We start from the raw sequence: 52,050 nt of genomic DNA, 5'->3' as shown, positions 1-52,050 counted from the left end.
CGGCAATATCATCAGCCGAGCTTATGCCTTTTGGACAGCGGTCAGCACACTCTTGACAATGCACGCACTTCCAAAGACCATTTGCAATGGCTGGTTTTAGGTGAGTTAGCGGGTCTTTTGAGCGTGAATCATAAGCTGCTCTAAATGCGTGAGTAAATACAAAAGGCTGCATATAGTCGCTTGAATCAGCGGCTAGTTTGTTACACTCACTAGCACAGCTACCGCATAGGATGCAGTCCCATTGCTTTTTAATCGCATCAACTTCTGCTTGTGTCTGAACGCAACCTTTTTTCTCAGAAAAAGCTTCTTTTGGTGTGATAGTAGGCTTTATCTTTCTTAAATTCTCAATACTTGGCTCCCAATCAACGACTAAATCTGAAAGGACTTTAAAATTCGCTAATGGCGAAATTCTAAAACTCTCTGGATTTTCGTATTCTTCTAAAAGCTCCTCCATTTTTGTATCACAGGCAAGATATGAGTGTCCATTTACTCTAACCGCACAAGCTCCGCAAATCGCCGAACGGCAAGAAGCTGTGAAATTTAGCGAGATGTCTTGTGTGCGTTTTATGTGTTGAAGTAGGCTTAAAAGCGTTTTGCCCTTTACTTCATCTATGCTTAGCTCGTAAGTTTGTTCGTATTTTTTGACTCCGTCAAATCGGTCAATTATAAATTTCATTAGTATTTCCTCTCTTCAACTGCAAATTCAGTAATAACCACATCTTTGTAGTTAATATTTAAGCTATCATCTTTTAGCGTAATTAGGCTGTGTTTTAAGAAATTTACGTCATCTCTTTTTGGATAGTCCTCACGTGTGTGAGCACCACGGCTCTCTTTTCTATTAAGGGCTGCTAAACAAGCACATCTTGCTAGAAGTATAAGGTTGCCAAATTCTAAATACTCAATTAGAGCTGTGTTGTAAAACATATTTGAGTTTGAAATTTTAAGATTGTTGTATTTAGCCCAAATTTCATCTAAAATTTGAATGTGTTTTTCAAGCTTTTCGCCGGTTCTAAAAATTCCCATATTATCCCAGTTGTATTTGCCAAATTCCTCTCTTAAATCGTAAAGTTCATTTGGCTTTGAGTTGCCACTTGTGATATTTTTAAGTTTTTCTCTCCACTTTTTAGCAAGCTCATCTGCGTGTTTGCCAGAGCCAAAATTTTGCCTTTTATCCGCATAATCACCAGCACCCTCACCAGCTAATTTGCCAGTTACAGCAGCGTCAGTTAGGCTATTGCCACCTAAGCGATTTGCGCCGTGGATAGAGGCACAGCTAGTTTCACCAGCCGCAAAAAGACCCGGCAAATGAGTGCTCATATCATCAAATTTAGCAATCTCAATGCCACCCATTGAGTAGTGAGCGGTTGGGCGAATCTTAATCGGCTCTTTAACCAAGTCTATACCCTCAAAAAGTAGTCCAACGTGGCGAATTTGTGGTAATTCATTCATAATTCGCTCCTCGCCTAAATGCGTAACATCTAAAAGCACATACGAGCCCATACCCTCGCCAAAGCCGTTGCCAAGGCGTATTTCGGTTTCTATTGAGCGTGAAACGATATCCCTTGGGGCTAACTCCATACGTTTTGAGTATTTGCTCATAAAACGTTCGCCCTTGTTGTTAATTAGCTTACCGCCAAGCCCGCGTGCAGCTTCTGTTATCAATGCACCGCCGTTTCTAACGCCAGTTGGGTGAAATTGAAGCATTTCAGGGTCTTTAAACGCCAAACCAGCTCTAAGTGCTGCTGCTACGCCGTCACCACTTGCGTTAAATGGTGTTGAAGTTCGGTTAAAAAACACTCTTGTATAACCACCAGTCGCTAACACGACCGATTTTGCCAAAACTGGCGTAACATCGCCGTTTTGCATATTTAAAAGCACCACGCCCTCGCACTCATTGCCGTCAATTGCAATATCAAGCAAGTAGTGATCTAGCAAAAATTTCACGCCAGTTGTGATGGCTTCATCAAGACAGGTATGCATCATTATTGAGCCGGTTTTATCAGCGGCGTAGTTACAGCGTTCATACTTAGCACCACCAGCAAAACGCCTTGCTACGGTGTTATCCTTTTGTCTATTAAATGGCATACCAGCATAGTCAAGCTCGTGAATCGCCTCTGTGGCTTTTTGTGCGAATTTTATAATGGCGTCTTGATCTCCTAAAAAGTCGCTACCCTTTACCGTGTCATAAGCGTGAAGTCTTTGAGAGTCGCCGTTTTCAAAGTCAATAACGCCGTTTATACCGCCTTCTGCCATACAGGTTGCGTTGCGTGATGGCATACCTTTATTTACGACTACTACGCTTAAATTTGGGTGCTTTTTTCTAACAGCCACAGCAGCCCTAAGCCCCGCTCCACCCGAGCCGATGACTAAAACATCAACGCTAGGCAGAGAGTTTTTATTGCCACCTTTAAGCTCACTAGCTATAACAGACGCTGGGCTAGAAGCCGCAAGCGCACCAATGCCGATAGTGGCTGATTTTATAAAATCTCGCCTACTAAATTTTTCTTCATTCATAAATAACTCCTTAAACAAGACCTTTTATATCTTATTATTTTATTAAACCAAAAAATTAATGGCGAAATTTTATTCTAAATTTTTATATAAGTCAAATATTATTTTATATATTGCCTTATAAGATAAAAATTATAATATCTTAAAATTTTAAGTTTTTGATATAATTAGTCCAAAATTTCAAGGCATTAGATGAGAAAAGAGCTATTTAAAAACACAAGACGCATAGTCGTAAAAGTCGGCACTTCAACGCTTACAAACAGCGACGGCACGTTAAATGAGAGCCTGATAAAAAGCCTAGTGGCACAGATTTGCGCTATTAAGAATTTAGGTTACGAAGTGATTTTGGTAACCTCAGGTGCCGTTGGCGCTGGTATGGGGCGACTAGTGGTTAGCGTAAAGCCCAAAAACATCGCGCAAAAACAAGCCTTAGCAGCAGTCGGACAGGTCGCACTTATGCACCTTTATGAGCGCGTATTTTGGGCGTATTCACGCACGATCGCACAGCTTTTATTAACAAGAGCCGACTTTGACGATAGAAAACGCTACCTAAACGCCAGAAACGTCTGCAACGCACTTTTAACGCAGGGCATAGTGCCGATCATAAACGAAAACGACCCAGTCGTAGCCGATGAGCTAAAAGTAGGCGATAATGACACTCTTTCAGCGCTCGTTTGCGGGCTAACTGACGCTGATTTGCTCATCATTTTAAGCGACATAGACGGACTTTACACAGCAAATCCAAACAGCGACAAAAACGCAAAACTGCTAAATTTAGTGCAAAATATTGATGAAAATATCGTAAAAATGGCTGGTGGCGAGGGGAGTAAATTTGGCACTGGCGGTATGGCTACAAAGATAAGTGCGGCAAAAATCGCCACAAAAAACGGCACAAATATGCTAATTGCAAATGGCAAAACGAGCGACATTTTAACTAAAATCATAAACGGCGATGAGCTTGGAACGCTATTTTTGGCTAAAAACGGCGTAAATTCGCGTAAATTTTGGGTCGCATTTGGTGCGAGTAAAAAGGGCGTTTTAGTCGTTGATGAAGGCGCGGCAGCGGCTTTAAAAAGTGGCAAAAGCTTGCTTGCTGTGGGGATAAAAAAGGTCGTCGGCGAGTTTGAGCGTGGCTTTGTGGTAGATATTTGCACCGCTAAAAACGAAACTATCGCAAGCGGTATCACAAACTACTCATCAGATGATATAGCTCGTATTTTAGGGCTAAAAAGCGATGAATTTGAAGCGATTTTGGGGCACAAAACGGACGATGAGATTATACACGCTGATAATGTGGCAGTTAAGGGGTAAAAATGAGTGAAATTTTAAATCTTGCAAAGAGAGCAAAAGAGAGTAGTTTTAAGCTAGTAAATTTAAAAACAGGCGTGAAAAATAGCGTCCTAAACGCCGTAGCAAACGAGCTAATAGGCAAAAAAGAGTGGATAAAATCGCAAAATGAGATTGACTTAAAAAATGGCAAGGATAGCGGTCTAAGCACGGCTTTGCTTGACCGCTTGACGCTAACTGACGCGCGAATTGAGGCAATGGCAAAGGGGTTAAATGAAGTTGCGAGTTTGAGCGACCCAGTGGGCGAAATTTTAAGCGGATTTAAGCACCCAAATGGTATGCAAATCAGCAAAATTCGCACTCCGCTTGGCGTCATCGGTATGATTTATGAGAGCCGTCCAAACGTCAGCATTGACGTGGCAGCGCTTGCATTAAAAAGCTCAAACGCCGTGATTTTACGGGGCTCAGCAAGTGCTTTAAACTCAAACATCGCCCTTGTTGAAATTTTTAACAAAGTCGCCACAAAACACGACGTGCCAAGTGGTGCGATCTCGTTAATTTGCGACACAAGGCGAGAGAGCGTAAGTCAAATGATACGCCTAAATGGGCTAATTGACGTCATAATCCCAAGAGGCGGTAAAAATTTAAAGGAATTTATCACGCAAAACGCCACGATACCGGTGATTGAAACTGGCGCTGGGATTTGTCATATTTTTGTTGATGAGAGCGCGGATATTAGTAAAGCCTTAGCGATAATCAAAAACGCCAAAACGCAACGTCCAAGCGTGTGTAACGCCGCTGAATGCGTGATTTTGCACAAAAATATCGTTGATAAAATTATGCCGCTTTTAATCGCTGAGCTTTCAGGCGTAGAGCTAAGATTAGAGCGTGAAATTTGGCAAAATTACGAAGGGTTTGAAAACGTGCGTTTAGCCGATGAGAGCGACTTTGGGGCGGAGTTTTTAGAACTTATTTTGGCGGTTAAAAGCGTGGGCGATTTAAACGAAGCCATAAATTTCATAAACGCTCATTCTAGCGGTCATTCAGACGCGATTTTAAGCAAAAATTACGAAAATATAGAGAATTTTTTAAATGCGGTCGGCAGTGCGGTCGTTTATGCAAACGCCTCGACTAGATTTAGCGACGGCGGCGAGTTTGGCTTTGGCGGAGAGATTGGAATTTCAACGCAAAAACTTCACGCAAGAGGACCAATGGGCTTAAAGGAGCTTACGACTTACAAATATATCGTGCGTGGAGCTGGGCAGGTTAGATAACATATTGTCTAAGTTAATGCTTCCTTGGTTTTCTATTAGGTTGCTTAATTAAATTTTTAAGGATATTTATGGTACCACAATATAAAGATATGATGTTTCCGATATTGAAGTTTCTTGGCAAAAACACCAAAGCAAGACTTCAAGAAGTCTACGATGAGACCTATAAATTTTTAACTGAGGATTTTAAGTGTGAATCAAATGAGTTAAAAAGAGTGGTTACAAACGGAAAATTTGTTTACGAGGATCGTGCCGGTTGGGCTTTGACATACCTTACGATACTTAAAACCTTTAAACAAAATAATCAAGATAAAAACTTGGTTAAGAGAGTTGAACGTGGGATTTACGAAATTACCGAATATGGCAAAAAAATACTTTTAGACAAAGACGCGCGAAATAAATTTGAAAATTGGTACGATGAAATATATAAAAATAAAGATACGTGTAAGACATTAAAAAATAAAACTAGTACATCAAAAAACAAAGAAGAATCAAACTACACGCCAATTGAAATTATAGAACAAGCCACAGGCGAGTTAAATGAAAACCTAAAATCCCAAATTTTAGATGAAATTTCACAAAAAGATCCAAATTTTTTTGAATACTTAGTATCAAAACTATTAGAAAAGATGGGCTACGGAGTAGGTAGGCTTACTAAAAGCGGTGCAGACGGTGGAATTGACGGCATTATTAATGAGGATGAGCTGGGTCTTTCTCAAATTTATATTCAAGCTAAAAGTTGGCAAGGTAGCGTTTCTCGCCCTGAAATTCAAAAATTTGTCGGAGCTATATCTGATAAACAAACCAAAAAAGGCGTGTTTATTACCACTTCAAATTTTACGAAAGAAGCTAGAGAGTACGCTAAAAACGTACAGAGCCACACTGTAATACTAGTGGATGGGGATAGACTTGCAGAACTTATGATAAAGTATAAAATCGGCGTGCAAGTAAGGCAAATTTTAGAGATTTGCGATATAGACGGCGACTTTTTTGGTTATTAAAAATTCAAAGGATAAAAATGAAACTAGGTTTTATCGGTGTTGGCAATATGGCAAGTGCGATGATAACTGCACTTTTGGGGCAAAAAATATGTGCGTTTAGCAAGGGTAAAAATGGCGAGTTTTTAAGCAAAAATGGTGCTCGTATTTTAAGCAGCGAAAAAGAGGTCGCTAAAAACGCAGATATCGTGATCTTGGCAGTTAAGCCAAAAGATTACGATGTGATTTTAGGCGTTATTAAAGACGAGATGAGTGGTAAAATTTTAGTTAGTTTGGCTCCAAATTTTAGCATTTCTAAGCTACAAAATACACTAAAAAACGCAAAAATCGCTCGTGCTATGCCAAACACACCAGCCCTTGTCAAATCAGCCACAACCGCACTTTGCTTTGATGAAAATTTTAGCGATTTAGACAAACAAAATGTGGCTGGTATCTTTAAAAGTTTTGGCGAAGTTTTTGAGATTAAAGAGAGCGAATTTGGGGCATTTGTGGGCATTGCGGGAAGCCTTCCTGCCTATGCGTTTATGTTTATTGAGGCCCTTGCTGACGCTGGGGTTTTAAACGGGCTAAATAGAAAAATGGCTTACAAAATCGCCTCAAACGCCCTTTTAGGCTCAGCCAAAATGGCGCTTTTAAGCGATAAACACGTAGCAGAGCTTAAAGACGAGGTTTGCTCGCCATCTGGCACAACCATTGAAGCGGTGGCGAGTTTGGAGAAAAACGGCTTTCGCTCAGCCGTGATTGAAGCGGTAAATGCCTGCGTTAAAAAGGCAAACTCATAAGTGCTTTTTAACTAGCTCTAAAATCATATCGCAAACGCCTTGTGGCAGGGATTTTAGGCGGTTTTTCACGCCGTTTAAAATCTCATTTTTATAACTAATTGCACCGCTAACGCCAAGTAAATTTGTAAATGAGTTTTTAACGCTGTCATTATGCACTGGCTTACCAGCCTCGCTCTCATCGCTAGTCGCGTCAATTATGTCATCTTGAATCTGAAACGCAAGACCCAAATCAAGCCCAAGCTCGTAAATTTCATCGCACATTTTCTCATCACACTCAGCGATCACAGCTCCCATTTTTAGACTTGCAGCGATTAGTTTTGCGGTTTTGTGAGTGTGTAGGAATTTTAGCTCATCAAGTGTGAGCGGTTTTTTCTCAAAAAAGCAGTCAATGGCTTGACCCAGCACCATACCGCTAGCACCGCCATTTTGGCTTAAAATTTCAACGCATTTAATGCGAATTTCACTGCTTAAATTAGCACGAGAAATTTCAAAAAAAGCGTGAGTATTTAGCGCATCTCCTGCTAAAACTGCCGTGACTTCATCGTATTTAACGTGCAAAGTGGGCTTACCACGCCTAAGTGGGGCGTTATCCATCACTGGCAAATCATCGTGGATTAGCGAGTATGTGTGAAGTAGCTCCACGCCAAGTGCCACACGCATTGCAGCAGCTAAATTACGCGGTTTTAAAGCACTAACAACACCAAGCAAAAGAGAGGCACGAAAGTGCTTACCACCGGCTTTTAGCATATCGCTTAAAGCGATTTCATAGTGCGGATGAAAGCTAGGTGCAGTCGGCAAATTTTCGTTTAAAAAATCGGTAAAATTCATCTAACTACCCTTGCAAAAAAGTCAAACTCGCCACGCCTAAATAGGAGCAAAAAGCTACTTTGGGTGTTGATTTTTGCGTCTAAATCCTTTTTATTTTTTACCAAATCTTTGTTAAATTGCAAAATTTTATCATTTACGCTGACGCCAAAATTTGACGCTTCTGAGCCTTCATTTACCTTTGTAACGACTAAATTTCTATCCACCACGATGCCGTATTTGCCCAAAATCTCATCAAGCCTTACAAACTCACTAGCCTCGTTTTGCATTTTGTCTAAAATTTCACTAACTTTTGGCGAAATTTCATCTATTTTGTTATCCTTTAAAGCCACATCACCAGAGACCGGGACAAAAATTTTAAGCTCTTCATCATTACGCCTGATTTTAAACTCCAAAAGTGTGCCTTTTTTAGCAAACAAAACCGCCTCATTTAGCCACCTTAGGCTATCTGGGGCTTTGTTATCAACGGCTAAAATTTCATCACCTTTCATCAGTGCCTTGCCACGCCCAAGTGGGTCAGATGAGCCTACAAAAAAGCCATTTTCTTTTTGTTCAAAAACCACGCCAATATCGCCGTAATAGACATCATCATACTCCGCAAAATGCCTTAAATAGCGGTTTGGGATAAATTTATCCGTGCCGATTGCAATGCCTATCATCTTACAGCACGGCGAGTTAAGCTCTGCTGTGACATTCACGTCAAAATTTAGTGTGTCAAGGTCGCCAAGCCCAAGCCCAAACGCCTTAATATGCCCCATTAAAGTGGCGTTTTTATCGCTTAGAGTGCCGATCCACGTGGTTTTATTTACCTTTGATTCATCAAGCTCATCAGCCATAACTGGCACAAAAAGCTCCTTGTCGCTCTTAACCAAATAAAGCCCCAAATATGGGTCAAATTTCACATAATCATTAATCGGCGTGTCTGAATTTTTAACCACGGCGATTAAATTTTTACCCACGCTAACGCCGTAATTGCCATTTACAGAGATGATTGATGCCTTGTTTTTTTCATAGCAGACATTAAAATCGTCTTGTGTCGGGCGTGGTGCCGCTAGAAGTGCCACACAAAGGGCAAAAAATACGAGTAGTTTTCTCACGCTAATCCTTTAAAATTTTAATCCGCCAAGTCCGCCTAAACCGCCAAGCATTTGCGTTGCCATCGCCTTTTTATCATCTTCTACCATTTTTAAAACATCATTAACAGCACTAATTAGCAAAATTTGCAAACTCTCCTTGTCATCAAGCAAACTATCATCAATGCTAATGTCTAAAATTTCGCCCTTGCCGTTTGCTTTGACGCTAATTAAACCGCCACCACTTTTAGCCCCAAACTCCTTGCTTTCACGCTCTTTTTCAATCTCGGCTGCCTTTTGCTGTGCTTGATTTAGCACTTCGCCCATTTTAGAAAAATCAAAATTTTCAAACATAAAAATTCCTTTTAAATTTTGGCGATTATAACAGATTTAATCTTTTTTAAATTTAAAATCTAATATAATCGCCCTTTTAAAATTTTAAAAAGAGAGTTTTATGGCAAAAGATGATGTTATAGAGATTGATGGTAACGTGATTGAGGCACTGCCGAGTGCGACTTTTAAGGTTGAGCTTGACAACAAACACGTGATTTTATGCCACATCGCTGGTAAAATGAGAATGCACTACATAAAAATAATGCCGGGCGACAGAGTAAAGGTAGAGCTGACGCCTTATAGTCTTGATAAGGGTCGTATAACTTATCGCTACAAATAAAAAATTTGCCTAGAATTTCTAGGCAAATCCTGCGTTTAAAAATTTATAAAGCTACTTTTGGATAAAATCCCCACTTTGCAACAAAGCTGTATGAAGAACTATTTTTAAAATTTCTCACTTTATTTTAAAAATCGTTGGTTTGGGGCTTTCGCCAAACCTGTGTGCAGTTTGCTAAAAAGTGAAATAAATTTTTAGGAGACACAATGAAAGTTCGTCCTTCTGTAAAGAAGATGTGTGACAAGTGCAAAGTTGTCAAACGCCAAGGTGTTGTTCGTATTATCTGCGAAAATCCAAAACATAAGCAAAGACAAGGATAAGCGATGGCACGTATAGCAGGTGTAGATTTACCAAACAAAAAGAGAATAGAGTATGGCTTAACATACATCTATGGTATAGGTCTTTACAAATCACGTCAAATTCTTGACGCTGTTAAAATCTCTTATGATAAGAGAGTTTTTGAGTTAAGTGAAGACGAGGCTGCGGCTATCCGCAAAGAAATTCAAGAACACCACATTGTTGAGGGCGATTTAAGAAAGCAAGTTGCTATGGATATAAAAGCACTTATGGACTTAGGTAGCTATCGTGGTCTTCGCCACAGAAAAGGTCTTCCTGTTCGCGGTCAAAAGACTAAGACAAACGCTAGAACTCGCAAGGGTAAGCGTAAAACAGTCGGTGCAGCGACTAAGTAATAAAGGATAGACAATGGCAAAAAGAAAAATCGTAAAGAAAAAAGTCGTTAGAAAAAGTATAGCCAAAGGTATCGTTTATATTAGTGCATCATTTAACAACACTATGGTAACCGTTACCGATGAAATGGGAAATGCGATAGCGTGGAGCAGTGCTGGTGGTCTTGGCTTTAAAGGTAGCAAAAAATCAACTCCTTATGCAGCACAACAAGCTGTTGAGGACGCATTAAGCAAGGCAAAAGAGCACGGCATAAAAGAGGTCGGCATTAAGGTTCAAGGTCCGGGCAGCGGACGTGAAACAGCGGTTAAGAGTGTAGGTGCAGTAGAGGGCATAAAGGTGACTTTCCTTAAAGATATAACTCCACTTGCTCACAATGGTTGCAGACCACCAAAACGCCGCCGCGTCTAATGAAGTAAGAATTTAGGAGAATTATTATGGCTAGATATAGAGGACCTGTTGAAAAATTAGAAAGACGTCTTGGTGTATCTCTTGCGTTAAAGGGCGAGAGAAGATTAGTTGGTAAGAGTGCGCTTGATAAACGCCCATTCGCACCAGGTCAGCACGGACAAAGAAGAGCAAAGATAAGTGAATACGGCTTACAACTACGTGAAAAACAAAAAGCTAAATTTATGTATGGCGTAAGCGAGAAGCAGTTTAGCCGTCTATTTGCAGAAGCTGCACGTAGAGAGGGCAACACTGGTGCCTTGCTTGTTCAGCTATTAGAGCAAAGACTTGATAACGTAGTTTATAGAATGGGCTTTGCGACAACTCGCCGTTTTGCACGTCAGCTTGTAACTCACGGACACATTTTAGTAAATGGTAAAAGGGTTGATATCCCATCTTACAGAGTTGAGCCGGGTGCTAAGATTGAGATTGTTGAAAAGTCAAAAAACAACCCACAAATCGTTCGTGCAGTTGATTTAACAGCACAAACTGGCATTGTTGGCTGGGTTGATGTTGAAAAAGATAAGAAATTTGGAATTTTTACAAGAAATCCAGAAAGAGAAGAGGTTATCATCCCAATTGAGGAGAGATTTATAGTAGAGCTTTACTCAAAATAATAGAAGGTATAATGATGAGAAAAATTACCACATCAGCTTATATGCCGACTGAGATTAAGGTAGAGAACATTAGTGACAATGAAGCTAGGGTGATAGCATATCCGTTTGAAACTGGATATGCCGTTACATTAGCACACCCGCTTCGCCGCCTACTTTTTACTAGCACCGTTGGATTTGCTCCGACTGGTGTTAAGATTAAGGGCGTTAGCCACGAATTTGATAGTATGCGTGGTATGCTTGAAGATGTTGCTCTTTTCATTATAAATTTAAAAAATTTACGCTTTAAACTTAAAAATGACAACCAAAGAGAGGTTGTTGAGTATAATTTTAAAGGACCAAAAGAGATAACTGGTGCTGATTTAAACAACGACATCGTTGAGATAGTAAATCCAGACGCCTATCTTGCCACGCTAAATGAGGACGCTGAGCTTAGTTTTAGCCTAATCGTTCAAAAGGGCATTGGCTACGTTTCTAGCGAGGATTTAAGGGGCGATGTTGATGATGATTATATCGCACTTGACGCATTTTTCACGCCGGTAAAAAAGATAGTTTATGATATTGAAAAGGTCTTGGTTGAGGATAATCCAGACTTTGAAAAAATCGTATTTACTATCACGACAGATGGGCAGGTTAAGCCAGTTGAAGCGTTTAAAAACGCCCTTGAAGCTATGTATCAGCAAATGTCGGTATTTAAAGGAATTTTAAACATTGACATAAATGCCGTAAGTAGCTCAAATTCTAGCATTGGTAGCGAGTATTCAAAGCTTTTAGCTAGTGTTGAGGAGCTTGGGCTTAGTGCTAGAAGCTTTAATTGTATTGACAAGGCTGAGATTAGATTTATCGGTGAGCTTGCCTTAATGGACGAAAATGAGCTAAAAGATCTAAAAAATCTTGGCAAAAAATCTCTTGATGAGATTAAGGCTGTTATGGAAGAGATAGGTTATCCAGTAGGCGTAAATTTACCAAAAGACAGCAGAGAACAGCTTAAAAAGAAGATAGCTGAGCTAAAATCACAAATGAGCCCAAAAGAAGGATAAAAAATGAGACATAAACACGGATATAGAAAGCTTGGCAGGACATCATCTCACCGCTCTGCTTTGCTTAAAAATTTAGCAATTGCAATCATAAAAAGCGGTAAGATAGAGACAACTTTGCCAAAAGCAAAAGAGTTAAGAAGCTATATTGAAAAGCTTATCACAAGAGCTAGAAAGGGCGATTTTAACGCTCACAGAGCTGTTTTTGCTAATTTACAAGATAAAGAGAGCACAAATAAGCTTGTAACAGAAGTAGCACCAAAATTTGCAAATCGCAATGGCGGTTATACTCGTATCATCAAAACTCGCATTCGCCGTGGCGATGCTGCCGAAATGGCTTACATAGAGCTAGTTAGCGAGTAATCTTAGGGGCGATTGCCCCTTTTTTCTAAAATTCACACTTTAAATCAAATTTTCTAAACTAAAATCTTTTACGGACAGAATTTGTCAAAAATTTTAATTATACTTGCGTTTAATGATTTGCAAATCAAACCAAAATAAAAATCATTTTTAGGAGTTTAAAATGGCTTCAAGCAGTATTGACAGCAGAGTTTTTGGGGTGCTTTTTGCAAGTGATGAGATGAAGAAAATTTTTAGCGATGAAAACCGTGTTCAAAAGTGGTTAGATACCCAAGCCGCACTTGCTAGGGCTTAGGCAAAGCTTGGCATTATTACTAAACATCAAGCAGATCAAATCACAAAATTTGCCAAAGCCTAGCTTTTAGATATTGACGATGTTATAGTATTATAAAAGCCCAATCACAACTATCTCACTTTTAAAAGAATTTTTGACGATAACAGCGGAGAATTTGTGCATTGGGGTGCTACTAGTCAGGACATAATGGATAATGGCTTGGTACTTCAAATTCGTGAGGCACACGCACTTTTAGTAAAACTTTTAACAAAAACATATCACGAATGTTTAAGGTTTAGCGATAAATACAAAAGCACCGTTATGGCTGGTCGCACACACGTTATACACGCATTGCCAATTACTTTTGGCTTTAAAACTGCTATGTGGGCACAAGAGATCAAGCGAAGCTTAGAGCGACTTGATAAGATAAAGCCACACCTTTTTGTCGGACAGCTAAGTGGTGCGGTTGGCACACTTGCTAGTCAAGAGGGCAAAGGCTTTGAAATGCAACGCCTAATGATGCAGGATTTGGGACTTAATGTGCCAGTCATCTCGTGGCACCCAAGTCGCGATCATATCGCTGAGTTTGTTTTGTTAGAAGCGATAATTGCTGGGACGATAGGTCGCATTGCACGTGAAATTTTAAGTCTTCAAAGAACTGAAATTTGTGAATTAAAGAGCCATTTTTTATGGGTAAGGTCGGTAGTTCAACAATGCCACACAAACGAAATCCGCAAGTTTGTGAAAGTGTCATCGCTCTAACTAGAATTGTGCGTGCCCAGGCACCTTTGGCAGTTGAAGCTATGGGTTGTGAAAATGAGCGCGACTGGGGTTGTGAAACAGTAGAGTGGATATCGTGCCACACGCCTCTGTCTGTTTAGCAGCCGCACTTGAAAAACAAAACGACATTTTAGAAAATTTAATCGTCTATCCACAAAATATGCGTGAAAATTTAGACAAACTAAAAGGCGCTATGCTTAGCGAGGCAGTAATGCTTCACCTTGGCGAAAAGTTAGGCAGATTAAGCGCTCACGAGATTGTTTATGAGGTTTGTATGAAGGCGTTTGTGGATAAAAAGCCAGTTATTGATGACCTTTTAGAGCGTGAAGAGGTGGCAAAATACTTTACAAGAGCGGATTTAGAAAAGATTATGAATCCAGAGCTTTACATCGGTGAGAGCGTGGCGTTTGTCGAGCGTGTTTTAGCCGATAGTAAAAATTTATAGCCAAACCCTAAATTTTAGGGCTAAGGACTAGCTATGAAAACTAAAAAATCACTAATTATTTTAGCAGTCGGTCTTTTGATATGGTTTTGTCCGCACCCAAGCGAGGTTAGTGCTAATGCATGGCACCTTTTTGCCATTGTGACAGCTACGATTTTAGGGCTTATTTTGCAACCCTTTGCTATTGGGGCAGTTGCGTTTATGGGCGTTAGTGTTGCTATTATCACAAATGTTTTAAGCCCAAAGGACGCACTTAGTGGCTTTGGCAATACCACGATTTGGCTTATCTTTTGTGCGTTTATATTAGCACGTGGTTTTATAAAAACTGGACTTGGCAAGAGAATAGCCTATAAAATCATCTCGCTTTTTGGCGATAGCACCCTAAAAATCGGCTATGGCATTGTTTTAAGCGACCTTTTTATCTCGCCTGCTATGCCAAGCAGTGGTGCTAGGGCTGGTGGAATTTTATACCCAATCGTAAAGGGTCTAAGCAGCGCATTAGGCTCAGAACCAGATGAGAGCAGAAGACGTGCTGGGGCGTTTTTTATGCAGACCCTTTGGCAGGGCAACACCATAACAAACGCAATGTTTTTAACATCAATGGCAGCAAATCCGCTTATTGCAAAACTAGCTGCTGATACCTTTAACGTGCAAATTTCTTGGACGCTTTGGGCGCTAGCTGCGATTGTGCCAGGCATTGTTTCAATTATCGTCATACCATATCTTTTGTATATAATTTATCCGCCAGAGATTAAAAAATACAAAGAGGGTAAAGAGATAGCAAATTTAGAACTAGCAAAAATGGGACGCATTACCTACGGCGAAAAAGGTGGTTGTATCTGTCTTTATCATCTCGCTTGTGCTTTGGGCGACTGGTTCGCTTACAGGCATAAATGCCACGACAACGGCGATGATAGCAGTTTGTGCATTAATAGCCTTTAATGTTATTACGTGGGATGATGTACTTAGCGAAAAGGGTGGCTGGAATACGCTTATTTGGATGGGCTCACTCATCACTCTTGCTGGCGGGCTTAGCAAACTTGGTTTTGTGAAGTGGTTTGCTAATTCTATGAGCGGGATATCTTGGGTGGTTGCGATTTTGATTTTGGTGCTAATTTATGTCTATACGCACTACTTTTTTGCAAGTCTAACGGCTCACATCGCTGCTATGTATGCGACCTTTGGGGCAGTTAGCATAGCAGCTGGGGCTTCGCCTATGCTTGTAGTTCTTGTATTTGCATTTGCTTCAAATTTAATGATGCCAATTACTCACTATGGTGGCGCACCAGCTCCGATTATCTTTGGTGCTGGATATGTTACGCAAAATGAGTGGTGGAGACTTGGTTTTATCACAACTACTGTAAATTTAGCCATTTGGCTCATCATTGGTAGCCTTTGGTGACGAGTGCTTGGACTTTGGTAATGCAAAATAAAAAGACGTTTGAACTTTTAAATCTATTAAAAGAGCTTGGCAAGACAACCCAGATAAATGTCAAAAACTACGCCATAAATCAGGGCTTGTCCGAGCGGACGATTAGGCGTTATCTTGATGATTTAAGAGAATTTTTTGGCAGTGAGTTTATAGTGCAGATAAAACGCGGGACGTATAGTGCGGTGGATAAAAATTTAATGCAGACGATTTTGCTACCAAACCAAAAGCAAAAAGATGAGTTTGAAAATCTAATTGATCTTTTGCATATCATAAATCCAGGCTTTGCAAACGTCCTGCCACCAGCCTATAAACAAATTGATGAAAAACTGGCAAAAGAGCTAGCAGACGTCTTTTTAATCAAGGGCAGTCCAAGAGAAAATCCGATAAATTTAGAGATTTTAGCCGAGCTTAAAAAGGCTATAAAATTTCACAAATACTGCGATATTTTTCTTGAAAATAGGTGGCTTAAAAACATTAAAGCCCTAAAAATCATCTACTGCAAGGGCAACTGGCAACTAGCCATTATTGATTTGCAAAATCCACAAAATAACGGATTTTGCGTGGTTAGACTTGGTTTTATAAACAAGGTCATTTTACACTCAAACACATTTAACGCAAACCCAAATACCGAAAATTTTATACAAAATATGCAGACGTTTTTAGAGGGCTATGGCGTTACGCCCTATCTTTGCAAAGTCGCCGTTGCTCCTTGGTGTGAAAAATACTTTTTGCGTAAGAAATTTTTTAACTCGCAAAAGTATAGAGGGACGACTTGAAAATGGCTGGGCAGAGATTAGTTTTGAGATAACATCTGATGATATGATTTTGATGTTAGCACGTAGGTGGTTTCCAAATTTTGTGATTTTAATGCCACAGAGTGCTAGGGATAAATTTGAAGCACTTTTGGCTAAATATAGTGAATTTAAGGCAGAATTTGCTAATTAATAAAAATTTGTTACACCCCACCAAATCCCCTAATAAAGCCTTTTGTGTATGAATACGGCGAGGTTTTGATGATCTTTTTAATGCCGTCAAGTAGATTAAGTGCAGCTAGAATTTCAACCTTTCTAGTTGAGACGCTCTCTACGTTTGCACCTACGCTTATGCCCTTGTTTGCGGCGTATTTGTATAAAAAATTAAACAGCTCTAAGCTTAAATCAACCGAGGCGTTTAGAATGTCGCCTGAGTTTTTTAGCATATTTTCGTAACTTTGCGGGATTGAAATGCCAAGCCATTTGATAAATTCCAGCGTCTTTTCGCTGCCACACGGCGTAAAAGTAAAGATAATCGGTGCTTTTTTGCAGGGCATTTTTGCGTAATCATCTATGAAATTTTTGGCGTTTTCAAGGTTATAAACGGCTTGCGTGATGAAAAATTCGCAGCCATTTTCAATCTTTTTTGCCACTCTTAAATGCTCGTCGTGCTTTTTTGCGTGGCGTTCAGGTATGCAAATTCCACCAAAAAACGCCCCAGTTTTATTTGCTATCTCGTAAGCCTCATCAAGGCTAGTTTTTACCGGCGTGTCCTTTGAGCTAACGCCTACAAATACGCTAATCGCACCGCTTTTTAGTCCGTTTAAATACGCCTTTAATTCGCCCTTTTCGTATTTGCTAACTGCCTTGTAAATTATGGCTGGCACACTTGTGTTTAGGTAGTTTTGGTAGTAAATTTCAGGTGCTAGGGTTTGTAAAAACTCAAAAGGGCGGTCGCTAGCGTTTCTGTCGCTCTCATCTTGCAGGTCATAAAGCACGATGCCATCAACGCCAATGCTCTCAACTCGCTCACGCCAAATGCCAGCGATTCTGTGCTTCTCGCTCTCATCAATGTGTGCTTTTGGCGGTGTGAGCCCATAAAGTAAAATTCCAGCTTCGTTATTTTTTAACTTATTTTTTAGCAAATTTTATCCTAAAATAGCCCCAAATTTTGGGGCTAAGATTACGAATTTCTCACGATTTTAACAGCTTGTGTCATATTTATTAGACTTGGCTTAACCTCTTCCCATTTACGAGTTTTAAGACCGCAATCTGGATTTATCCAAAGCTGTTCTTTTGGCAGAACTTCAAGCAGTGCTTTTATCTGCGTCACTAGCTCATCAACGCTTGGCACACGTGGGCTGTGGATATCATAAACGCCTGGACCAACTTCTTGCTTGTAGCCGACTGATTTGAAAATTTTAAGTAGCTCGTTGCCACTTCTAGCCGTTTCAATAGAGATAACATCAGCGTCCATTGCTTCAATGGTTTTAATGATATCGTTAAACTCAGAGTAGCACATATGCGTGTGAATTTGCGTTTCTGGACGTGCTGAGCTAACTGAAAGCTTAAAGCAATCAACAGCAAATTTCTCATACGACGGGATATTTTCAGCACGCAAAGGATAGCCCTCTTTAAACGCTGCCTCATCAACTTGGACGATTTTTATGCCGGCATTTTGCAAATCTGCAATTTCATCGTAAATGCAAAGTGCAAGTTGCTTTGCGATTTCAGCACGTGGCTTATCATCACGCACAAACGACCAGTTTAGGATTGTAACTGGCCCAGTTAGCATACCTTTCATTATTTTATCGGTTTTGCTTTGAGCGTAGCTTATCCAATCAACGGTCATCGGCTTTGGACGGCTTACATCGCCAAAAAGAAGCGGTGGCTTCACGCAGCGGCTGCCGTAGCTTTGCACCCAGCCATTTTCGCTAAACGCATAGCCTTTGATTTGCTCACCAAAATACTCAACCATATCGTTTCTCTCAGGCTCTCCGTGAACTAGCACGTCAAGTCCGCACTCTTCTTGGAATTTCACGCAATCATCAATGTATTTTTTAATATCAGCCTCGTATGCGTCTTTGCTAATTAGCCCCTTTTTGTAGGCGTTTCTAACCTGTCTAATCTCGCTAGTTTGTGGGAATGACCCAATTGTCGTTGTCGGTAAAACGCCGTAATTTAGGGCTTTGTGCTGGATTTTAATACGCTCATCAAAGCTTAAATCTCTTTGGAATTTACTTAAATTTTCTACTCGTTTTGCGACCTCTTTATCGTGGATTAGTGGCGAGTTTGCGCGTGAGTTTGCACTTTTTTTGTTCTCATCGTAAATTTTAGTGGTAAATTCGCAAAGTGGCTTGTTGTTTGCAAGTGCTGTGATGATGTGAATTTCATTTAGTTTCTCAACCGCAAAGCTTAGCCACGACTTTATCTCTGGGCTTAATTTGTTCTCGTATTTTAGCGTGTAAGGCACGTGTAAAAGCGAGCAAGATGAGCCGACATAAAAGTCCTTGCCACCTAGTTTTTGCTCAATTTCTTTTACGAATTTTACCTTTTTATCAATATCGCTCGTCCAAATATTTCTACCATTAACAACACCAGCAAATAGCACGACGTTTGATTTTGCTAAAATTTCAAGGGCGTCTTTGTTTTTCTCGCCATAAACAAAGTCAAGTCCGATGCCGTAAATTTTAGTTTTTACGACCTCATTTACCGCTTTTAATGCGTGTTCAAAATAGGTCATAAATACGATTTTAACGTTGTTTGCCGCACTTGTTAGCTTCTCATAAACTGGTGTGATTTTATCCACTAACTCATCGCCCCTATCGGTAACAAAAATCGGCTCATCAAACTGAACGATAATCTCATCATCAAGCTTTGAAATTTCAGATAAAAGCTCGGCGTATCTTGCCACAACCTCATCAAGGTGGCAAAACGCACAGCTATCATCAGTCGTCTTTGCAAGGGCTAAAAATGTGATTGGACCAATTAGATTGATTTTTGTTTTTATCCCTTGTGCTTTGGCTTCGTTGTATTCGTTTATGATTTTTTTGCTATTTAGGCTAAATTTTGTCGTTTTATTTAGCTCTGGCACGATGTAGTGGTAGTTTGTGTTAAACCACTTTGTCATCTCCATTGCCACGGCTGTATCAGCGCTCCTTGCCATTGCAAAATATAGCTCATCGCCGCTAAATTTCGCAAATCTAGCAGGTATAGCACCAAGCGTGATGATAGCATCAAGGACTAGGTCATAAAGCGAGAAGTCGTTGCTTGAAATCAGGTCAATGCCAGCCTTTTTTTGATACTCCCAGTGTCTAGCACGAAGCGTTTTTGCCGTGTCGTTTAGCTCATTTACGCTTACTTTTTTGCTCCAAAAATTCTCTAAAACCTTTTTTAATTCGCGTTGTTCGCCGATTCTAGGAAAGCCAGTAACATAACTTTTTATCATTTTTTATCCTTTTTTTTGAAATTTAAAATTTTGTGTTAAGAGTTTAAAAACGGCGGATGACAGCCTGATTTTCGCAGACTAAAATGAAATTTATAATACCAAACGCCAAGCAGTAAAAGCAGAAGTTTTGAAATTTGCTGGAATTTTAGGTATTTATCCAAGCATGGGACGCAACATTTTAGCTCCGTTTTGTAAATTTTAAAAGGCAGATTATAGCCTTTTTTGGCTTGTTTTTAAATAAAATTTTTAGTTTTATCAATGGTTTGCTGATTTTTTATTGTTTTTAAACATATTTTTAATTGAAATTTTAAGTAGAAGTAAGCGTAAGTATGGTGTCAAAGGGGAGACTTGAACTCCCGACCTCCGGCTTATGAGACCAGCGCTCTAACCAGCTGAGCTACTTTGACAGATAAAAACTGCGATTATACTCACTAAAAGCTTATTTTTATATTAAAATCAGCTAAAAGCCGTCTTAACAATGCTTTTTTAAAACATATAAAAATTCGCTGACGTGAATGTTTCTGTTGTTTAGGTTTCGGCTGGCACGAAATGTGTTGTATTTTTGCTCTAAGATTGTAACCTTGCCCATTTTTGATAGCTCATTCTCAAAATTCTCACGGCTAATAAAGCCCTCTGAGTTAAATGAAATTAAAACAAATCTAGCTCTTAAACTTGCAATTAGCTCAAAAAATGCCCTGTTTGATTTTGATTTATTGTTATAAACCGAGCGATTCCAGCCCTTTGCTATGCCTGAAATTTTTGAGATTTGCTCTGGGCGTTCGTTTTTTGCGATTAAATTTAGCATAAAGTAGTTTGAGCCGTAGGGGTGCTGATTGTAAGGCGGATCAAGATAGACTAAATCAAGCGTCGGCAGTGCGGCAGCAAGGGCGTTTGCGTCCATATCAAAGACGCAAAAATCGCAGTTAAAATTTGAAAAAATCGGCAAATTTAGAGCCATTTTGGCGCGTATTCGTTTTAGGGCGTTTTGGGCGTCTCCGCCAAAGCGACCTACGCCGTTTTTATCCTTGTAAAAGCCCTTAAAAACGCCACTTGTGTTCGCCTTTGTGCTTGCTTCATAAAGCAGTGGAGCGATGAAAAATTTACGCAAATTGCTTGGCAAATCATCAATGTATGCCCTTGCTGTGTCTAGAAAAACGGCGTTTTCTTGCGTGTAAAAGACCCGCTCATCAGCCCTTATCGCCTCATCATTTTTTGGTGCGTAAAGCTCGGCGATAAAGCCCTGTTTTGGCTCGTTTGCAATCTTTTGGTTTAAAATTTTATGCCACTTTAAAAGCTCGTTTTTTAGCTCATCATCGGCGTTTGTTAGGTAGCACTCGTTTGTGATTTTTGAGTAAAGCTCCAAGTCGTTTGCGACTAAGAATTTTGAGTGCTGTTTTAAAAACCTAGCCACCACGCCAGAGCCTGAAAATAGGTCGCACGAGCTAAGTTTGTCTTTGTTTAGCTCATCTTTTGCGATTTTTATCCCCTTTGCGATAAAGTCAAGCAGTGAGCGTTTGTTGCCGATGTAGGTGATGATTTGCTCTTTTAAAAAGGCGTTATTTTCGTGCATTAGCCGTGCTTTTTGGCAAAATCATTCATAAAATTTACAAGGGTTTTGACGTCATTTAGACTTACAGCATTGTAAATTGAGGCACGAATGCCACCTAAATGGCGGTGTCCTTTAAGCCCTAGCATATCGTTTTTTAGGGCATCAGCAACAAAAATCGGCTCTAAATTGCTATCTTTAATATTAAAGCTAATATTCATCACCGAACGGCTATCTTTTTGAGCGTGTCCTTTGTAAAATCCGCCAGAATTATCAATAGCATCATAAATTGCGGCTGCTTTTTGGGCGTTTATGGCTTTTATGCCGTTAAGTCCGCCCTGATCTAGCACCCACTGCATCGTTAAATCAAGCAGGTAAATGGCAAATGTCGGTGGGGTGTTATAAAGGCTCTTTGCGTCTGCGTGGGTTTTAAATTTTAGCATAGTTGGCGTGTGTGGCTTTGGCGTTCGCTCCAACAAATCTTTGCGGATTATTACGATTGTTACGCCACTTGGGCCTGCATTTTTTTGAGCGCCGCCGTATAAAATGCCGATGTTTGTAAAGTCAAGTGGCTCTGAAAAAAAGTCGCTACTTGCGTCAATGACAAGCGGTGCTTTGGTCTTTGGTAGGGATTTATACTGCGTGCCGTAAATCGTGTTGTTTGAGCAAATGTAGGCAAAATCGGCGTCATCGCTAAATTTCACATCTGGTATGTGGTCAAAATTGCTAGCCTCGCTACTTGCGACCACCTTGTGATTTATGCCTAAATTTGCCGCCTCTTTTATGGCTTTATCCGTCCAAACGCCCGTGTTTGCGTATTCGCTAACGCCGTTTTGGCTTAGATTAAGCGGTATCATCGCAAATTGCAAATGCGCTCCACCTTGCAAAAACAAAATTTCATACTCATCGCCAATGCCGTAAAGTTTGCGAATTTTATCCATCGCTCCAAAATGCACCTCTTCGTAGGTTTTTGAGCGGTGAGAGATCTCCATTATAGAGTAGCCCTCGCCCTTGTAGTCGGTAAATTCAGTCTTTGCGTGTTCAAGCACACTTAGTGGCAAACCTGTTGGCCCTGCACTAAAATTTATTTTTCTCATTTTTGCTCCTTAAAATTTTGTATTAAAACTAACTATTGTCGCTGGGACGCCTAAAAATCCTATATCAAATTTTAAGCTCGGCTCTATCATAGTTGAGGCGTTGTGAATGCGAAATTTAAAGCTCCAACCATTGTCTAAATAAAGCTCTAAGGTGTTTTTGCTATTTTGTTTAAAATCAAGAGAAATTATACGATTTGGTAGCTTTGAAATTGGCAAGATTGTTAGGCTATTTTTGCCTAAATTCCCACGTAAATTAAAGACTAAAATTTGTGTAATTTTTTGCTTATCATTGCCGATTAATTTATAAAAATCAAACTTGCCAAGCATATATTCAACCATTTTTGAGGCGATATTGTGGCTTTTATTTTGCGAGAGAATTTCATCTTTAAAGGCGTTTAAAATTGGCAAATACACTAAATTTTGCTTATCTTTTAGCTCACTCCATTTTGTGTCTTTTAGTCTATTTAGCATTTCAAAAATGGGTGAAATTTGAAAAAAATACTCACTAGAACAGGGCAAATCATACCATTTTTTACCAAAATCAAGCGTTTTTGATAGCCGTGAGTGTTTAACAGCAAAGGGGTTGTGCTTAATACTAAGTCTAATTTGGTGTTTGTCGCTTTGTAAAATTATATCTCTAACATCGCCAAATTCGCCGTTTTTGCTATCTTGCATTGTTGCTAAAATTGGCTCGGTTAAATTTGGTTCGTATTCTAAAATTTTACTAATCCCAGCCGTGGCACTTGCTAAAAATAGCTCTTTTTCTGGCTCTAAAAGCGTGTTAAATGCATTTAAAGCTACGTTGTAGGCGTTATTTTTGGCTATTTTTACACTTTTTATTTTGCTTAATGCAAGAATATAAGCAAACTCATAAGCCTTGCCATTTAAGGCACTCTTAGCACTCATTTAATGCCTTTTATAGGCACAGCATTACCTATCATTTTATAGCCATAATCAACCCTGTCGTAATAAAACACAAAATCATCGCTAAAACCCTGCACCCTAGCGCACTCTCTCACGCTTAAACGCCTATATAAATTTTCAAAATTTGGGGCAAAAATGTGGCGATTTTTGCCGATTTGTGGCATTTTTGGGGCGTTTGGGTGAAGCTGTGCTTGGCGACCGCTAGCTTGGATTGTAAAAGCTGGCTCATCCCAGCCCCTAACTCTGTTTCGGCTCATAAAAATTGTGGAGTAGCTACCGATATAATACTCGTGGTTGGCGATTTTTAGGGCTTTGTTGGCTCTGTTTTTTTCAAGTGCTGGTGTTGCTGTGTCTTTTAAATCATAAATTATATCTTTTAAATTTAGCTTTTTTTTGTGCGGTTTTAAAGGCGTGAAATTTACCTTTAAACCCTTTAAAAATCCGATGAAAAAAATGCGAATTCTATCTTGTGCCACGCCGTAATCTTTTGCGTTTAAGACACAAATTTGCACGTTGTATCCAGCGTTTTCAAACTCATTTATTATGCTTTTTACCGCATCTTTATGGCGCCTTGCTAACATACCACGCACATTTTCGGCCACAAAGAATTTAGGCTTAATGCCGTTTAAAATTCTAATATACTCATAAAAAAGTTGGCCTCTTTTATCATCAATGCCCTTTAAATTCCCAGCCTCACTCCAACTCTGACAAGGCGGCCCACCAATAATGCCATCACAAATTTCTAGCTCTGAAATTTTCAGCTCTTTTATATCTTTTTGTATTAGCGGTGTGTCGTGATTTGCCTTGTAAGTGGCATAGATATTTTTATCAAATTCATTTGCTAAAATAATGTCAAATCCAGCCTTTTTAAAGCCAAGGTCAAGCCCACCAGCACCACTAAAAAGCGAGATTAGTTTCATAAAATTTTTGCCCTTTTGGTTGTGGTTTGTGAGATTAGCTCAACTTCATCGCCGATTTTTAGCTCGCTAAGGGCGATTTTTGTGCCGTTTTGTCTAATTTCAATTAGCGTTTTTGTGTTTTCGTAGAAAATTTTAGCCGTTTCTAGGCTGTTTTTAGCGGTGTTTAGCCGTGCTTCAAGGCGATTTATCTTGTTTAAAATCGCAGTTTTTAGCATAAATTTCTTGCTGTTTAGCTCTGAAATTTTAAGCTCAATTTTTGCCGTGATTGCGTTTGGCGAAAATTTTGCACTTAGCAGATTTAGGCGGTTTTGTGCGTTTGTGATTTTGGCGTTTATTGCGTTATTTAGGGTGTCCCCAGTGTTATCAAGATACTGCATAAGCCCTAAAATTTCAGGCACGAGAGTGGCTGCTGCTGTTGGCGTTGGGGCTCTAAAATCAGCCACAAAATCGCTAATAACATAATCAATCTCGTGTCCGATAGCCGAAATTATGGGCGTTTTAGCGTCAAAAATGGCACGCACTAAGCTCTCGTCGTTAAAGCACCACAAATCCTCCCTGCTACCGCCGCCACGAGCTAGGATAATCATATCAACGCCGTAATTATCGGCTTTTTTAAGGGCACGAATGAGCGATGCTGGGGCGTTTTCGCCCTGCGTGAGCGCGTCAAAGATGAAAATTTTAGCTAGGTTGTAGCGTTCGTTAAAAATGCGAAGCATATCTTGGAGCGCGGCTGAGGTGGCTGAGGTGATTAGAGCGATTTTTTGGGGTAGTTTTGGCAGCGGTTTTTTGCGTGAAATGTCAAAAAGCCCTTCGCTTTCAAGGCGCGCTTTTAGCTGTTTAAAGGCAAGTTCAAGCTCGCCTTCGCCGTCTGGCTGCATTGCGTTTGCGATGAGCTGGTAGCTGCCGCTTGGGCTATAAAGTGAAATTTTGCCGTGGATTACGACCTTTAAGCCATCTTTTACTTCAAATTTCAAGCGTGCGTTGTTCGTTTTATACATTACCGCCGAAATGCTTGCGTTTTCATCTTTTAGCGTGAAATACCAATGCCCCGAGCCGTGCTTGGTAAGGCGTGAAATTTCGCCGACTACCTGCACGTAGCCAAAGTGCGCTTCAAGTAAATTTTTGGCTTGTTCGTTTAAGGTTGATACGCTTAGCATTTTGGTTTTTCAAATGGAATATCAAGGTTGTGTAAAATTTTGCAAAAATCATCAATTTGATTTTTGTTGTTTTTTAGTTCTAAAAATTCAATATTTAGTGATTTTAATTGAGTTTTATTTTGTTCGCTTAAAGTATCTGCTACAAAAATATCTGTGTCTCTTGCTATTACGGCATCTGCTGATTCTGGATTGCCTTTGCCCATTAGTTTAACTTCTACTCTATATTCTTTATTTTTATGCTTGTTATAAAGTTTAAAATCAACCTCCCTGTCAAAATCCAGCTCTTGATTTTTTGTAAAATGAGTTTCGTTGATAAAGTCCGGCAATACGCCACATTTTTGGCACAAAGCCATCATTAAAGGCTTCTCTGCTCGTTTGCCTATGCTACTCCAAGCACCGCCACGTAGTGCTATTTTTTTGGTAGCAAGTGCATTAATAACTAATAAACTTTCGTTATGATTTAACTCCACTGATATATTATTGTAAGAAATTTTGATACAAACCCCTATATTTTCACTGTTTTCTCCAAGTGAATTTAATAAATCCTCCAAATAATTTATATTATGATTTGCGACTTCTAGCATAATTTCTTTTGTAGTTGAGCCATATATATTGCTTATAGTTTTTTTATTTATGCCTGCAAAAATTGTAGCTTCATCAGGTTTTATATTTGGATTGTTAATAAAATTATCTTTATACCATTGTAGGTTTGGTTCTTTATTTTCTAGTTTTGCATTTAAAATTTGTTTGAAAAAATCCATAGCAAAATCAAGGAATTCTAAATTTATTGCATTTACAATTTCATCTCTATAATCACCGCCTAGTAGTAATTTTTCAACAACGTTTTTTACAATAATATTACTAAATTTCAATATATCCTCCTTTTTTTAAATTTGCAATATAGGTTTTATTTTGCTCACATAAAACCGGTATTCGCTCCATTTTTTTAGCAACTTTACCAAAGGTGCCAGAACCTGCAAAAGGGTCGCAAACAACATCGCCTTTAAAAGAATAATACTTTAATACTTTTTCGCAAAGTTCTTCTGGAAAAACAGCTGGATGATTTTTATCTGATTTTGGCGATATATACCAACAATTCGTGCTATCAATAGTATCATCATTTTTTAATTCTTTATCATATTCATTTATGTTTTTATCTAGTAGAAACGGAGCGTTTTTACGATAAACTAAAATGCTTTCTGTTATACAATTTGGCTTATAACTCAAAGGTTTTTTGCTTTGAATGTATCCACCAATGCGATTTGGGACACTAAATTCAGGCTTAATCCATATTATCTCATCTATAAAATAAAATCCGCTTTCTGTTAAAATTTTATGAAAATCAAAATGAATTGGATAGCGAATGCTTTCAAATTCTCTGCCTGCTCGCTTTGTTATAACTGGCGATACATTGATGATAATAAATCTACCATCATCAAGAACTCTAAAACACTCTTTTAAACTCTCTTTCATTGCTAACAAATAAGCATCATAACTTTTATAATCGCTATAAATTTTAGCGTTATAGTAAGGTGGAGATGTAAATATTAATTTAATTTGTCTATCTTTTATTTTTTTAAGAGTTTGTCTATTATCTCCACATAATAGAGTTGGTTTTAAAATTTCTGTTTTTTTGGTTAATTTTAGCTTTTTTGATTGGCGAAAATTGTAATAATCATTCATTTTTTGCATAAATTCATTTTTATAAAATTGCAGCATTTTGTCTTTTAATGCCAAAAATCTATCATCATTTTTTGATTTATATAGTGCAGTTCTAAACATTTGATAGATTACTTCCATGTAGTGATTTTTAAAAGCTTCACTACTTAAAAAATCAAAAACCTTGTCATTTTGCTTATGTCTGCCTATACTTGATACTACCTCTCTTTTTAGGTCAATATCTAAATCTGCATAAAAAAGCTCAAAAAGATATTCTAAATTTTCTCCATCTGCACCCATTTTTTTTATTGTCGTAATGCTTGGAGTGTTAAATAAATTTAATGCTAAATTTTGCACTACCTAACCTTTTGCGCTACAAAAAGCGTTGAGATCTCCATTGAAAAGCCCTTGCATTCAAGGATTTTAAAGCCGGCGTTTTCTAGCTCATTGCAAAAGCCTTTTGCGTCTAAAAAGCCCTCAATTGAGTTTGGCAGATACTCGTAAGCCTCTTTGTTTTTGCTTATCGCACCGCCGATTTTTGGCAAGATTTTTTGCAAATAAAAGTCGCGTAAAGCTGTTAAAAAGCCCTTTTTTGAGCGTTTTGTAAATTCTAAAACGACCAAATGCCCGCCCATTTTTAGCACTCTGTTAAACTCGTTTAACGCCTCTTTTCTAGCCACGACGTTTCTAATGCCGTAACTTATGCTTAAAATATCGGCAAAATCGGATTCTAGCGTGGTTTTGTCGGCGTAGGCTTGAATGAATTTAAAACCTGCAAATTTCTTTCGCCCCTCATCAAGCATACCGCTTGACGGGTCTATGCCGATAAGCTCGTCTATTTTTACGCCAAGCAGCCCAGCCTCGCTTTGCCACATACCCATCATATCGCCCGTCCCGCAGGCGACATCTACGATTTTTACTTCGCTGTTTTGGTAGTTTTTTAGCACCTTTTTGCACGCATATTTTCGCCAACTAACATCTACGCCCATACTCAAAACTCGGTTAGCGACATCGTAAGTTGGGGCGATATCGTTAAACATTTGGACGATTTTTTCTTGTTTTTGCAAATTTTTACCTTTTTAGCCGTAAATTCTTAAAATTTTTACCACTTTTTGTAGCTGTTTTAGGAATTTTTCTCGTTTTTTTATGATTTTGTTGCGTATTTTATAAATTTTTTCGTAAGTTTTTGCTGATATTTTTTGTGATTTTTTCTCATCGCTTATGTAGCTTAATGTCGCTTTTAGTAGCGTATCAAGGGTGTTTAGGCTGTTAAAAAGGGCGTGAAATTTGCCTAATTTTTTGCTAAATTTTTGCACATTTTTGTCGTTAAAAATCGTTTCAAAACTGCTAAAAACTATAAAAATTTCGCTTAAAATTTTCTCTATTTTGTAAAATTCATCGTTTTTGTTGTCTTGATTTAACGCCCTTAATGCCCTTCTTAACTCAATAAATTTAACTCTTGTTTGAAATGAGAGTAGTTTTATTAATTTTTCGTTTGCATTTTTGGAGCTAAAAAAGTCGCTGTCTTCGTTTAAAAATAGCTCCCATTCGGCTAAAAATTCCGTGCTTTTTTCGTTTAAAAATTTAGCCAAATTGGCATTACAAATCTCTAAGGCGTCCTTTAAAAATGGCGTGATTTTGGCGTTTTTGGTGTGTTTTAAGCACTCATCTAGCTCTAAATTTACCTTTGCAAAATCGCTTAAAATTTTAAAATTTTCACAGAAATTTTGGCTTAATTTTGTATCAAAAATTTCAGGCAAAAACTCTAAAATAACAAGGCATTTTTGTGCTGTTTTTATAAATTTTAACGGCTCTGATTTATCAAAATCATCTAAAATTTGAAAAAAAGCAAGGCTAAGAGCGTCTTTTGCCGTGATATTTTTTGTAAAATTTATTGGAATTTTGTGCTGTTTTAGCACGTTTTTTGCAAATTCTAAGTCGCTTTTTTTACTTTCTAGACCAAAAAGGGCTAGGCTTTTGTTTTTAAAATTAGCATCATCGCTGACATCTTTTAAAATGTGGCTTAAAATCGGCTCTTTTAGCCTAAAAAACACGCCATAAAGCTCATCTTTAAACTCCACTTCAAGCGTGAAAAGTCCGCTTAAATCGCCACTGAAAACATCAATAAAAGCGTCGTTGTTATTTAGCCTAAACTCAAAACGCTCCTTGTTTAAAACTTCGCCAATTTGGCTAGAAAGTGCCGTTTCAAATTCGGTTTTTTCACAAGTATTCTCAAATTCTTTTCGTGTTATGCCAGTGCCGATTTTTGTCGTTTTTGTGTAATTATCGCCGATTTTTCGGTATCTTGTTTCGGCGTTTTTGCTGATTTTTGTGTAAAACTGCACGATTTCGTATCGTTTGAAATTCACGCCGATTTGGTTTAAAAATTTTAAAAGTCCGTCATCTTTAAGCAGGAATTTTCGCTCAATCTCAACTCCCATAAACGCCCCCGAATTTTTTAGCGATTTTAGCAATTTATCGCTTAAATAGGCAATAAAATCAATATTTAAGTTTGATTGTAATAAACTTTCGCCCTATGAATAAAAATTATCTAATCAAAATTTTAAGACTTTATGTTGATGGCTTTAAAAATATGCGACTTGGTCGCAAACTTTGGGCTATCATCATCGTAAAACTAATCATAATGTTTGGTGTTTTAAAGCTATTTTTGTTTGATGAGAGCTTAAATTCTAAATTTAAAACGAGCGATGAGAAGGCAAATTTTGTTTTAGAGAATTTAACAAAGGACTAAAATGGCTGAATTAAGCTCTATTGACTGGTCTAGGGCGCAGTTTGCTCTAACCTCAATCTACCACTTTTTGTTTGTCCCGCTCACGCTTGGACTTAGTTTTATCGTTGCGATTATGGAGAGCATTTATGTTAAAACTGGCAGCGAGGAGTGGCTAAAAATCACGAAATTTTGGCTAAAACTTTTTGGGATAAATTTCGCAATCGGCGTTGCAACTGGCATTATTATGGAGTTTGAGTTTGGCACAAACTGGGCAAATTACAGCTGGTTTGTCGGCGATATTTTTGGTGCGCCACTTGCTATTGAGGGGCTTGTTGCGTTCTTTTTAGAAAGCACATTTTTTGCGATTATGTTTTTTGGCTGGGGTAAGGTCAGCAAAAAAACGCACCTAATCTCAACGTGGCTAGTCGCCATTGGCTCAAATTTATCGGCAATGTGGATCTTAATCGCAAACGGCTGGATGCAGTATCCAATCGGTATGCAGTTTAATCCAGAAACGGCTAGAATGGAGATGAGTAGCTTTTTAGAAGTAGCACTAAGTCCAGTTGGATTTATAAAATTTTTACACACCGTAACTAGTGGATACACGATCTCATCGCTGTTTGTGATAGGAATTTCAGCTTGGTTTATCCTAAAAAATAAAGATGTCATAATGGCAAAAAAATCAATGGTCGTAGCTGCTTCGTTTGGACTTGTAACGTCCCTATTTTTGCTATTTAGTGGAGATGAGAGTGCTTATCAAGCCACGCGTGTGCAGCCGATGAAGCTAGCGGCTATGGAGGGGCTTTATCAGGGTGATCACAGACAGGGGCTTATTGCTTTTGGAATTTTAAATCCAGATAAAAAACCGGGCGATACACAAAGTCCATTTTTGTTTGACATTGAGGTGCCTTATATGCTCTCACTGCTTGGCAAGCGCGATATAAACGCATTTGTAGCTGGTATTGATGATTTGGTTTTTGGTAATGAGAAGCACGGCATAAAGAGCGTTGAGAGCAAAATGCAAAAGGGTAAAATCGCCGTTAAGGCACTTAAAGATTTTAAAGATGCTAAAAATTCAGGCGACACTTACGCGATGAGAATGGCAAAAATAACGCTTGATGAAAATATAAAATATCTAGGATATGGCTATTTAAAATCTCCAATGGACGCCGTCCCGCCGGTCGGACTTACGTTTTATAGCTTTCACATTATGGTCGCACTCGGGTCGTTTTTCATCTTGTTATTTTTAGCCGTAACATATCTTTGTATGGCAAATGATATTACAAAATTTAAAAAATTACTTTGGATTTGCGTTTTAAGCATACCGCTTGGATATATCGCTGCTGAGGCTGGTTGGGTCGTGGCTGAGGTAGGCAGACAGCCGTGGGTCGTGCAGGATTTAATGCCTACAATCAGGGGCGCAACAAACCTAGCTGATACAAATATCAAAATCTCATTTTTTGCGTTTGCCCTGCTATTTACCGCACTTTTGATTGCCGAGATTAAGATTATGCTAAAACAGATAAAGTTAGGATTTAAAGATGCTTAGTTTGGAATTTTTACAAATTTACTGGTGGTTTTTAGTTAGTTTGCTTGGCGGATTGCTCGTGTTTATGATGTTTGTTCAGGGCATTCAGACGCTAATTTTTAGCGTGGCAAAAGATGAGTTGCAAAAAGATATGATGATAAACTCGGCTGGGCGAAAGTGGGAGATTACATTTACCACGCTTGTAACCTTTGGCGGTGCGTGTTTTGCGGCATTTCCGCTCTTTTATGCGACCAGTTTTGGCGGTGCTTATTGGGTTTGGCTTGCGATTTTGTTTTGCTTTATCATTCAGGCTGTAAGCTATGAATACCGCAAAAAGCCAGATAATTTTTTAGGCAAAAAAGGCTATGAAATTTTTCTTTTTATCAACGGCTCGCTTGGCGTGATTTTAATTGGCATTGCGGTCGCTACGTTTTTTAGCGGTAGCAATTTTAGCCTAAATGAGTATAACTTCGTGCAGTGGCAAAGTCCGCTTCGTGGGCTTGAAGCACTTGGGAATTTTTGGCTTTACACGCTTGGATTTTCGCTATTTTTCTTAGCTAGAATCGGCGGCTGCTTGTATCTTATAAATAACATTGAAGATGAAGCGTTGCGTGAGAATTTACGCAAGGCATTGCTTAAAAACACGCTGTTTTTCTTGCCATTTTTTCTTGCGTTTTTAGGTTGGGTGCTTTTAAAAGACGGCTTTGGCTACGATGAAAACGGCGTGGTAAAAATGATAGCCTATAAATATCTTCTAAATTTAAAAGAGCTTACACTGGTGGCTTTAATGCTCGTTTTTGGCGTGGTTTTGACGCTTTTTGGGATTTTTAAAGGCGTTTTTACAAAGAGCATTTATGGAGTGGTGTATTACGGATTTGGCGTGGTTTTAGCGGTTACTTCGCTGTTTTTGCTAACTGGGCTAAACGGCACGGCGTTTTATCCGTCGTATTTTGACCTTCAAAGCTCACTTACGATAAAAAATGCAAGTTCAAGCCACTACACGCTAAATACGATGTTTTACATTAGTTTTGTCGTGCCGGTGATTTTGTGTTATATGTTTTTTGTTTGGCGTGCGATTGATAGCAAAAAAATCACGGCAAATGAGATTAAAAACGACCACCACGCATATTAGGAGAGATGATGACTTCGGCTTTGATATTTTGTTTTTTGTGGATTTTAGCGATTTTTTTAGGCTACAAATTCGTGCTTTTAAATGTAAATGAGCTAGAAAAACGCTCTAAAAACTAGCTTTTTTGGCAAAAATGCCCAAAAAATCAGCACAATGCACGTTATAAATGCTATTAATGTGCATTGTGCCATATTTAAAAATTCCCACTTTGGCGCTAAATACCAGCCATTTTCGTATAAATTTATAAAAAATTCCTGCATTTTTGAGATATTTGCCCCACTTGGCACAGCTGGGCTGTCGCTGCCACACTCGCCAGTTGGCATAAAAAGACTTGGTGCGATTTTGTGTAGGTTTAGGTTAAAAATAAAGCTTGGTTCGGTATTGCAACCACTCACGCCAAATGGCAGCTCAGAGTGTAGGGCAGTGTGAATTTTGTTTAAAATTAGGCTGTGATTTATCCCGCTAATCGCCCCAAAAATGGCGATAACACCGCCAAAAAATCTTATAAATTTTATGGTGCCAAAAAACGCCCCAAGTGCGATGATTAAAAAATCAAGCCTGATATAAACGCACTGCTCACAAGGCCTCATAAAAAGGAATTTTTGAAAAAATTCGTGTGCAAAAACCACCAAAAACAGGCAAAATATGGCGACTAGCCATAAAATTTTAACTCTCATTTTTTAAGTAAAAACTCAATAAGCGAGGCTAAATCATCAACCGATTTTACGTTTTTTGTTAAAACCAAAAATTTGCCATTTACCACAAATGACGGCACACCCTGAATTTTAGCCACTTCGTAGCTATCTTGCCAAGCTTTTAAAAGCTCATTTGTGCGTGCTAAATCTCTTGCTTCTTTAAACTCATCTTGGCTTAAACCCACGCTTTTTAGGGCAAAATCTAAAAAATCACGCTCATTTTGCCACTGCATTTTTTTATCGTGATAGGCGTTATAAATCGCAAATTTTGCACGTTTAAAAAGCGAGTTTTCATCAAGCAGGTTTGTGCCATTTTTCTCATCAAGGGCGATTAATGTAGCAAAAATTTCACTTGCGATTAAGCCAAAATCGCCCTTTTGACTTAGATGATATGGCGTAAATTTCACGCCTTCTAGGCTTTTAAGTAGCTTTGGCGTGACGCCTTTGTCGTATTTGTAGCAAAAAATACAAGCGTAGCTAAATACTTTAACTAGCGAATTTTCGCCTACATTTAGCGGTTTTTCAAGCTTAATGTAGTCCTCGCCCTCGCTAAAACCAAAGGCTAAATTTAGCGACAAAAATATGCAAAAAATCAGTTTTTTCATACAAATCCTTTAAAATTTTTGCCTAAATTTAGCCAAAATTAACTAAATTGTAAATTTATAAACCGCTTTTAGCCACACCTCTTTTTCACTTCGCTCATCGCCAAGCCTTATGCCTCTGGCTTTCTCATACTCTTTTTTAACCTGCGTGTAAGTAAGGCTCGTATTTAGCCCCTTAACTTGCGGAATTTTATAATTTAGCCCAGCTGAATAACCGCTGACTTTATAGTTATTGCTCTGTCCGCTTTGTTTGCCATTTACGTAGGCTAGGGTTGAGTTAAGTCCGCTGCCATTGCGTATCTTTTTCATTGCCTCAGCGGTGGTCGTGAGTTTTAGCTTGCTATTAACGCCTTAATTTGTTATTTTTTGATTAAAAATCTAGCAAAACACACGCAAATCTCACAGATGAAAATTAATAAATTTTATACTATAATCAGGCAAAAATTCACGGATAAAAATATGTTTAACGGACTTATTAGAGAGATTGCAGATGTCGTAAGCTACGCACAAAACGTTCTTCGTTTAAGGGCAAAATTTCGCCCAAAAATCGGCGATAGCGTGGCAGTAAATGGTGCTTGTTTAAGCGTGATAGAGCTGTTTAGTGATGGTTTTAGCGTTGAGCTTAGTGCTGAAACTAGATCAAACATTGCGGTTGAAAATTTAAAAGATAGGGTACATATTGAGCCAGCGATGAAGCTTAATGAGCGAATTGACGGGCATTTGGTGCAAGGGCATATTGATGCAATTGGCGAAATTTATAAGATTGAAAAACGTGAAAATGGCAGTGATTTTTATATAAAACTGCCAAGCGAAATTCTGCCTTTAATGGCAAACAAGGGCAGTGTTTGCGTTGAGGGCGTGAGCCTTACGATAAATGAAATTTTAACAGATGGTATAAGGCTTACAATAATCCCAATAACGCTAAGAGATAGCCTTTTTGGGGGTTTTAAGGTCGGTAGGCGCGTCAATGTTGAGAGCGATTTGCTTGCACGCTACGTGGCTAGACAGCTTGGATTTAAAAGGGAGCTAACGTGGGAGACGGCAGAGAGATTTTTGAGTTTGTATTAAAAAGGCGTGAAATTTTGGCTGGTTTTAGCACAAAATGGGCTGGGAATTTAGGGCTTCACGTGGGCGATGAGCCAAAAAATGTCGCACAAAATCGGCAAAATTTGTGTGAATTTTTAGGGCTAAAAGAGCTAAAATTTATGACTCAAACTCACTCAGATATCGTTAAAATTTTACGCCACAAAGATGATGAGCTAGGCGAGTGTGATGCGGTGATTACGGCTTTAAGGGGCGTTGGGATTTGCGTTATGGTCGCTGATTGCTCGCCAGTTTTGCTTTGTGATTTAGTTAGCGGAGTTGTCGCTTGTATTCACGCTGGTCGTGCCGGTGTAGTGAGTAAAATCGTAACAAAAACCATAGCTTTAATGCAAGCTAAATTTGGCACGAAACCTAGCGATATTACGGCATTTATCGGCGTAAATATCAAAGGTAGCTGTTACGAAATCGGACAGCTTGATTTAGGTGAGTTTAATAAATACAAAAATAGGCAAAATTTTGATATGAATTTAGCTTTAAAAGATGAGTTTAACGCTCTTGGTGTTACAAATTTACACTTTGATGAGCGTTGTTCGTGCTGTGATGAGAATTTTTTCTCATACCGAAAAGAGCGAAATACTGGGCGTTTTGCCGGTGTTGTTGCATTAAGGGGCTAGTTTGGGATATGAAAATTTTAGAGTAAAAGATGTAAGCGTGTTAAGAGTGATTGAAAATGCCAAAAAATTTGGCGTTGATAGCCTTGTAAATGAGGCGGTTTTAAACTCTCTTTTTGGCGTAAAATACGATCTTAGCGATGATTTTAGACAAAATGTGGCAGAAATTTTTATCAAACTCATAAAAATTGAAGAGGACATCCAGCTAAGCAGATAAGTTTTATTTAAACAAAATTCCGATATTATTTGATTTTCATTTTCAAAAATATGGAGGAATTTATGCGAATAAAATCAACTTTTTCGCTTTTTGTTTTAGGCGGTGCTTTGTGCGGATTAAATGCTCACGACTTTTGGGTAAATGCCCAAAATAACGAGAATTTAAAGGTGCAAATAGGCTATGGACACAACTTTAATAAGGTTGAGAAAATCCCAGAAAAAAGGGTCGCTCTTTTTGATAAGCCATATCTTTTAAAAGACGGCAAAAAGATAGAGCTAGAAAACGGCAAAGAAAACTACGAATTTAAGGCTAAAAAGCTAGAAAGTGGCTCGTATATCGTGGTTGGCGAGTATAAACCGACCTTTTGGAGTAAGGATAACGATGATAAATGGCAGATGAATACCGATAAAAACGGCAAAAATATAAAATTTTGCGAACTTGCCAAGATGAGTGCAAAGGGCGTTTTAAATGTCAGCACAGCCGATGAGAGCGTGATAAAGCCGATAGGACAGACGCTTGAAATAATCCCGCTTACAAATCCGGCAAATTTTAAGATAGATGAGTTTTTTGGAGTGCAGGTTTTATTTGAAGGCAAACCGCTTGCAAATAGCGAAGTGAGCGTGATTTCAGAGCATTTATTAAACGATCACGATAACGAGCAAAAGGCGTTTGTAGGCAAGACCGATAAAAACGGCAGAATAAATATCAAACTCTTTAAAAGTGGCGACTATATCGTGAGTGTGTCGCACACCACGCCGTATAGCGACCCAAAAATTTGCGATGAAAATATTTATGAAAGCACCTTTAAAATAGAGCTAAAATAATCAAAAACGGGCTTGGATTTAGCTTAAATTTATAAACATTTAAGTATAATCCAACCCTTATTTCACACACACCAGTCCTAAATTTGGTTGCGTTTAAACGTTAATGGGTGTGGAGGTAAAACTAAATTTGGGCTAAGCCCGCAAGGAGAACCATAATGGTAACTATGAGAGATTTATTGGAGTGTGGCGTTCATTTCGGACACCAAACACGCAGGTGGAATCCAAAGATGAAAAAATTCATCTTTGGCGAGAGAAAAGGCATCTATATTATAGATTTGCAAAAAACTATCCGCTATTTTCGCTATACATATAATATAGTAAGAGATGCGGCAGCTGAGGGCAAGACAATCCTTTTTGTCGGCACAAAAAAACAAGCCATTGAGGCGATTAAAGAATACGCTGAAAAATGCGGTATGCCTTACGTAAATCATCGCTGGTTAGGCGGTATGATGACAAACTTTGGCACAATTCGCCAATCAATCCGCAAAATTGAAGTCATTGAGGCTATGGAGGAGGACGGCTCAATCAATCTTCTAACTAAAAAAGAAGCACTAATGCTACGCCGTAAAAAAGAGAAGCTAATCGCAACTTTGGGCGGTATTAGAAATATGAAAAACCTACCTGATATGATATTTGTTATTGACACGGTTAAAGAAAAAATCGCCGTTCAAGAGGCAAATCGCCTAAAAATTCCAGTTGTAGCACCAATTGATACAAACTGCGATCCAGACGTTGTTGATTACCCAATCCCTGGCAACGATGACGCTATCCGCTCAGTTCAGCTATTTTGCCAAGAGATGGCAGAGGCTATTAATGAGGGTAAATCACTACTTGAACAAGACGGCGGTTTAGAAGCTAAACAAGAAGTAAGCCAAGATGAAAAAGATGAAGTTTTAGCCGAGGCTATGAGCGAAGAGGATTTTGCGGAGGACGATGAGTAATGGAAATTTCAGCACAAATGGTTAAAGAGCTTCGCGAGAGAAGCGGAGCTGGTATGATGGACTGCAAAAAAGCCCTAAGTGAAGCAAACGGCGATATGGATAAAGCCATTGACCTGCTTCGTGAAAAGGGCTTAGGTCAAGCTGCTAAAAAAGCTGACCGCCTTGCTAGCGAGGGTCTTGTTAGTGTTGAAGTGTGTGCTAAATGCAAACAAGCGACAATTAGCGAGATAAACTCAGAAACTGACTTTGTCGCTAGAAATCCGCAGTTTCAAGCACTCACAAAGGACACAACAGCTCACATTCAAGCAAACGGCATAAAGAGCGTTGAAGAGCTAAATGTAAGCACAATCAACGGCGTAAAATTTGAAGATTATTTTAAAGGTCAAATTGCAACTATCGGCGAAAATTTAGTTGTTAGACGCTTTGAAACAATATCAGCTGACGCAAAAGGCGTGGTAAATGGCTACGTGCATTCAAACGGACGCGTTGGCGTTTTAATTGGTGCAGTTTGCGAGAGCGAAGAGGTTGCGACAAAAGCACAGGATTTTATTAGAAATTTATGTATGCACGCAGCTGCTATGAAGCCAAGCGTGATAAGCTACAAAGAGCTTGATAAGGACTTCGTAGAAAAAGAGTATATCGCACTAAAAGCCGAGCTTGAAAAAGAGAACGAAGAGCTAAAAAGACTTGGCAAACCGCTTCATCATATCCCACTTTTTGCAAGTAGATTACAGCTAACTGACGCTGTTATTAAAAAAGCAGAAGAGGCGATAAAAGAGGAGCTTAAAGCAGAGGGCAAACCAGAGAAAATTTGGGATAAGATAATGCCGGGTAAAATTGAGAGATTTTACGCTGATAACACCGTGCTTGATCAACGCTTAACGCTTCTTGGTCAGTTTTATGTAATGGATGATAAAAAGACGATTGAGCAAGTGATCGTTGAAAAATCAAAAGAGCTTGGTGGCAAGATTGAGATCGTAAAATATGCCCGCTTTGAGCTAGGCGACGGCTTAGAGAAAAAAGTAGATGATTTTGCAGCAGAAGTAGCAGCACAAATCGGCTAAAAATGCAAATTCTTAGAGCGTGTGATCTTAGTTTTTCGTATGATTATACGCTCTTTGAAAATTTAAATTTATCGCTAAATACCGGCGAAAGCACCGCGATACTTGGTGTTAGCGGTTGCGGTAAATCCACGCTTTTACACATTTTATCCACGCTTTTAAAGCCAAAAAGTGGCGAGGTAATCTACAACGAAAAATCACTTTATAAACTATCAGAAAATGAGCTAACAAAAATTAGGCGATTGGAATTTGGTATTATCTTTCAGGCACACTACCTTTTTAAGGGCTTTTCAGCGTTTGAAAATATAGAGTTAGCTAGCATTTTATCTGGACTAAACATAGATGAAAATTTGGTAAAACAGCTAAAAATAGAGCAAATTTTAAACCAAAAAGTAGGCGAAATCAGTGGCGGACAACAGCAAAGAGTAAGTATCGCAAGAGTGCTTAGCAAAAAGCCAAAAATCATCTTTGCTGATGAGCCAACTGGGAATTTAGACAAGCAAACGGCAAGTGAAGTTATGGACGTTTTAAGCCGATATATCAAAGAAAACAACGCTTCGTTAGTTCTCGTAACTCACGATAACGACATCGCAAGTCGCTGTGATTACGCATTTAGACTTGAAAATAAAAAATTAATCACAAGGTAAATTAAGAAAAATTTTTATAAAATCTAGGCATTTTAAACGCAAAGGACAATTGTGAGCTACATAAAAATTCTAGGTTCTAGTGGGACAAAGACTAGGACGCTTGGGACGACCTGTTTTTGGCTAAGTGATGAGATCGTCATTGACGCTGGTAATATCATAAACGCCCTTGATAAGGACGCCCTAAAAATCAACCACATTTTTCTCACTCACGCCCACCTAGACCACATTAGCGACATTGCCTTTATTCTTGATAGTCACTTTGAAAATCGCACCACGCCACTTTGCGTTTATGGCACAAAAGAAACAATTAAAATTTTAAAAGAAAATATCTTTAATAACAAAATTTGGCCCGATTTTTCGGCGATAAAAATGCTAAACAGCACCGAGCCGATTTTGAAATTCGTTGAAATTTCGCTTGATGAAGAGATTTGCGTAAATAATATTAAAATTAAGGCAATTAGTGCTAAACACATTGAAGGCTCGGTCGGTTTTGTTGTTACAAAAGATGACAAAAAGGCGTTAATTAGCGGCGATACGGCAGTTAGCTATGATGCGATTGAGTATTTAAACCAAAATCCAGATATTAAAATTTTAATCATTGAATGCTCCTTCCCCTCACGCCTTCAAAGCCTAGCGACCACGAGCCAACACATAACGCCAAAAGACCTTTACTCAATGCTCTCACGCCTAAAACGTAAAGATATCAAGATATTTTTATACCACATAAAAAACGAGTATCTAACCGAAATTAAACGTGAGCTTAGAAAGGTTAGCAAATATAAATTTCACATTCTAAACGACGGCGACGAGATTAGGCTTAATGACGCCACTTTATCTCACCAGCTTCGTGATACTGAAATTTTTGACCGCATTATGGATATAAATTTAAAACTTTCAAGCGAGTTTGATAAATCAAAGCTCTATGGGACGATTTTAACCCTGCTTCGTGAGATTACAAAGAGCGACGCTGGGACGCTTTATATGGTAAATAAAGAGAAAAATACCCTTGAATTTAAGGTCGTGCAAAACTCAACTCTAAATATATTCTTAGACTTTGGCAAAAACGACTTAGGCTGGGAGCCATTGCAACTTTACAAAGACGGCAAAGAAAACAGAAGTGCCGTGGCTGCCGTGTGTGCGTTGGACGCTAAGATGATAAATATACAAGATATTTACAGCTCAAAAGAGTATGATTTTGCAGGGGCAAAGAAGTTTGACACGATGAATGGCTACCGTACTCGCTCAATGCTAGTAGTCCCGCTTACAAATCACGAAAAGGACGTTATTGGCGTTATTCAGCTCATTAATAAAAATGATCAAAGCGATGGGTATTTTACAAAATATGATGAGAAAGTCATCAAAGCCCTCTCACTTCAAGCGGCTATGGCACTTACAAATACTGGGCTAATTGAAGGGCTTGAACTCTTTATGGAGAGCTTTGTAACAGCCATTGCAAATGCCATTGACGCAAAGTCGCGCTACACTTCAACCCACATTTCAAAAATCGCAAAGCTCTCGGTCTTAATCGCACAAGATATAAGCAACGACACTGGAATTTATAAAAATGTAAATTACACAAAAAACGATATTAAAGAGATTGAGCTAGCTGCAAAACTTCACGACGTGGGCAAAATCACGACATCTGAGCTTGTAATGGATAAGCCAACAAAGCTTCAAAAGCTAGTTGAGGGCTTTGATATTATCAGGCTTAGAGCACAGATTATCAAGCGTGATTTACGCATTAAACTGCTTACAAAATCAATTAGCGAATACGAGTATGAAAACGAGCTAAAACTGCTAAATGCTGACCTTGAATTTATAAAAATCACAAATCACGGCTATGAATTTTTACGTGATGATGAGCTAGTTAGGATAGCTGGACTTGCCGAGCGTAAATTTTATATGGATGGCGAGACTAAAAATTTCTTAACCGATGATGAGATTTATAATTTATCCGTTCGTGTCGGCACTCTAACAGCCGAAGAGCGAGCCATAATGAATAATCACGTCCAGCAGACTTATGATATGCTAAGCATTTTGCCATTCCCAAAAAAATACTCAAATGTCGTTCATATCGCCTCAAATCACCACGAAAAGTTAAACGGCAAGGGCTATCCAAACGGGCTAAGCGCAAACGAGCTTGTGCTTGAAGATAGAATTCTAGCCCTTTCAGATATCTTTGAAGCCCTAACATCAGCCGATAGACCTTATAAAAAGACAAAGACTATCAGTGAGGCGTTTAAAATTCTAGACACGCTTGTTAAAAACGGCGAGATTGACGGCGATTTGGTTGAGTTTTTCAAAACCAGCCGTGCGTTTGAAATTTTTTGCAAGACCGAGCTTTTGCCAGAGCAGTTAGATGTTTAAATTTTTAAATTACTGCCTAGCTTCGTTTGTTATTTCGGCGTTTTTGTGTTCAATTTACATATTTTTCCCAAACCTGCTTGACCAGTTTGACGCAAAATTTAGGGACGCATTTTTTATAGAAAGGGGTGCGATAAAAACCAGCCAAAATGTCGTGATTGTAGATATTGACGAGGCGTCAATTAAGGAGTTTGGGCAGTGGCCTTGGAGCAGGGATAAACTTGCAAAGATAATTGAAAATTTAACCCTAGCCGATGTGCTTGTAGTGGGGCTGGATATCGTTTTTGCCGAGCCAGATAGGACCTCGCCACGCTTGATTGCAAAGACGCTTGGGATTAATCAAAATTTAGATGATTATGACTTAGTTTTTTCAGAAGCACTTGCAAACTCACCAACGATTTTGGGTTATAATTTTGACCTAGTTGATGAGAACAGCACTCAAAATGCACCGCAAATCGCCGCTGTTTTTGTTGAGCGAGATAAGCAAAATGATATGGTTTTAAAGGCGTTTGGAGCAAATTTAAACATACCGATTTTACAAGATAGTGGCTATTCTAGCGGATTTTTTAATATCGTCCCAGATGATTCAGGCGTGATTCGCTCAGTCCCGCTTGTTATTAGCTATGAAGATGTGCTTTATCCTTCGCTTAGCCTTGAAATGATACGTGCTGCTACTGGGGCAAACAGGGTCGTTGTAGATTATGATGTTAGCGGTGTTTATCAGGTCAGCTTTGATGAGTTTAAAATCCCAACCGACCGCTTTGGCAGAATGTTTATAAACTACCGAGGCGGACAAAAGAGCTTTAAATACATAAGTGCAAAAGATATCTTTTATAATACCTTTGATAAAGCCGATATCAGCGGTAAATTCGTGCTTTTAGGCACGAGTGCAAATGGAATTTTTGACCTTAGAACCACCCCTTTTGAGTCCGTTTTTCCCGGAGTTGAGGTGCACGCAAATATCATTGATAACATAATCACTGGCGACTTTATTCACAAGCCATCTTATGCTGATGGACTAAATATACTTATCATTATCGCACTAAGCTTTTCTATCGTTTTACTTACAACTTTTCTTAGTTTTTATTTTAAAATTTTTAGCTTTTTTATTGCTAGTTTTGGTTATCTTTTTGCTTGTTATTACGCGCTTTTTACGCACGGCATAATCATAAACATTGTCTTTGGAATTTTAAGCATTATCCTTTCGTTTATGACCGCTTTGATTTTTGACTATTTTTACAACATAAAAAGCGAAAAGGCAATCAAAGAAAAATTCGCCTCAAAGGTCTCAAAAAGCGTTATGGAGGACATTTTAAAGCACCAAGACAGCCACAGCCTAAACATAAAAAACAAAGAGGTAACGATATTTTTTAGCGATATTCGTGGTTTTACACAAATTTCAGAAAAGCTTGATGCGACCGCATTAATCGGACTTTTAAACCGATATATGCAACCAATGAGCGAGATTATCATTAAATATCAAGGCACGATTGATAAATTTATAGGAGATGCGGTTATGGCGTATTGGAATGCCCCGCTTGATATCAAAGACCACGCAGACCGCGCAGTAAAGGCATCTCTTGAACAGCTAAACGCCCTAAATTCGCTAAATGAAGAGCTAAAAAAAGAGAATTTGCCACTGATTAAAATTGGCATTGGGCTAAATACCGGCGAGGTTGTTGTCGGCGAAATGGGCTGTGAAATTCGCTCTGATTACACCGTTATTGGCGATGCGATAAATCTTGGCTCACGAGTTGAGAGCCTTTGCAAATTTTATGGCTCAAATCTAAGCATTACAAATTTTACAAAAGATAAACTCACGGACAGATACATTTTTCGCTTTCTTGACGCTGTTAAGGTTAAGGGCAAAAACGAGCCAGTTGAGATTTATCAGGTGCTTGGACTTGGAGATGCGGTGGGCGAGTTAAAAGATGAGCTAGACCGCTATCACGAAGCGATTAAAATTTATCAAAACGCCGATTTTAAGGGAGCGTTAGCGATATTTAACGAGCTAAAAAATAGCAGTAAAGATAACCACATTTATGCACTTTATGCACAGCGTTGTGCTGATTTTATAGCAAATCCGCCAGAGAATTTTAACGGCGTTTATGAACATACAACAAAAGGTTAATGAAAATTTAAAGTAAAAATCCTAAAATTGACGCACTTTTTATTTTAAGGATAAAAAATGGGTTTTAGGGCAAAAATCATCACGTCCGTAAGTCTGCTATCTATCCTGATAGTCGCAGTTTTAGTCGCATTTAGCTACACAAGCACAAAGGGCATTATTGTTAGCGTCGCTGAAAACAGCACACAGGTTTTAGCACGTCAAGTAAGTAGCAAAGTCGGCATTTGGTATAGTTCAAAGCGTGATATTATCAATGGTGCAAGGGCGATTTTAAACGAAAACGAGCCAGAAAATAACCTAAATTTAATAAAATCAATAACCAAACAAGGCAAATTCATTGCTACATTTTACGGCTTTGAAAACGGCGAGGTGGCATTTAGCGATGAGTGGGTGCCAGAGAGCGATTATGACGCTAGAAAAAGGGACTGGTATATCAAGGCAAAGGCACAAAATGAGATAATCACTACCGATTTTTACACCGATGAGGCGACTAAACAGGCGGTTACGACCTTTGCTGTGCCGATAAAAAAGGGTGCGAAATTCTTAGGTGTGCTTGGTGCTGACATCTCTTTTGATGAGGTCGTTCAGATGTTTAAGGGCGATGATTTAAAGGACGCAAACGGCGCATTTAATCTCTTAACAAGCGAGGGCGTATTTTTATACCACCCAAATAAAGATATAATTGGCAAAAATGTCGCAGAGCTTGATAAGAGCCTAAAAAACCTGCCAAACGAGATAAAACAAAAACAAAACGGCGTTTTTTACTATGAATTTAACGGCGAAGAAAAGCTTCTAGCCTACTCAGAAATCCCAAACACCGGACTTACTATCATCTTTGCACTAACTCTTGATGACGCACTTGCACTAAATAGCAAAAACGCCACATTTAGCCTAATTATCGGCGTTTTAACGGCCATTGCTTCTATCGTTTTAATCGCTATTTTGTTAAAAATTCTCTTTCGCCCAGTCGTTAGATTAATGGAGCTTTCAAAGGATTTAGCAGTCGGCGATGGCGACCTTACAAAACGGCTAAATTTCACGCAAAAGGATGAAATTGGCGAGATTGGCGATAATATGAACGCCTTTATTGAAAAAATCCGCATTTTAATCCACGAAGCAAAGGATAGCAGTAGCGAAAATTCATCGCTTTCAGAGGAGCTAAGCTCAACTTCAAAAGAGATAACAAGGCGAGTGGAGCGAGAGTTTGGCATTGTTAGCGAAATTTCAAACGGCACGAAGCAGGTCATTGAAAGTAGCGAAATTTCAAATCAAAAAACAACCGAAGCACTAAGCGACTTAAAGAGCGTAGCTGACACGCTAGAACACACAAAAGACAACCTAATAAAAACGATAGCAAACGTAAATAAGGTCGCTCACACCGAGCAAGAGTTAGCCGACCAGCTTAAAAATTTAGCTCAAAACACCGAAAATGTAAAAGAAATTTTACAAGTCATTAAAGATATTGCCGATCAAACAAACTTACTAGCCCTTAACGCTGCCATTGAAGCAGCGCGTGCTGGCGAGCACGGCAGGGGCTTTGCAGTCGTTGCCGATGAGGTTAGACAGCTAGCTGAAAAGACGGCAAAATCGCTAGTTGAGATAAATAACACCATAAATTTAATCACGCAGTCGGTAAATGACACTTCAACAATGATGAGTGAGAACTCAAAATTTGTAGCCGAAGTGGCGACTGATCAAAACAGCTCACAGGACGAGATAGAAAACACAGCAAGACTGCTAAGCGAGGCGATAAATAAGACCAGCCTTGCTTCTGATGAGGTGAAAAATATGGCAAAAAGCATTGAAAAAACGATGCAAGAGTTCTCAAAAGTAAATGCCCTTTCATCAGAAAATGCAAGAAGTGTTGAGGAGATAGCAAAGGCGTCTGATATGCTAAACCGCCAAGCACAGAGCCTAAATGCGAAGTTAAACGAGTTTAGAAGCTAAATTTAGGCGATTATCGCCTAAATTTACTTCACGCCGACAATGATATTTGTCGCTTTTATGATAGCTTTTACGCTATCGCCAGATTTGAGATTTAGCCTAGTTGCCGACTCTTTTGTGATTATCGCGCTTATCTCATCGCCGTTAATATCAATGATGATTTCAGAATTTACCAAGCCGTCCTTGACACTTTTTACCACGCCGTTTAGCTGATTTGTAGCCGATAGTTTTAGCTCGTCGTTTGTAGCGATTAAAACGCTTGAAGCCTTAAACAAAAACACAGCGTCAAGCCCAGCTTTAATGCCTAAATTTTTCTCGCTATCAATCGTAATTGTCGCTTTTAGCGTCTCTTTGCCATTAAGTTTGGCTGTAATTAGCGAATTTACCGCACCTGTTTTGACATCAGCTATCTTTACTTTTAGCTGATTTCTAGCTGAAATTGCCATTTTTTATCCTTTAAAAAAGTTGCCATTTTAACAAAAATTAAATTAAAATTTTAGCAATTTAAGGGCATAATCTTAAAAATTTTTTTAAAGATGAGATGATGAGCGAGATTTGGGATAAAAAGTCAAAAAACTATCCGAGATTTAGTAAAAATTTAAGCGTTTTTAACGAAGCCGTGCTTATAAATTTAGCCGATTTTGGCGTTGATTTTAATGGCAAAAGCGTCGTTGATATCGGCTGTGGCACTGGCGTTTGGACGCTTTATTTAGCTGGGCTTTGTGCTGAAATTTTAGGCGTTGATAGCTCGGCTGGTATGATTAAATGTTTAGATGATGATGCAAAAACTTACGGCATAAAAAATGTCAAAACACAAATTAGCACTTGGGCTGATTTTACCCCACAAAAGCACTATGATATCGCTATTTCAACGATGAGTCCAGCCATAAAATCCCCAAGCGATTTTGCAAAATTTTACGATATGGCTAGTGTTAGAATTTATATGAATTTTGCTTCTAGTAGGCGTTCATCGCTTTTAAAGCCATTTTTTGAGAAATTTGGCGTTTTTGGAGCTAGTGGCAGTGCTTCAAATTCGCTTTTAGCTTGGCTAAATGAGCGTGAAATTCCGTTTAAAAAGGTAACTTTTGGCGAGAGCAGAATTTCAAAACGAGATAGAGTTAGCACCTTTGAAAATGTATTGTGGCACCTTGATATAAACGGCGTAAAATACGATAAAAACGAGATTTTAAATATGCTTGATGAGAATTTTAGTGGCGAGATTATTGAAGAAAAAATTGATAGCTTAATCTCTCTTTTTGTATTTTAAAGGTATAATCAGGCATTTTTTGGAGAGATGATGAGAAAAATTATAGCTTTTTTACTCTTTTTTGTAGCATTTTTATCTGGTGCTGAGAAATTTTCGCCTTCGCTTGGAATTTTTTATGATGAACAAAAGGCAAATCTTGGCAAAAGGCTGTTTTTTGATAAACGCCTAAGCAACGGCGAGAAAAAATCGTGCGAAACCTGCCATAATTTATACTGGGATTTTAGCGGTAGTATTCGTAAAAATTCCGACAGAAACCTGCTAAATCCGCCAAGCGTGTTAAACGCAGCAACAAACTATATTTTCTTTAAAAACGGCTCTGTTCGTGATATCAGCGAACAAGTGGCAATCTCAATCACATCTGACATTCAGCTAGGCATTGATGAGCAGAGATTTGTGGCAAAAATATCAGATATTAGCGATTATCGCTCGCTTTTTGGCAAAATTTACAGCGACGGCGTTACGTTTAAAAATGCTGTAAATGCTTTGGTTGAGTTTGAAAGAGCCATTTACACGGCATCTTCGCCATTTGATAAATTTTTAATGGGCGATAAAAATGCCTTAAACGAAGATGAGAAAAAGGGCTATGAAATTTTTCAGAAAGTAGGCTGTGTGGCGTGTCATAGCGGTGTGAATTTAGGCTCAAATTTGCTTCAAGAAAAGCAGTTTTATAAAAACGTTTTAAGCGGTAATTCAGTCTCTGATAAAACCGGACAAAATCTCTACAAAGTCCCGTCGCTTCGTAATATCGCACGCACTGCACCTTATATGTTTGATGGCTCAATTTTATATTTAAAAGACGCCATAACTCACGTTGCTGATTTACAATTAATGCAAAAATTATCAAAAGAGCAGGTTGATTTGATCTATAAATTTTTACTCTCGTTAAACGGCGAACACCCAAGGATTTTAAGATGAAAGTTCATAAGACTAGGTTTTTAGCCTTTGTTTTGCTTATTGTTTTTACTGCTTGTGTAGTTTTTATTTATAAATTGAGCGTGGCTGTAAATGACAACAGCGGTTGGCGAAATGCGATTATGAATTTACGCCTTTTAAACAAGGAGATTGACGGCTATTTTAAGCGTAGTTTGTCATCATCAAATTACGATGACATTAATCAAATTTTAATGGATTTTGATACGAATTTGCAGAATTTAAAGCGTGTTGAGAGTTTTAGCGTTTTGGCTGAAATTTACGGCAGCGAAAACGACTTAACGACAATACAAAGCATTTACGACAAGAAACGAAATTTAGTTGATCGGTTTAACTACATAAACTCGGGAGCGGTTGCATTTTTAATCGGTGCTGAGTATTTAATGAATGAGTTTAAAAACGCGCCACAGCTTGAAATTTTAATGCTTAGGCTTAAAAACAGCGATTTTACCGATATTCACGCCATAAATGCCATTGAATACGAGGTGCAAAATTTATCCCAAGATACGCAAATCATTAGCGACGCAAAAAACCTTGAAGTGTTAAAACGAATAAGCTATATCGTTTCAAGTCTTACTAGCCTAAGGGAGATAAATCAGCAAAATGTTATCCTAAATTTATCAAATTATCTTGATAATATTCTAGTCGCTTACGACCACCAATACTCAAAAATCATTGACCTGCTTCGTGTTTTTGCAATCGTTTCTGGTGCTTTATTTTACGTGGTTTGTATGTTTATTTTTTATCAAACTGGAATTTACAAAAAAAAGCTAAAAGAGATAACGATGCTGCAATATGTTGTTGATAACGATTACAGCTCGGTGGTTTTTACGGACGCAAATAACAAAATAACATATGTAAATAAGGCATTTGAGAAGATAAGTGAGTATTCTTTTGAAGAGGTCAAAGGTAAAAACCCAAAAATTTTAAAATCTTACGTTCATAGCGAGAATTTTTATAACGACCTTACAAGGACGATTTATGGCGGTGGCGAATGGACAAGCGATGAGCTAGTTAGCCGTGCAAAAAATGGTAGTTATATTTATGAAAAAGTGCAATTTTTGCCGTTTTATTATGAAAACGAGCTAAGCGGATTTGTCGGCATTAAGTCCGATAAAACACGAGAAGCACGAATGGTTAGGGAGATTGAGGATAAGAGTGATCAGATAAAGGTGCAGTCGTCAATTGACAAACTCACCGGCTTTGGTAACTACTTTGCGATAACGGATAAATTTAAAGATGAAGAAAACGGCGTGATTGTTGATGGTATGATTGTTAATATCACGATTAAAAATTTTGACAACCTACGATTTTTCTATAAAACAAAGGTCATTGACGCTATGCTTTTAGCCTTTGCAAACACACTAAAACTCTGCGTTGAAACATTTGATATTAAAGCCGAGCTATTTCGCTTTCAGGATGATGATTTTTACGTTTGGTATAACGGCGATAACATTATGCGAGATATTGGCTACATTCAGGACTATTTTAGCTTTAACTCACTTGATGTTATGGTGGATAAAAAGGTTGAGAGTTTGCCCGGCATAAAGGTCGTTATGGGCGTTAGTTTGCTTGAAGATACGGCTCAAACTAACAGGCTAGTTCAGTCAATACTAGCAAACCAACAAGCCAACAAACTAGGCAACGAAATTTACTATTACAAAGAAAACGATGCGATAGAACAAAGGTATTATCAAAACCAAATCATCACCCAGCTAATTGAATACGCCCTTGAAAACAACACCGTTATCGTTGAGTGTCAGGGAATTTACGATGTTAGCAAAGAGGGCAAGGCGACTTATTACGAGGTCTTGGTGCGTTTGATAGATCAAAACGGCAAAATCCGCTATCCGGGCGAATTCCTAGAAGTAGCAATGCAAGCACAGCTTTACACACAGATAACAAAAAAGGTCATTGAACGTGCCTTCTTGCTCGTTGAGCGTTATCCAGATTACACATTTTCAATCAACCTTTCAGGTATTGATATCATTGACGGCTCGGTGCGTGAATTTTTAGAGGAGAAGTTACAGCTTTGCTCAAACCCAAGCCACGTTTGCTTTGAAATTTTAGAGAGCGAGGAGATTACTGATTATACCACGATGATCTCGTTTATTAAGCACATTAAGGATTACGGCGCACAAATTTCAATTGATGACTTTGGCTCTGGCTACTCAAACTACTACCGAATTTTAGAGCTTGACATTGACACGATTAAAATTGACGGCTCAATTATTAAAAAGCTACCATTTGATCAAAACGCAAGATACTTGGTTGAAACGATTATGAATTTTGCCTCAAAGCAGGGCTATAAAGTCGTAGCGGAGTTTGTCAGCTCGCCTGAAATTTTAGAGCAGGTTAAGAGCTTTAACATCAAATACGCACAAGGCTTCTTACTAGGCAAACCACAAGCTGCCGATGAGCTTTAAAATTTAGTATTGTCCTTTGGTCCAATACCACTTCTTTTTTATTTGGGTATAATCCGATTACCCAAATTTATAAAGGAGAAACAATGGCTACACAAGTAGGTATAGCAAAGCAAGTTTTAGGCTCAGCTGTCGCAGTGGATGCACTGGGAAATCAGCGAGTTATAAATTCAGGCGACCCTATATTTTTAGGTGAAGTTATTAAGACGCTAACAGATGTTAGCAAGGTTATAGTTGCCACAAACGATGGCAAAGATATTACTATTTTAGGCAAAGATTCTGTTAAAATGGATAGCAGTGTCATAAGCTCAACAAGCTTTGGCGATGGTGCCGTAGCTGACGCTGACGCATTACAAAAGGCTATTTTAAGCGGTGCAGACCTTACACAGCTTGAAGAAACAGCAGCTGGCGGTCCAGCAGCTGGCGGCGGTGCTGGCGGTACAGCACAAATCACCCCAGCATACTTCGCAGCTGGCGGACACTACGCAAACGTTACAGCCTCAACTGGTAACCTAGCTGACGGCATAGCTGCTGGTGTGGGCGGTGTAAGCCCCGTAACAGGCGGTTTAACAGACGCCGGTGCTACTACTGGCGGTGTTGTAGCAACGCCTATTAATCCACCAGCAGTTGTCTCAATTGACGGCAAAGACCCATCAGCACCGACAAACAATGCTGCTCCGACAATTAAAGTCGTGGTAGATCCGGGTACAACCCCTGATTTAGTTGATGATAATGGCAATATTATCCCAACGGATAAAAAGGACAATGGCGACGGCACTTGGGACATTACTCCAAAAGACCCTATCACTGACCCTGATAATGTAAATGTCATCACAACCGACCCTACAACAGGCGAAAAATCAGACCCAACACCTGTTAATCCGAATATTGATACAGAAGCCCCAGCAGTAGTAGTTGATAGCGTAACTTCAATTGATAGCTCTAACCCATCTGACAACACAGCAGATACTGGCAATGTAAAAGGTTCTGCTACTGATGGTGGTAACCCAATCATTGATGGCTCTAAGGTAGAGATATTTAATAGTAACGGAGAAAAAATAGGCGAAGGCACTACAAAAGATGGTAAATTTGATATAACAACAGATAAACCAATCAATCCAAATGATACCGTTAAAGTTGTAGTAACTGACCCAGCAGGTAACCCAGGCGAAGCTACTGGCACAGCTGGCGACTTAACTCATACAAATGACAATGAAGCCCCAGCAGTAGTAGTTGATAGCGTAACTTCAATTGATAGCTCTAACCCAGCTGACAACACAGCAGATACTGGCAATGTAAAAGGTTCTGCTACTGATAGCGGTAACCCAATCATTGATGGCTCTAAGGTAGAGATATTTAATAGCAATGGAGAAAAAATAGGCGAAGGCACTACAAAAGATGGTAAATTTGATATAACAACAGATAAACCAATCAATCCAAATGATACCGTTAAAGTTGTAGTAACTGACCCAGCAGGTAACCCAGGCGAAGCTACTGGCACAGCTGGCGACATAGTTACGACAGCACCTCACGCTGAGCTAGAAGTTTCAGATATCGCTTACAGAGGCGAGATAAAACTACCATTTGCAAGAGAAGCAACAATCAAAAACGTTAAAAATATCGGTGCTGATCAAAAACTAAAAGTAACTCTACTAGATCAAGACGGCAATGAGATACCAAACGTTAATTGGGTAAAAACTGGCAACAGCACAGATGCTTGGGGACGTGAAACACTGGCCGAAATGGCAGCTGTTAGAGAGTATAGACTAGATTTAGTTGATGCTAATGGCAATGTAATTCAAACACTAGATACAAAACCAGTATCTTTAAGTGATGTTGTTATTACAGATGTTATAGATGATGTAGCAGGCGGCAAAGATGGCAAATTACAAAGTGGCGACTTCACAAATG

55 protein-coding genes, 1 tRNA gene and 2 pseudogenes are annotated in these 52,050 nt (G+C 38.8%); 36 read left to right on the top strand and 22 right to left on the bottom strand.

Annotated features, from left to right (window positions below; translation table 11 throughout):
• On the bottom strand, positions 1 to 676 hold a 676-nt coding region (locus NYG85_RS08955), incomplete at its 3' end, for a succinate dehydrogenase/fumarate reductase iron-sulfur subunit (protein WP_284938162.1).
• Positions 676 to 2,514, bottom strand: a complete 1,839-nt coding sequence (sdhA, locus tag NYG85_RS08950; protein WP_284938161.1) for an 8-methylmenaquinol:fumarate reductase flavoprotein subunit — start codon at positions 2,512 to 2,514, stop codon at positions 676 to 678. The genes NYG85_RS08955 and sdhA, both read right to left, overlap by 1 nt.
• Positions 2,515 to 2,703: 189 nt before the next feature.
• On the opposite strand from sdhA, the gene proB reads away from it, so the two are divergent.
• From proB to proC, 4 genes are all read left to right on the top strand, one after another.
• Complete coding sequence (gene proB / locus NYG85_RS08945) at positions 2,704 to 3,822, top strand: glutamate 5-kinase (RefSeq protein WP_284938160.1); 1,119 nt, start codon at positions 2,704 to 2,706, stop codon at positions 3,820 to 3,822.
• Positions 3,823 to 3,824: 2 nt separating this feature from the next.
• The gene (locus tag NYG85_RS08940) at positions 3,825 to 5,072 is read left to right on the top strand and encodes a glutamate-5-semialdehyde dehydrogenase (RefSeq protein ID WP_284938159.1); all 1,248 of its coding nucleotides are present in this window, start codon (positions 3,825 to 3,827) and stop codon (positions 5,070 to 5,072) included.
• A 68-nt stretch (positions 5,073 to 5,140) separates the two neighbouring features.
• Complete coding sequence (locus NYG85_RS08935; protein ID WP_284938158.1) at positions 5,141 to 6,070, top strand: restriction endonuclease; 930 nt, start codon at positions 5,141 to 5,143, stop codon at positions 6,068 to 6,070.
• A gap of 17 nt (positions 6,071 to 6,087) precedes the next feature.
• Positions 6,088 to 6,849 (top strand): pyrroline-5-carboxylate reductase, encoded by a 762-nt coding sequence (gene proC / locus NYG85_RS08930; RefSeq protein WP_284938156.1) that lies wholly within the window; start codon positions 6,088 to 6,090, stop codon positions 6,847 to 6,849.
• On the opposite strand, the gene NYG85_RS08925 is transcribed toward proC, so the two are convergent.
• From NYG85_RS08925 to NYG85_RS08915, 3 genes are read right to left on the bottom strand one after another with little or no spacing between them, the layout of a single operon-like run.
• Positions 6,844 to 7,677: a polyprenyl synthetase family protein gene (locus NYG85_RS08925; RefSeq protein WP_284938155.1), complete on the bottom strand. Its 834-nt coding sequence runs from the start codon at positions 7,675 to 7,677 to the stop codon at positions 6,844 to 6,846. The two genes, proC and NYG85_RS08925, sit on opposite strands and share 6 nt — an antisense overlap.
• Complete coding sequence (locus NYG85_RS08920; RefSeq protein ID WP_284938154.1) at positions 7,674 to 8,771, bottom strand: DUF7488 domain-containing protein; 1,098 nt, start codon at positions 8,769 to 8,771, stop codon at positions 7,674 to 7,676. Before NYG85_RS08920 ends, NYG85_RS08925 begins: the two co-directional genes overlap by 4 nt.
• Positions 8,772 to 8,780: 9 nt before the next feature.
• Positions 8,781 to 9,101, bottom strand: a complete 321-nt coding sequence (locus tag NYG85_RS08915; protein ID WP_284938153.1) for a YbaB/EbfC family nucleoid-associated protein — start codon at positions 9,099 to 9,101, stop codon at positions 8,781 to 8,783.
• 100 nt (positions 9,102 to 9,201) lie between these two features.
• Between NYG85_RS08915 and infA the strand changes: the two genes are divergently transcribed.
• The 14 genes from infA (at position 9,202) to NYG85_RS08840 (ending at position 16,435) form a co-directional block, all read left to right on the top strand.
• On the top strand, positions 9,202 to 9,420 hold the full coding sequence (gene infA, locus NYG85_RS08910; RefSeq protein ID WP_284938152.1) for a translation initiation factor IF-1: 219 nt from the start codon (positions 9,202 to 9,204) through the stop codon (positions 9,418 to 9,420).
• A 203-nt stretch (positions 9,421 to 9,623) separates the two neighbouring features.
• Positions 9,624 to 9,737, top strand: a complete 114-nt coding sequence (gene rpmJ / locus NYG85_RS08905) for a 50S ribosomal protein L36 (RefSeq protein ID WP_034970474.1) — start codon at positions 9,624 to 9,626, stop codon at positions 9,735 to 9,737.
• A gap of 3 nt (positions 9,738 to 9,740) precedes the next feature.
• Positions 9,741 to 10,109 (top strand): 30S ribosomal protein S13, encoded by a 369-nt coding sequence (gene rpsM / locus NYG85_RS08900; RefSeq protein WP_284938151.1) that lies wholly within the window; start codon positions 9,741 to 9,743, stop codon positions 10,107 to 10,109.
• A 13-nt stretch (positions 10,110 to 10,122) separates the two neighbouring features.
• Positions 10,123 to 10,515, top strand: coding sequence for a 30S ribosomal protein S11 (rpsK, locus tag NYG85_RS08895; protein ID WP_034970470.1), 393 nt, complete (start codon positions 10,123 to 10,125; stop codon positions 10,513 to 10,515).
• 26 nt (positions 10,516 to 10,541) lie between these two features.
• Complete coding sequence (gene rpsD, locus NYG85_RS08890; RefSeq protein ID WP_284938149.1) at positions 10,542 to 11,168, top strand: 30S ribosomal protein S4; 627 nt, start codon at positions 10,542 to 10,544, stop codon at positions 11,166 to 11,168.
• 14 nt (positions 11,169 to 11,182) lie between these two features.
• Positions 11,183 to 12,205 carry a DNA-directed RNA polymerase subunit alpha gene (locus tag NYG85_RS08885; RefSeq protein WP_284938148.1) on the top strand — a complete coding sequence of 341 codons (1,023 nt, stop codon included), beginning with the start codon at positions 11,183 to 11,185 and terminating at the stop codon, positions 12,203 to 12,205.
• Between the two features lie 3 nt (positions 12,206 to 12,208).
• The gene (rplQ, locus tag NYG85_RS08880; RefSeq protein WP_034970464.1) at positions 12,209 to 12,565 is read left to right on the top strand and encodes a 50S ribosomal protein L17; all 357 of its coding nucleotides are present in this window, start codon (positions 12,209 to 12,211) and stop codon (positions 12,563 to 12,565) included.
• Between the two features lie 160 nt (positions 12,566 to 12,725).
• Positions 12,726 to 12,857 carry a hypothetical protein gene (locus tag NYG85_RS08875; RefSeq protein ID WP_284938147.1) on the top strand — a complete coding sequence of 44 codons (132 nt, stop codon included), beginning with the start codon at positions 12,726 to 12,728 and terminating at the stop codon, positions 12,855 to 12,857.
• Positions 12,858 to 13,013: 156 nt separating this feature from the next.
• The gene (locus NYG85_RS08870) at positions 13,014 to 13,598 is read left to right on the top strand and encodes a lyase family protein (RefSeq protein ID WP_284938146.1); all 585 of its coding nucleotides are present in this window, start codon (positions 13,014 to 13,016) and stop codon (positions 13,596 to 13,598) included.
• An 85-nt stretch (positions 13,599 to 13,683) separates the two neighbouring features.
• Positions 13,684 to 14,061: a lyase family protein gene (locus NYG85_RS08860; RefSeq protein ID WP_284938144.1), complete on the top strand. Its 378-nt coding sequence runs from the start codon at positions 13,684 to 13,686 to the stop codon at positions 14,059 to 14,061.
• Positions 14,062 to 14,094: 33 nt separating this feature from the next.
• Positions 14,095 to 15,000, top strand: a complete 906-nt coding sequence (locus tag NYG85_RS08855) for a DASS family sodium-coupled anion symporter (protein ID WP_284938143.1) — start codon at positions 14,095 to 14,097, stop codon at positions 14,998 to 15,000.
• The gene (locus tag NYG85_RS08850) at positions 14,888 to 15,460 is read left to right on the top strand and encodes an anion permease (RefSeq protein ID WP_284938142.1); all 573 of its coding nucleotides are present in this window, start codon (positions 14,888 to 14,890) and stop codon (positions 15,458 to 15,460) included. The genes NYG85_RS08855 and NYG85_RS08850 overlap by 113 nt, the downstream gene beginning before the upstream one ends.
• A 20-nt stretch (positions 15,461 to 15,480) precedes the next feature.
• Positions 15,481 to 16,266: a helix-turn-helix domain-containing protein gene (locus NYG85_RS08845; RefSeq protein WP_284938141.1), complete on the top strand. Its 786-nt coding sequence runs from the start codon at positions 15,481 to 15,483 to the stop codon at positions 16,264 to 16,266.
• Positions 16,205 to 16,435, top strand: coding sequence for a WYL domain-containing protein (locus NYG85_RS08840; protein WP_284938139.1), 231 nt, complete (start codon positions 16,205 to 16,207; stop codon positions 16,433 to 16,435). Before NYG85_RS08845 ends, NYG85_RS08840 begins: the two co-directional genes overlap by 62 nt.
• 10 nt (positions 16,436 to 16,445) lie before the next feature.
• Here NYG85_RS08840 and NYG85_RS08835 read toward each other — a convergent pair whose 3' ends face one another.
• From NYG85_RS08835 to NYG85_RS08775, 13 genes are all read right to left on the bottom strand, one after another.
• Entirely contained in the window at positions 16,446 to 17,387 is a 942-nt protein-coding gene (locus NYG85_RS08835; protein ID WP_284938138.1) for a methylenetetrahydrofolate reductase, read from the bottom strand.
• Positions 17,388 to 17,425: 38 nt separating this feature from the next.
• Entirely contained in the window at positions 17,426 to 19,690 is a 2,265-nt protein-coding gene (metE, locus tag NYG85_RS08830) for a 5-methyltetrahydropteroyltriglutamate--homocysteine S-methyltransferase (protein WP_284938136.1), read from the bottom strand.
• Between the two features lie 35 nt (positions 19,691 to 19,725).
• Positions 19,726 to 19,851, bottom strand: coding sequence for a hypothetical protein (locus NYG85_RS08825; RefSeq protein WP_284938134.1), 126 nt, complete (start codon positions 19,849 to 19,851; stop codon positions 19,726 to 19,728).
• A gap of 169 nt (positions 19,852 to 20,020) precedes the next feature.
• Positions 20,021 to 20,097: transfer RNA gene (locus NYG85_RS08820), tRNA-Met, on the bottom strand.
• A 65-nt stretch (positions 20,098 to 20,162) separates the two neighbouring features.
• The gene (locus NYG85_RS08815; RefSeq protein WP_284938132.1) at positions 20,163 to 21,260 is read right to left on the bottom strand and encodes a DNA adenine methylase; all 1,098 of its coding nucleotides are present in this window, start codon (positions 21,258 to 21,260) and stop codon (positions 20,163 to 20,165) included.
• Complete coding sequence (serC, locus tag NYG85_RS08810) at positions 21,260 to 22,333, bottom strand: phosphoserine transaminase (RefSeq protein ID WP_284938131.1); 1,074 nt, start codon at positions 22,331 to 22,333, stop codon at positions 21,260 to 21,262. The genes NYG85_RS08815 and serC overlap by 1 nt, the downstream gene beginning before the upstream one ends.
• 9 nt (positions 22,334 to 22,342) lie before the next feature.
• Positions 22,343 to 23,239 (bottom strand): HaeIII family restriction endonuclease, encoded by an 897-nt coding sequence (locus NYG85_RS08805; protein WP_284938130.1) that lies wholly within the window; start codon positions 23,237 to 23,239, stop codon positions 22,343 to 22,345.
• Positions 23,236 to 24,177 carry a DNA cytosine methyltransferase gene (locus NYG85_RS08800; protein WP_284938129.1) on the bottom strand — a complete coding sequence of 314 codons (942 nt, stop codon included), beginning with the start codon at positions 24,175 to 24,177 and terminating at the stop codon, positions 23,236 to 23,238. Before NYG85_RS08800 ends, NYG85_RS08805 begins: the two co-directional genes overlap by 4 nt.
• On the bottom strand, positions 24,174 to 25,334 hold the full coding sequence (gene xseA, locus NYG85_RS08795; protein WP_284938127.1) for an exodeoxyribonuclease VII large subunit: 1,161 nt from the start codon (positions 25,332 to 25,334) through the stop codon (positions 24,174 to 24,176). Before xseA ends, NYG85_RS08800 begins: the two co-directional genes overlap by 4 nt.
• A complete protein-coding gene (locus NYG85_RS08790; protein ID WP_284938126.1) occupies positions 25,328 to 26,206 on the bottom strand; it encodes a CfrBI family restriction endonuclease in 879 nt (292 codons plus the stop codon). Before NYG85_RS08790 ends, xseA begins: the two co-directional genes overlap by 7 nt.
• Positions 26,196 to 27,293: a DNA-methyltransferase gene (locus NYG85_RS08785; protein WP_284938164.1), complete on the bottom strand. Its 1,098-nt coding sequence runs from the start codon at positions 27,291 to 27,293 to the stop codon at positions 26,196 to 26,198. Before NYG85_RS08785 ends, NYG85_RS08790 begins: the two co-directional genes overlap by 11 nt.
• A gap of 56 nt (positions 27,294 to 27,349) precedes the next feature.
• Entirely contained in the window at positions 27,350 to 28,060 is a 711-nt protein-coding gene (ubiE, locus tag NYG85_RS08780) for a bifunctional demethylmenaquinone methyltransferase/2-methoxy-6-polyprenyl-1,4-benzoquinol methylase UbiE (RefSeq protein ID WP_284938125.1), read from the bottom strand.
• A gap of 12 nt (positions 28,061 to 28,072) precedes the next feature.
• Complete coding sequence (locus NYG85_RS08775) at positions 28,073 to 29,434, bottom strand: CYTH domain-containing protein (RefSeq protein WP_284938124.1); 1,362 nt, start codon at positions 29,432 to 29,434, stop codon at positions 28,073 to 28,075.
• A gap of 95 nt (positions 29,435 to 29,529) precedes the next feature.
• On the opposite strand from NYG85_RS08775, the gene NYG85_RS08770 reads away from it, so the two are divergent.
• From NYG85_RS08770 to NYG85_RS08760, 3 genes are read left to right on the top strand one after another with little or no spacing between them, the layout of a single operon-like run.
• A complete protein-coding gene (locus tag NYG85_RS08770; protein WP_284938123.1) occupies positions 29,530 to 29,745 on the top strand; it encodes a DUF4492 domain-containing protein in 216 nt (71 codons plus the stop codon).
• 1 nt (position 29,746) lies between these two features.
• Complete coding sequence (locus NYG85_RS08765; RefSeq protein WP_284938121.1) at positions 29,747 to 31,273, top strand: cytochrome ubiquinol oxidase subunit I; 1,527 nt, start codon at positions 29,747 to 29,749, stop codon at positions 31,271 to 31,273.
• Positions 31,266 to 32,384 (top strand): cytochrome d ubiquinol oxidase subunit II, encoded by a 1,119-nt coding sequence (locus NYG85_RS08760; RefSeq protein WP_284938120.1) that lies wholly within the window; start codon positions 31,266 to 31,268, stop codon positions 32,382 to 32,384. Before NYG85_RS08765 ends, NYG85_RS08760 begins: the two co-directional genes overlap by 8 nt.
• 92 nt (positions 32,385 to 32,476) lie before the next feature.
• Here NYG85_RS08760 and dsbI read toward each other — a convergent pair whose 3' ends face one another.
• Genes dsbI through NYG85_RS08745 form a run of 3 tightly spaced genes read right to left on the bottom strand, consistent with a single transcriptional unit; the run spans position 32,477 to position 33,987 of the window.
• Positions 32,477 to 33,058, bottom strand: coding sequence for a protein-disulfide oxidoreductase DsbI (dsbI, locus tag NYG85_RS08755; protein ID WP_284938119.1), 582 nt, complete (start codon positions 33,056 to 33,058; stop codon positions 32,477 to 32,479).
• Entirely contained in the window at positions 33,055 to 33,681 is a 627-nt protein-coding gene (locus tag NYG85_RS08750) for a thiol:disulfide interchange protein DsbA/DsbL (protein ID WP_284938118.1), read from the bottom strand. Before NYG85_RS08750 ends, dsbI begins: the two co-directional genes overlap by 4 nt.
• Positions 33,682 to 33,723: 42 nt before the next feature.
• Positions 33,724 to 33,987 carry a hypothetical protein gene (locus tag NYG85_RS08745; protein WP_284938117.1) on the bottom strand — a complete coding sequence of 88 codons (264 nt, stop codon included), beginning with the start codon at positions 33,985 to 33,987 and terminating at the stop codon, positions 33,724 to 33,726.
• A gap of 150 nt (positions 33,988 to 34,137) precedes the next feature.
• Between NYG85_RS08745 and ribE the strand changes: the two genes are divergently transcribed.
• The 11 genes and pseudogenes from ribE to NYG85_RS12185 form a co-directional block, all read left to right on the top strand.
• Complete coding sequence (gene ribE / locus NYG85_RS08740) at positions 34,138 to 34,746, top strand: riboflavin synthase (protein ID WP_284938163.1); 609 nt, start codon at positions 34,138 to 34,140, stop codon at positions 34,744 to 34,746.
• Positions 34,710 to 35,396: a peptidoglycan editing factor PgeF gene (gene pgeF, locus NYG85_RS08735; RefSeq protein ID WP_284938116.1), complete on the top strand. Its 687-nt coding sequence runs from the start codon at positions 34,710 to 34,712 to the stop codon at positions 35,394 to 35,396. Before ribE ends, pgeF begins: the two co-directional genes overlap by 37 nt.
• Before the next feature lies 1 nt (position 35,397).
• Positions 35,398 to 35,610, top strand: a complete 213-nt coding sequence (locus tag NYG85_RS08730) for an acetyltransferase (RefSeq protein ID WP_284938115.1) — start codon at positions 35,398 to 35,400, stop codon at positions 35,608 to 35,610.
• A 62-nt stretch (positions 35,611 to 35,672) separates the two neighbouring features.
• Positions 35,673 to 36,434, top strand: coding sequence for a DUF4198 domain-containing protein (locus NYG85_RS08725; protein WP_284938114.1), 762 nt, complete (start codon positions 35,673 to 35,675; stop codon positions 36,432 to 36,434).
• Positions 36,435 to 36,589: 155 nt separating this feature from the next.
• Positions 36,590 to 37,375, top strand: coding sequence for a 30S ribosomal protein S2 (gene rpsB, locus NYG85_RS08720; protein WP_284938112.1), 786 nt, complete (start codon positions 36,590 to 36,592; stop codon positions 37,373 to 37,375).
• Complete coding sequence (gene tsf / locus NYG85_RS08715) at positions 37,375 to 38,439, top strand: translation elongation factor Ts (protein WP_284938110.1); 1,065 nt, start codon at positions 37,375 to 37,377, stop codon at positions 38,437 to 38,439. Before rpsB ends, tsf begins: the two co-directional genes overlap by 1 nt.
• A gap of 2 nt (positions 38,440 to 38,441) precedes the next feature.
• Positions 38,442 to 39,083: an ABC transporter ATP-binding protein gene (locus NYG85_RS08710; protein WP_284938108.1), complete on the top strand. Its 642-nt coding sequence runs from the start codon at positions 38,442 to 38,444 to the stop codon at positions 39,081 to 39,083.
• Between the two features lie 51 nt (positions 39,084 to 39,134).
• A complete protein-coding gene (locus NYG85_RS08705; protein ID WP_284938107.1) occupies positions 39,135 to 41,450 on the top strand; it encodes an HD domain-containing phosphohydrolase in 2,316 nt (771 codons plus the stop codon).
• A complete protein-coding gene (locus NYG85_RS08700; protein WP_284938106.1) occupies positions 41,443 to 43,578 on the top strand; it encodes a CHASE2 domain-containing protein in 2,136 nt (711 codons plus the stop codon). The genes NYG85_RS08705 and NYG85_RS08700 overlap by 8 nt, the downstream gene beginning before the upstream one ends.
• A 57-nt stretch (positions 43,579 to 43,635) precedes the next feature.
• Positions 43,636 to 44,664 (top strand): annotated as a pseudogene (locus NYG85_RS12190) (cache domain-containing protein); the annotation flags it as partial.
• Between the two features lie 351 nt (positions 44,665 to 45,015).
• A pseudogene (locus tag NYG85_RS12185) lies at positions 45,016 to 45,217 on the top strand (methyl-accepting chemotaxis protein); the annotation flags it as partial.
• A 328-nt stretch (positions 45,218 to 45,545) separates the two neighbouring features.
• Here the strand turns inward: NYG85_RS12185 and NYG85_RS08690 are convergent.
• Positions 45,546 to 45,965 (bottom strand): TOBE domain-containing protein, encoded by a 420-nt coding sequence (locus tag NYG85_RS08690; RefSeq protein WP_284938104.1) that lies wholly within the window; start codon positions 45,963 to 45,965, stop codon positions 45,546 to 45,548.
• Between the two features lie 98 nt (positions 45,966 to 46,063).
• Between NYG85_RS08690 and NYG85_RS08685 the strand changes: the two genes are divergently transcribed.
• The 4 genes from NYG85_RS08685 to NYG85_RS08670 form a co-directional block, all read left to right on the top strand.
• On the top strand, positions 46,064 to 46,786 hold the full coding sequence (locus NYG85_RS08685; RefSeq protein ID WP_284938103.1) for a class I SAM-dependent methyltransferase: 723 nt from the start codon (positions 46,064 to 46,066) through the stop codon (positions 46,784 to 46,786).
• A gap of 30 nt (positions 46,787 to 46,816) precedes the next feature.
• The gene (locus NYG85_RS08680; protein ID WP_284938101.1) at positions 46,817 to 47,701 is read left to right on the top strand and encodes a cytochrome-c peroxidase; all 885 of its coding nucleotides are present in this window, start codon (positions 46,817 to 46,819) and stop codon (positions 47,699 to 47,701) included.
• Positions 47,698 to 50,142: an EAL domain-containing protein gene (locus NYG85_RS08675; protein ID WP_284938100.1), complete on the top strand. Its 2,445-nt coding sequence runs from the start codon at positions 47,698 to 47,700 to the stop codon at positions 50,140 to 50,142. The genes NYG85_RS08680 and NYG85_RS08675 overlap by 4 nt, the downstream gene beginning before the upstream one ends.
• A gap of 83 nt (positions 50,143 to 50,225) precedes the next feature.
• The coding region (locus tag NYG85_RS08670) for a retention module-containing protein (RefSeq protein WP_284938098.1) at positions 50,226 to 52,050 on the top strand (1,825 nt) is incomplete at its 3' end.

This window comes from Campylobacter gastrosuis (genome assembly GCF_030249845.1).
Lineage (GTDB): Bacteria > Campylobacterota > Campylobacteria > Campylobacterales > Campylobacteraceae > Campylobacter_A > Campylobacter_A gastrosuis.
This window is presented reverse-complemented; position numbering and strand designations above follow the sequence as displayed.

Coding starts and splice junctions, on each gene's coding strand:
- proB (WP_284938160.1), top strand. CDS start 2,704: ATGAGAAAAGAGCTATTTAAAAACACAAGACGCATAGTCGTAAAAGTC.
- NYG85_RS08925 (WP_284938155.1), bottom strand. CDS start 7,677: ATGAATTTTACCGATTTTTTAAACGAAAATTTGCCGACTGCACCTAGC.
- NYG85_RS08805 (WP_284938130.1), bottom strand. CDS start 23,239: ATGAGTGCTAAGAGTGCCTTAAATGGCAAGGCTTATGAGTTTGCTTAT.
- dsbI (WP_284938119.1), bottom strand. CDS start 33,058: ATGAGAGTTAAAATTTTATGGCTAGTCGCCATATTTTGCCTGTTTTTG.
- proC (WP_284938156.1), top strand. CDS start 6,088: ATGAAACTAGGTTTTATCGGTGTTGGCAATATGGCAAGTGCGATGATA.
- sdhA (WP_284938161.1), bottom strand. CDS start 2,514: ATGAATGAAGAAAAATTTAGTAGGCGAGATTTTATAAAATCAGCCACT.
- rpsD (WP_284938149.1), top strand. CDS start 10,542: ATGGCTAGATATAGAGGACCTGTTGAAAAATTAGAAAGACGTCTTGGT.
- NYG85_RS08690 (WP_284938104.1), bottom strand. CDS start 45,965: ATGGCAATTTCAGCTAGAAATCAGCTAAAAGTAAAGATAGCTGATGTC.
- NYG85_RS08680 (WP_284938101.1), top strand. CDS start 46,817: ATGAGAAAAATTATAGCTTTTTTACTCTTTTTTGTAGCATTTTTATCT.
- NYG85_RS08775 (WP_284938124.1), bottom strand. CDS start 29,434: ATGGGAGTTGAGATTGAGCGAAAATTCCTGCTTAAAGATGACGGACTT.
- NYG85_RS08685 (WP_284938103.1), top strand. CDS start 46,064: ATGAGCGAGATTTGGGATAAAAAGTCAAAAAACTATCCGAGATTTAGT.
- rplQ (WP_034970464.1), top strand. CDS start 12,209: ATGAGACATAAACACGGATATAGAAAGCTTGGCAGGACATCATCTCAC.
- NYG85_RS08760 (WP_284938120.1), top strand. CDS start 31,266: ATGCTTAGTTTGGAATTTTTACAAATTTACTGGTGGTTTTTAGTTAGT.
- serC (WP_284938131.1), bottom strand. CDS start 22,333: ATGAGAAAAATAAATTTTAGTGCAGGGCCAACAGGTTTGCCACTAAGT.
- NYG85_RS08675 (WP_284938100.1), top strand. CDS start 47,698: ATGAAAGTTCATAAGACTAGGTTTTTAGCCTTTGTTTTGCTTATTGTT.
- infA (WP_284938152.1), top strand. CDS start 9,202: ATGGCAAAAGATGATGTTATAGAGATTGATGGTAACGTGATTGAGGCA.
- rpsM (WP_284938151.1), top strand. CDS start 9,741: ATGGCACGTATAGCAGGTGTAGATTTACCAAACAAAAAGAGAATAGAG.
- NYG85_RS08800 (WP_284938129.1), bottom strand. CDS start 24,177: ATGAAACTAATCTCGCTTTTTAGTGGTGCTGGTGGGCTTGACCTTGGC.
- ribE (WP_284938163.1), top strand. CDS start 34,138: ATGTTTAACGGACTTATTAGAGAGATTGCAGATGTCGTAAGCTACGCA.
- NYG85_RS08750 (WP_284938118.1), bottom strand. CDS start 33,681: ATGAAAAAACTGATTTTTTGCATATTTTTGTCGCTAAATTTAGCCTTT.
- tsf (WP_284938110.1), top strand. CDS start 37,375: ATGGAAATTTCAGCACAAATGGTTAAAGAGCTTCGCGAGAGAAGCGGA.
- NYG85_RS08745 (WP_284938117.1), bottom strand. CDS start 33,987: ATGAAAAAGATACGCAATGGCAGCGGACTTAACTCAACCCTAGCCTAC.
- NYG85_RS08710 (WP_284938108.1), top strand. CDS start 38,442: ATGCAAATTCTTAGAGCGTGTGATCTTAGTTTTTCGTATGATTATACG.
- NYG85_RS08815 (WP_284938132.1), bottom strand. CDS start 21,260: ATGCACGAAAATAACGCCTTTTTAAAAGAGCAAATCATCACCTACATC.
- NYG85_RS08855 (WP_284938143.1), top strand. CDS start 14,095: ATGAAAACTAAAAAATCACTAATTATTTTAGCAGTCGGTCTTTTGATA.
- NYG85_RS08935 (WP_284938158.1), top strand. CDS start 5,141: ATGGTACCACAATATAAAGATATGATGTTTCCGATATTGAAGTTTCTT.
- NYG85_RS08785 (WP_284938164.1), bottom strand. CDS start 27,293: ATGGGTGCAGATGGAGAAAATTTAGAATATCTTTTTGAGCTTTTTTAT.
- metE (WP_284938136.1), bottom strand. CDS start 19,690: ATGATAAAAAGTTATGTTACTGGCTTTCCTAGAATCGGCGAACAACGC.
- rpsK (WP_034970470.1), top strand. CDS start 10,123: ATGGCAAAAAGAAAAATCGTAAAGAAAAAAGTCGTTAGAAAAAGTATA.
- NYG85_RS08770 (WP_284938123.1), top strand. CDS start 29,530: ATGAATAAAAATTATCTAATCAAAATTTTAAGACTTTATGTTGATGGC.
- NYG85_RS08915 (WP_284938153.1), bottom strand. CDS start 9,101: ATGTTTGAAAATTTTGATTTTTCTAAAATGGGCGAAGTGCTAAATCAA.
- NYG85_RS08845 (WP_284938141.1), top strand. CDS start 15,481: ATGCAAAATAAAAAGACGTTTGAACTTTTAAATCTATTAAAAGAGCTT.
- NYG85_RS08875 (WP_284938147.1), top strand. CDS start 12,726: ATGGCTTCAAGCAGTATTGACAGCAGAGTTTTTGGGGTGCTTTTTGCA.
- NYG85_RS08725 (WP_284938114.1), top strand. CDS start 35,673: ATGCGAATAAAATCAACTTTTTCGCTTTTTGTTTTAGGCGGTGCTTTG.
- rpmJ (WP_034970474.1), top strand. CDS start 9,624: ATGAAAGTTCGTCCTTCTGTAAAGAAGATGTGTGACAAGTGCAAAGTT.
- rpsB (WP_284938112.1), top strand. CDS start 36,590: ATGGTAACTATGAGAGATTTATTGGAGTGTGGCGTTCATTTCGGACAC.
- NYG85_RS08940 (WP_284938159.1), top strand. CDS start 3,825: ATGAGTGAAATTTTAAATCTTGCAAAGAGAGCAAAAGAGAGTAGTTTT.
- NYG85_RS08765 (WP_284938121.1), top strand. CDS start 29,747: ATGGCTGAATTAAGCTCTATTGACTGGTCTAGGGCGCAGTTTGCTCTA.
- NYG85_RS08885 (WP_284938148.1), top strand. CDS start 11,183: ATGAGAAAAATTACCACATCAGCTTATATGCCGACTGAGATTAAGGTA.
- NYG85_RS08700 (WP_284938106.1), top strand. CDS start 41,443: ATGTTTAAATTTTTAAATTACTGCCTAGCTTCGTTTGTTATTTCGGCG.
- xseA (WP_284938127.1), bottom strand. CDS start 25,334: ATGCTAAGCGTATCAACCTTAAACGAACAAGCCAAAAATTTACTTGAA.